The sequence below is a fragment of the Sulfitobacter donghicola DSW-25 = KCTC 12864 = JCM 14565 genome (assembly GCF_000622405.1).
Taxonomy (GTDB): Bacteria; Pseudomonadota; Alphaproteobacteria; order Rhodobacterales; family Rhodobacteraceae; genus Sulfitobacter; species Sulfitobacter donghicola.
In genome coordinates this window covers 2,449,706-2,507,376 of the sequence record NZ_JASF01000005.1, presented here as the reverse complement: position 1 = coordinate 2,507,376, position 57,671 = coordinate 2,449,706, and the positions used below count along the sequence as shown (strand labels likewise).

The 57,671-nt window shown below is 56.8% G+C and carries 52 protein-coding genes and 1 tRNA gene (2 of these 53 running past the window's edge); 18 read left to right on the top strand and 35 right to left on the bottom strand.

What is annotated here, in order from left to right:
- The 7 genes from Z948_RS0113510 to Z948_RS0113480 form a co-directional block, all read right to left on the bottom strand.
- Positions 1 to 700, bottom strand: the 5' portion of a protein-coding gene (locus tag Z948_RS0113510) for a dihydrodipicolinate synthase family protein (protein ID WP_025060092.1). 221 nt of this gene lie to the left of the window's left edge; the window shows 700 of its 921 coding nt (coding positions 1-700); it begins with the start codon at positions 698 to 700; its stop codon lies beyond the left edge, outside the window.
- Between the two features lie 7 nt (positions 701 to 707).
- Positions 708 to 1,400: a GntR family transcriptional regulator gene (locus Z948_RS0113505; RefSeq protein WP_025060091.1), complete on the bottom strand. Its 693-nt coding sequence runs from the start codon at positions 1,398 to 1,400 to the stop codon at positions 708 to 710.
- A gap of 75 nt (positions 1,401 to 1,475) precedes the next feature.
- Positions 1,476 to 2,492 (bottom strand): diguanylate cyclase domain-containing protein, encoded by a 1,017-nt coding sequence (locus tag Z948_RS0113500; protein WP_025060090.1) that lies wholly within the window; start codon positions 2,490 to 2,492, stop codon positions 1,476 to 1,478.
- Positions 2,489 to 3,076: a heme NO-binding domain-containing protein gene (locus tag Z948_RS0113495; RefSeq protein ID WP_025060089.1), complete on the bottom strand. Its 588-nt coding sequence runs from the start codon at positions 3,074 to 3,076 to the stop codon at positions 2,489 to 2,491. Before Z948_RS0113495 ends, Z948_RS0113500 begins: the two co-directional genes overlap by 4 nt.
- An 85-nt stretch (positions 3,077 to 3,161) precedes the next feature.
- Positions 3,162 to 4,721 (bottom strand): trimethylamine methyltransferase family protein, encoded by a 1,560-nt coding sequence (locus Z948_RS0113490; RefSeq protein WP_025060088.1) that lies wholly within the window; start codon positions 4,719 to 4,721, stop codon positions 3,162 to 3,164.
- A gap of 100 nt (positions 4,722 to 4,821) precedes the next feature.
- The gene (locus Z948_RS0113485) at positions 4,822 to 5,535 is read right to left on the bottom strand and encodes an HAD family hydrolase (RefSeq protein ID WP_025060087.1); all 714 of its coding nucleotides are present in this window, start codon (positions 5,533 to 5,535) and stop codon (positions 4,822 to 4,824) included.
- Positions 5,526 to 5,810, bottom strand: coding sequence for a DUF3572 domain-containing protein (locus Z948_RS0113480; RefSeq protein WP_025060086.1), 285 nt, complete (start codon positions 5,808 to 5,810; stop codon positions 5,526 to 5,528). Before Z948_RS0113480 ends, Z948_RS0113485 begins: the two co-directional genes overlap by 10 nt.
- Positions 5,811 to 5,907: 97 nt before the next feature.
- On the opposite strand from Z948_RS0113480, the gene Z948_RS0113475 reads away from it, so the two are divergent.
- Positions 5,908 to 7,323 (top strand): diguanylate cyclase, encoded by a 1,416-nt coding sequence (locus Z948_RS0113475; RefSeq protein WP_025060085.1) that lies wholly within the window; start codon positions 5,908 to 5,910, stop codon positions 7,321 to 7,323.
- Between the two features lie 57 nt (positions 7,324 to 7,380).
- On the opposite strand, the gene Z948_RS0113470 is transcribed toward Z948_RS0113475, so the two are convergent.
- From Z948_RS0113470 to Z948_RS0113455, 4 genes are all read right to left on the bottom strand, one after another.
- Positions 7,381 to 7,845: a periplasmic heavy metal sensor gene (locus Z948_RS0113470; RefSeq protein ID WP_025060084.1), complete on the bottom strand. Its 465-nt coding sequence runs from the start codon at positions 7,843 to 7,845 to the stop codon at positions 7,381 to 7,383.
- Between the two features lie 4 nt (positions 7,846 to 7,849).
- Positions 7,850 to 8,182, bottom strand: coding sequence for a hypothetical protein (locus Z948_RS0113465; protein WP_037951894.1), 333 nt, complete (start codon positions 8,180 to 8,182; stop codon positions 7,850 to 7,852).
- Entirely contained in the window at positions 8,169 to 8,753 is a 585-nt protein-coding gene (locus Z948_RS0113460) for an RNA polymerase sigma factor (protein WP_025060082.1), read from the bottom strand. Before Z948_RS0113460 ends, Z948_RS0113465 begins: the two co-directional genes overlap by 14 nt.
- A gap of 73 nt (positions 8,754 to 8,826) precedes the next feature.
- Positions 8,827 to 9,372 carry a penta-EF hand family protein gene (locus Z948_RS0113455; protein WP_025060081.1) on the bottom strand — a complete coding sequence of 182 codons (546 nt, stop codon included), beginning with the start codon at positions 9,370 to 9,372 and terminating at the stop codon, positions 8,827 to 8,829.
- Positions 9,373 to 9,600: 228 nt separating this feature from the next.
- On the opposite strand from Z948_RS0113455, the gene Z948_RS0113450 reads away from it, so the two are divergent.
- On the top strand, positions 9,601 to 9,984 hold the full coding sequence (locus tag Z948_RS0113450) for a DUF983 domain-containing protein (protein ID WP_025060080.1): 384 nt from the start codon (positions 9,601 to 9,603) through the stop codon (positions 9,982 to 9,984).
- Positions 9,985 to 10,016: 32 nt separating this feature from the next.
- A complete protein-coding gene (locus Z948_RS0113445; protein WP_025060079.1) occupies positions 10,017 to 10,724 on the top strand; it encodes an NUDIX hydrolase in 708 nt (235 codons plus the stop codon).
- On the opposite strand, the gene Z948_RS0113440 is transcribed toward Z948_RS0113445, so the two are convergent.
- From Z948_RS0113440 to Z948_RS0113420, 5 genes are all read right to left on the bottom strand, one after another.
- A complete protein-coding gene (locus Z948_RS0113440; protein ID WP_025060078.1) occupies positions 10,721 to 11,632 on the bottom strand; it encodes an EamA family transporter in 912 nt (303 codons plus the stop codon). The genes Z948_RS0113445 and Z948_RS0113440 overlap by 4 nt on opposite strands.
- A gap of 127 nt (positions 11,633 to 11,759) precedes the next feature.
- On the bottom strand, positions 11,760 to 13,229 hold the full coding sequence (locus tag Z948_RS0113435) for a carnitine 3-dehydrogenase (RefSeq protein WP_025060077.1): 1,470 nt from the start codon (positions 13,227 to 13,229) through the stop codon (positions 11,760 to 11,762).
- Positions 13,226 to 13,759 carry a lipocalin family protein gene (locus Z948_RS0113430; protein ID WP_156023504.1) on the bottom strand — a complete coding sequence of 178 codons (534 nt, stop codon included), beginning with the start codon at positions 13,757 to 13,759 and terminating at the stop codon, positions 13,226 to 13,228. The genes Z948_RS0113435 and Z948_RS0113430 overlap by 4 nt, the downstream gene beginning before the upstream one ends.
- Positions 13,756 to 14,667: a 3-dehydrocarnitine:acetyl-CoA trimethylamine transferase BcoG gene (gene bcoG, locus Z948_RS0113425; RefSeq protein WP_025060075.1), complete on the bottom strand. Its 912-nt coding sequence runs from the start codon at positions 14,665 to 14,667 to the stop codon at positions 13,756 to 13,758. The genes Z948_RS0113430 and bcoG overlap by 4 nt, the downstream gene beginning before the upstream one ends.
- Positions 14,668 to 14,777: 110 nt before the next feature.
- Positions 14,778 to 15,821 carry an aldo/keto reductase gene (locus tag Z948_RS0113420; protein WP_025060074.1) on the bottom strand — a complete coding sequence of 348 codons (1,044 nt, stop codon included), beginning with the start codon at positions 15,819 to 15,821 and terminating at the stop codon, positions 14,778 to 14,780.
- Between the two features lie 152 nt (positions 15,822 to 15,973).
- Between Z948_RS0113420 and Z948_RS0113415 the strand changes: the two genes are divergently transcribed.
- Positions 15,974 to 17,206, top strand: a complete 1,233-nt coding sequence (locus tag Z948_RS0113415) for an MFS transporter (protein ID WP_025060073.1) — start codon at positions 15,974 to 15,976, stop codon at positions 17,204 to 17,206.
- Positions 17,207 to 17,289: 83 nt separating this feature from the next.
- A complete protein-coding gene (gene metG, locus Z948_RS0113410) occupies positions 17,290 to 19,002 on the top strand; it encodes a methionine--tRNA ligase (RefSeq protein WP_025060072.1) in 1,713 nt (570 codons plus the stop codon).
- 89 nt (positions 19,003 to 19,091) lie between these two features.
- Here the strand turns inward: metG and argE are convergent, their stop codons facing one another.
- The 9 genes from argE to Z948_RS0113365 form a co-directional block, all read right to left on the bottom strand.
- Positions 19,092 to 20,231, bottom strand: a complete 1,140-nt coding sequence (argE, locus tag Z948_RS0113405) for an acetylornithine deacetylase (protein ID WP_025060071.1) — start codon at positions 20,229 to 20,231, stop codon at positions 19,092 to 19,094.
- A 9-nt stretch (positions 20,232 to 20,240) separates the two neighbouring features.
- Entirely contained in the window at positions 20,241 to 21,539 is a 1,299-nt protein-coding gene (locus Z948_RS0113400) for a pyridoxal phosphate-dependent decarboxylase family protein (protein ID WP_025060070.1), read from the bottom strand.
- 29 nt (positions 21,540 to 21,568) lie between these two features.
- Entirely contained in the window at positions 21,569 to 23,638 is a 2,070-nt protein-coding gene (locus Z948_RS0113395; protein ID WP_025060069.1) for an oxidoreductase, read from the bottom strand.
- Positions 23,639 to 23,736: 98 nt separating this feature from the next.
- Entirely contained in the window at positions 23,737 to 24,675 is a 939-nt protein-coding gene (locus Z948_RS0113390; protein ID WP_025060068.1) for a LysR family transcriptional regulator, read from the bottom strand.
- Between the two features lie 31 nt (positions 24,676 to 24,706).
- Positions 24,707 to 25,813: an aromatic ring-hydroxylating oxygenase subunit alpha gene (locus Z948_RS0113385; protein WP_025060067.1), complete on the bottom strand. Its 1,107-nt coding sequence runs from the start codon at positions 25,811 to 25,813 to the stop codon at positions 24,707 to 24,709.
- A 35-nt stretch (positions 25,814 to 25,848) separates the two neighbouring features.
- A complete protein-coding gene (locus tag Z948_RS0113380; protein WP_025060066.1) occupies positions 25,849 to 26,523 on the bottom strand; it encodes a DUF1028 domain-containing protein in 675 nt (224 codons plus the stop codon).
- Positions 26,520 to 26,936, bottom strand: coding sequence for a RidA family protein (locus Z948_RS0113375; RefSeq protein WP_025060065.1), 417 nt, complete (start codon positions 26,934 to 26,936; stop codon positions 26,520 to 26,522). Before Z948_RS0113375 ends, Z948_RS0113380 begins: the two co-directional genes overlap by 4 nt.
- Before the next feature lie 26 nt (positions 26,937 to 26,962).
- Positions 26,963 to 28,099: an aromatic ring-hydroxylating oxygenase subunit alpha gene (locus Z948_RS0113370; RefSeq protein WP_037951886.1), complete on the bottom strand. Its 1,137-nt coding sequence runs from the start codon at positions 28,097 to 28,099 to the stop codon at positions 26,963 to 26,965.
- Between the two features lie 25 nt (positions 28,100 to 28,124).
- On the bottom strand, positions 28,125 to 29,402 hold the full coding sequence (locus tag Z948_RS0113365) for a flavin-containing monooxygenase (protein ID WP_025060063.1): 1,278 nt from the start codon (positions 29,400 to 29,402) through the stop codon (positions 28,125 to 28,127).
- 611 nt (positions 29,403 to 30,013) lie between these two features.
- On the opposite strand from Z948_RS0113365, the gene Z948_RS0113360 reads away from it, so the two are divergent.
- Positions 30,014 to 32,419, top strand: coding sequence for an ATP-binding protein (locus tag Z948_RS0113360; protein ID WP_025060062.1), 2,406 nt, complete (start codon positions 30,014 to 30,016; stop codon positions 32,417 to 32,419).
- Between the two features lie 147 nt (positions 32,420 to 32,566).
- Entirely contained in the window at positions 32,567 to 34,129 is a 1,563-nt protein-coding gene (locus Z948_RS0113355; protein WP_025060061.1) for a bifunctional metallophosphatase/5'-nucleotidase, read from the top strand.
- Between the two features lie 145 nt (positions 34,130 to 34,274).
- Here Z948_RS0113355 and Z948_RS0113350 read toward each other — a convergent pair.
- A tRNA-Leu gene (locus Z948_RS0113350) sits at positions 34,275 to 34,360 on the bottom strand.
- A gap of 211 nt (positions 34,361 to 34,571) precedes the next feature.
- On the bottom strand, positions 34,572 to 35,045 hold the full coding sequence (locus tag Z948_RS0113345) for an Lrp/AsnC family transcriptional regulator (protein WP_025060060.1): 474 nt from the start codon (positions 35,043 to 35,045) through the stop codon (positions 34,572 to 34,574).
- A gap of 109 nt (positions 35,046 to 35,154) precedes the next feature.
- Between Z948_RS0113345 and putA the strand changes: the two genes are divergently transcribed.
- The 3 genes from putA (at position 35,155) to Z948_RS0113330 (ending at position 39,799) form a co-directional block, all read left to right on the top strand.
- On the top strand, positions 35,155 to 38,571 hold the full coding sequence (putA, locus tag Z948_RS0113340) for a bifunctional proline dehydrogenase/L-glutamate gamma-semialdehyde dehydrogenase PutA (protein WP_025060059.1): 3,417 nt from the start codon (positions 35,155 to 35,157) through the stop codon (positions 38,569 to 38,571).
- 119 nt (positions 38,572 to 38,690) lie between these two features.
- Complete coding sequence (locus Z948_RS0113335; RefSeq protein ID WP_025060058.1) at positions 38,691 to 39,431, top strand: rhomboid family intramembrane serine protease; 741 nt, start codon at positions 38,691 to 38,693, stop codon at positions 39,429 to 39,431.
- Entirely contained in the window at positions 39,428 to 39,799 is a 372-nt protein-coding gene (locus Z948_RS0113330) for a GFA family protein (RefSeq protein WP_025060057.1), read from the top strand. Before Z948_RS0113335 ends, Z948_RS0113330 begins: the two co-directional genes overlap by 4 nt.
- Positions 39,800 to 39,801: 2 nt before the next feature.
- On the opposite strand, the gene Z948_RS0113325 is transcribed toward Z948_RS0113330, so the two are convergent.
- Complete coding sequence (locus tag Z948_RS0113325) at positions 39,802 to 40,587, bottom strand: inositol monophosphatase family protein (protein ID WP_025060056.1); 786 nt, start codon at positions 40,585 to 40,587, stop codon at positions 39,802 to 39,804.
- Between the two features lie 138 nt (positions 40,588 to 40,725).
- Between Z948_RS0113325 and Z948_RS0113320 the strand changes: the two genes are divergently transcribed.
- On the top strand, positions 40,726 to 41,754 hold the full coding sequence (locus Z948_RS0113320) for an NADP-dependent oxidoreductase (protein WP_025060055.1): 1,029 nt from the start codon (positions 40,726 to 40,728) through the stop codon (positions 41,752 to 41,754).
- Between the two features lie 213 nt (positions 41,755 to 41,967).
- On the opposite strand, the gene Z948_RS0113315 is transcribed toward Z948_RS0113320, so the two are convergent.
- Both Z948_RS0113315 and Z948_RS0113310 read right to left on the bottom strand, forming a co-directional pair.
- Positions 41,968 to 42,600, bottom strand: a complete 633-nt coding sequence (locus Z948_RS0113315) for a hypothetical protein (RefSeq protein ID WP_037968788.1) — start codon at positions 42,598 to 42,600, stop codon at positions 41,968 to 41,970.
- 167 nt (positions 42,601 to 42,767) lie between these two features.
- Entirely contained in the window at positions 42,768 to 43,673 is a 906-nt protein-coding gene (locus tag Z948_RS0113310; protein WP_025060053.1) for a LysR family transcriptional regulator, read from the bottom strand.
- 92 nt (positions 43,674 to 43,765) lie between these two features.
- On the opposite strand from Z948_RS0113310, the gene metF reads away from it, so the two are divergent.
- Together metF and Z948_RS0113300 are read left to right on the top strand one after the other, a co-directional pair.
- Entirely contained in the window at positions 43,766 to 44,632 is an 867-nt protein-coding gene (gene metF, locus Z948_RS0113305) for a methylenetetrahydrofolate reductase [NAD(P)H] (protein WP_025060052.1), read from the top strand.
- Between the two features lie 63 nt (positions 44,633 to 44,695).
- Complete coding sequence (locus Z948_RS0113300; RefSeq protein WP_025060051.1) at positions 44,696 to 45,178, top strand: PaaI family thioesterase; 483 nt, start codon at positions 44,696 to 44,698, stop codon at positions 45,176 to 45,178.
- 2 nt (positions 45,179 to 45,180) lie between these two features.
- Here Z948_RS0113300 and Z948_RS0113295 read toward each other — a convergent pair whose 3' ends face one another.
- Together Z948_RS0113295 and Z948_RS0113290 are read right to left on the bottom strand one after the other, a co-directional pair.
- Positions 45,181 to 46,284: a DUF2235 domain-containing protein gene (locus tag Z948_RS0113295; RefSeq protein WP_425427141.1), complete on the bottom strand. Its 1,104-nt coding sequence runs from the start codon at positions 46,282 to 46,284 to the stop codon at positions 45,181 to 45,183.
- Complete coding sequence (locus Z948_RS0113290; RefSeq protein WP_025060049.1) at positions 46,265 to 48,559, bottom strand: xanthine dehydrogenase family protein molybdopterin-binding subunit; 2,295 nt, start codon at positions 48,557 to 48,559, stop codon at positions 46,265 to 46,267. Before Z948_RS0113290 ends, Z948_RS0113295 begins: the two co-directional genes overlap by 20 nt.
- A gap of 223 nt (positions 48,560 to 48,782) precedes the next feature.
- On the opposite strand from Z948_RS0113290, the gene Z948_RS0113285 reads away from it, so the two are divergent.
- Entirely contained in the window at positions 48,783 to 51,884 is a 3,102-nt protein-coding gene (locus tag Z948_RS0113285; protein WP_025060048.1) for a valine--tRNA ligase, read from the top strand.
- Positions 51,884 to 52,213 carry a DnaJ family domain-containing protein gene (locus Z948_RS0113280; RefSeq protein ID WP_025060047.1) on the top strand — a complete coding sequence of 110 codons (330 nt, stop codon included), beginning with the start codon at positions 51,884 to 51,886 and terminating at the stop codon, positions 52,211 to 52,213. The genes Z948_RS0113285 and Z948_RS0113280 overlap by 1 nt, the downstream gene beginning before the upstream one ends.
- A gap of 19 nt (positions 52,214 to 52,232) precedes the next feature.
- Here Z948_RS0113280 and Z948_RS0113275 read toward each other — a convergent pair whose 3' ends face one another.
- Together Z948_RS0113275 and Z948_RS0113270 are read right to left on the bottom strand one after the other, a co-directional pair.
- Positions 52,233 to 53,021: a crotonase/enoyl-CoA hydratase family protein gene (locus Z948_RS0113275; RefSeq protein ID WP_025060046.1), complete on the bottom strand. Its 789-nt coding sequence runs from the start codon at positions 53,019 to 53,021 to the stop codon at positions 52,233 to 52,235.
- A 74-nt stretch (positions 53,022 to 53,095) separates the two neighbouring features.
- Positions 53,096 to 53,263 carry a twin-arginine translocation signal domain-containing protein gene (locus Z948_RS0113270; protein WP_025060045.1) on the bottom strand — a complete coding sequence of 56 codons (168 nt, stop codon included), beginning with the start codon at positions 53,261 to 53,263 and terminating at the stop codon, positions 53,096 to 53,098.
- 98 nt (positions 53,264 to 53,361) lie between these two features.
- Between Z948_RS0113270 and Z948_RS0113265 the strand changes: the two genes are divergently transcribed.
- Together Z948_RS0113265 and Z948_RS0113260 are read left to right on the top strand one after the other, a co-directional pair.
- Positions 53,362 to 54,462, top strand: a complete 1,101-nt coding sequence (locus tag Z948_RS0113265; RefSeq protein ID WP_025060044.1) for a pyridoxal phosphate-dependent aminotransferase — start codon at positions 53,362 to 53,364, stop codon at positions 54,460 to 54,462.
- A gap of 53 nt (positions 54,463 to 54,515) precedes the next feature.
- Positions 54,516 to 54,695, top strand: a complete 180-nt coding sequence (locus Z948_RS0113260) for a hypothetical protein (RefSeq protein WP_025060043.1) — start codon at positions 54,516 to 54,518, stop codon at positions 54,693 to 54,695.
- A 2-nt stretch (positions 54,696 to 54,697) separates the two neighbouring features.
- Here the strand turns inward: Z948_RS0113260 and Z948_RS0113255 are convergent, their stop codons facing one another.
- Positions 54,698 to 55,906 (bottom strand): pyridoxal-phosphate-dependent aminotransferase family protein, encoded by a 1,209-nt coding sequence (locus tag Z948_RS0113255; protein ID WP_025060042.1) that lies wholly within the window; start codon positions 55,904 to 55,906, stop codon positions 54,698 to 54,700.
- Positions 55,907 to 56,050: 144 nt separating this feature from the next.
- On the opposite strand from Z948_RS0113255, the gene Z948_RS0113250 reads away from it, so the two are divergent.
- Positions 56,051 to 57,671, top strand: partial view of an ABC transporter ATP-binding protein gene (locus Z948_RS0113250; RefSeq protein WP_081784063.1) — the 5' portion only. The gene runs 257 nt beyond the window's last position; 1,621 of the gene's 1,878 nt are visible here — the first part of the coding sequence; the start codon lies at positions 56,051 to 56,053; its stop codon lies beyond the right edge, outside the window.

Sequence of the window (57,671 nt, the reverse complement as noted above, 5' to 3'; positions counted from 1 at the left end):
CTTTGTCAAAATCCCCCTCAACCGCGCAGGCCTGATACAGGGCGACGTGTTCTTTGGGCAGGAAATTACTGCCCGCGCAGACCCAGCTGCGCGCGCCCCATGCAAAGAATTCCAGCGCCTGATCGTCCATGCCGCAAGACATCTGGATATGCGGGTAATCCCGCGCCAACAGGTGTACCCGATTGATATCCCCTGAACTTTCCTTGATCGCGCAAATATTGCGCGAGCGCCCAACCCGATCCAGAAACTCTTCGCCCATGTTCACGCCCATCCGCCCTGGATAGTTGTACAACATCACAGGCAAGTTCGCCGCGCGGTCAATCGCCAGCGCGTTGAGCGCATTCTCACGTTCGGTTGGGACGGCATAGGGCGGTGTCCCCAACAATATGGCATCCGCCCCCATTTCGCGCGCGCCTGTCGCCAATGCGATGCTATCCGCTGTGCGCATGGTGCCCGTTCCCACGGTCAGCGGCAGCCGCCCCTTCAAACGCTCTTTGGTGAACCGCGCCAGCTCAATCCGTTCAGACACGGATTGAGCGTAATTCTCACCCGTGGAACCGCCAGAAATCACACCATGCACGCCCGCCTCTATCAGATGCTCAATCTGATCCGCTAACGCGTCAAAATTAAAACTGCCATCTGGCAGCAACGGGGTCACGAGGGGGGTGTAAATACCCTCAAATTTAAAAATCGGTGTCATAGGCTCCTCACAAGTCGGAAGGGTCACCAAGGCGGTTATTCAAGGCCTCTGGCATTACAAATTGAGTGATACGGTGGCGCGACAGCGCCCAATGGTCTTCGGCAAGCTTGGCCGCCGCCTCTGGATTACGATCAACGATCGCTTGGATCATTTCATCATGCTGATCTGCGGCCTGACTGGTTTCTTCGCTTTCATCAGCGCTGTAAAACGTCATCGAAATCCGCGCGTGGTCAATCAACAGCCTCTTAAAGCTGGGGTTGAGATAGATATTCGCAGCCATATCGCCCGTGATGATATGAAAGCGGTTGTTTGCCAGCGCCTTGGCGGCTGTGTCGCCGCTGTTCAGGGCGCTGCGAAATTGGATTTGAGCCTGTTTCAATGCCTCGATCTGGAGGGGCATGGCATGGGTTGCGGCCAGCCGCAGGATTGCGCCGTAGATCATAGGCGCCGCAAGGAAGAAATCGCGCAACGTATGATGGCTCATCTCGGCGGCGCGGGCGCCACGGTTGCGCGTCAGGTCCACATATCCCTCACCCGCCAATTCACGTAGCGCTTCGCGCAACGGCGTGCGCGACAGGCCAAATTCTTCTGAAAGGCTTGCCTCGTCCAGATCGGCCCCTGGCACGATAGCTTGGGTCAACACGCGGGTGCGCAATGCCTCCAGCAAAGCTGCTTTTCGAACGCCAGCGGAATCGCCCATGAGTGCTCCAAAACGGTTAAGGTCAGGAGTTGGTTACCACATTATACAAATTGTACACAATAAAAATTATGGACGCTACGCGCGCCCAACAGGCGGGATCGTCGCATTCACTGCATTGCGCATGTCAGGCGTGTAGAAGGTTTGACACGCACGCCCTTTATTCTTTGAGGCATAAAGCGCGATATCTGCATCCTCCAGCACCGCGTCACGGGTGGCGTTGTGGCTGTTTTGGATCCAAACCGTGCCGATGCTGGCCGAAATCTGGCAAATCTCACCGTTGAAAGGTATCGGCTCCTCCATCCGCTGGATGATCCTTTGGCCGATCCGCTCGAGAATCGTGATATCGCGGACCTCGGGCAAGATGACGGTAAATTCATCGCCGCCAACCCGCGCAACAATGTCCCCTTTTCGGGTCTCTTCCAGCATCGCTTTTGATACGACCTGAAGCACATGATCCCCAGCAGCATGCCCCAAGGTATCATTCACGGCTTTGAAGTAATCCAAATCAATGTGCATAACGGCAAAAGCCTTGTTCGCCGCCAACAACGTCTCAAGAGATTGATCCAGCGCGCGGCGGTTTTTCAGCCCTGTCAACGTATCCGTAAACGCCTTTTCCTCGGCGGCTTCACGCGCGTCTTGCAAACGCATGTTCAGCTTGCGCGAAGCCTCCATCGCGGCTGATTTCGCCTCGACCAGATATAACATTTCAATGGCCAGATCCGTTGCGGCGAAATCTGCGTTGGTCAGCGCGTAATCGCGCACACCATCCAAGATCGAAATCCCGAAAGACAAATTCATAATCGCGGAACCATCAGCAAGCCTGACCAAAATCCCTTTGAGCTTGGCACGCGGCGCACCTTTCATTTCAAGGTGCAGCTTGACCCCCTGCACATCCCAAAGCTGCTGTTGCGTGGTAATGCCACGGGGGCGCATCACCTGAAACACATCCCAAAACCCCGCCCCCAGCAGGGGTTCATCAGGGCGTAGCTTTTGCGTGGTTGGGCCAACGTGGCGGATCACCCCTGTTGGGTCCAACACCAAATGCATGGGGCATAAAACGTCCAATACATCATTTCCTGCATGCATTGTCATCTGGCCCCCGCACCCAACTCAAAGGATCGCCCATCTGCAAAATCCGTTGCAACCAGTTGGATGCGAACCGTTTCACGCCCTTGTGTGCGCTCTTCGAGGTCTAACAACGCCAAGGCCCCATAATCATCAGCCATAACCCGCAAAACACCCATCATGAAATGCCCGAAACCTTCCATGGGGCTATCGCAAATCAGGCTATAGTTCCCTTTACTATGGGCGTGCAGCTCAATCGCGGGCAGGCACAGCTCAGCAACGGCCATCCTTGCCCGATCAGGCAAATCATCAAGAGAGTGCAGAAATTCCTCAAAGGTAGTGCCCCCAAAGCGCAGCAATCGGCGGATCGCTTCAGTATTGGGATGAGAAACCAGATAGGCCCCAATATCCTCCATTACATCACCACTGGGGCGCCGCAGGACGCTGCTCATGGCTTTCAGCAGATCGGATGTAATGACATCATCATAAGACAGCATCGCTTCGAACTCGGGCGGGGAAACGCCAGCAAGCGCCGCAACCCGAAGCCATGCTTCGGAGCCATAGACGTCACTAATAAAATTCTGAAAACTACGGTTTATCAGCCCGTGCATTTTTGCCTCTTTCTCTGCCCTCACAGTTCTTGATGGTGGGAAGGCATTAACAAGAAGCTAAACCGCGCATTTTCCGAAAATAGGATTAAAAGTCGGTAGGCGCGCCGCCTTCCGCTTTACGTCGCTTAACGAATTCGGCCAGCTCATCGCGGATTGCGATATCCAGTGGCGGGGCTTCAAAACTGCCAACAATCTCTTTGAACATGTGGTGCGCACGTTCTTGCGTCCAAATCCCACCAGCAACTTCCCATCCTTCATAATTGGTCCAATCGCTTAGGAAAGGTTGGTAAAAGGCTGTGGTATAGCGATCCTGCGTGTGCTCGATCCCAAAGAAGTGCCCCTGATTACCGACAGATTTAATCGCATCCAGCGCAATTTCATCGGGGCCAGTGGCGCAAATCTCGGGCTCCATATACCGCTGGATTTGCTGCAATATCTCACAATCCATGATGAATTTCTCAGGGCTGGCGATCAGCCCGCCCTCTAACCATCCAGCAGCGTGATAAACCATATTCGTGCCCGATTGGACCGCCGCCCACAGGCTGTTTGACGTCTCCCACATCGCCTGCCCGTCAGGGACATTCGCAGCACAAACACCAGATGAACGCATAGGCAGACCGTAAAAGCGGCACAACTGCCCCGTCATTTGCGTGGCGCGCATATATTCAGGTGTACCAAACGCAGGGGCGCCCGTTTTCATATCCACATTCGACGTAAACGTCCCGATGGCCACACTGGCCCCTGGCCGCACAACTTGGGCCAATACAACGGCAATCAAAGCCTCAGCCAGCGATTGCGCAACAGCCCCCGACATCGTCACCGGCGCCATCGCCCCCGCCAATGTAAATGGGGTCACAACCAGCCCTTGATTGCGCCGCGCGATCCGCATCCACCCATCCAGCATGGGAAAATCGTGCTTTAACGGCGAAGTTGAATTAATATTTGTGTACATCTTTGGGCTGTCTTCGAATTCGTCATCCGTCCAGCCGCCTGAAATACGAACCATCTCCATCACATCTTCGACCCGCTCTTTGCCCAGCGAATAGGCGTGCATCGCCTTATCCGTTAGCGTCAGCTTGTCATACAGAACATCAAGGTGGCGAACCGAGGCATGGATATCGACAGGTTCCACCGGATAGCCGCCCGCAAAGTGGATACAGTTGAAATACTGGGTGAGTTTTAGCAGATCGCGGCACATCGCCCGCGTTCCCGGCACTTTGCGGCCCAGCGCCATATCCCAGTAATTCGGAGGCGAGGAAACATTGCCAAACAGCAGGTTCTTACCGCCCACCGTGATTTTTCGATCCGGATTGCGCGGCGTGATCGTAAATTCGGACGGGGCCATGGCGACATACTCCATGACCATATCCCGCCCCATGCGCACGTTTTCACCGTCTATCGTGCAACCAATCTTGCGGAAAATCTCTAACGCCTCGGGGTTCAGGATCTCGATCCCGATTTCTTCCAGAATACGCATCGCGCCGTCATGCACCGCCTCTACCCCTTCGGGGCCAAGCGGCTCTGTCGGGCGATCGATATTAACCGGAGGGTTCCACGGCATCTGCTCGATGACCGAGCTGCCTCGGCGGGACTTAGCACCAGCGCGGCCACCGCCACGGGTTCTACGTTTGGGCGTATCTGTCATGGGGGCTCTCCTTGCGGTTACCCCCCCAAGAGGCCGCAGCCCGCGCCCACTGGCCCATCCATTTGCGACAGAAATTGTCGTTTTCAGCACCCAAAGGGACTTACAAGGTCGCCAACCACTCTGGAATGCCGCCGATATCGTCCAAAACAACATCCGCAAATGGAGCCAGTTCCTGTGCGCCAGCAGTGCCCGTCAGGACCGCAACCGTGCGCATCCCTGCCGCGCGCCCTGCGTGTAAATCATGGGTGCTATCACCAACCATAGCAATCTGGGACGGCTTTAGCTTTACGTGATCCGCAAATGCCAAAAGCTGGCCAGCTGCCGGTTTTCCGCCATATCCACTGTCGTATCCAGCGATAAAATCAAACAAATCAGTAACACCAGCCGCCGCCAAATGCGCACGCGCTGGGGCCTCGGCATCATTTGTCGCCACCCCCAAGAATAGCCCGTTGTTTCGGAATGCGTTTAGCAATGGCACCAACGGGACGGCTTCCTTTTGGGGGGCACGGCCAGCTTCTTCGTTCAGCATTTTCACCACTTCCGAAATCGGCTGATCAGGAAATTGCGGCGCAAGGGCGGTGGCAACTTCGTTTGGTGTCCCCGCGATGACGATGCTGTCTTTGGCAAACTTTCCCTTGGCCGTATCATAGCCAATCGCCGCGCCTAACCTTTGTGCACGTTCGCGATCCCCTTTGCTAACACGATCCAAAAATGCAGCGGCCCAAGCCTCCCAAGTCGCGGCGAAATCGAACAAAGTGCCGTCTTTATCAAAGCACAGCCCTTTGACAGGAAGATCTTCGTTAATCAGGTCCAATGTACATTTCCTCCACCTGGCAGGCTTTGACGCGCTTCATATAGCTTTTCATAGGGAAGCTTATTTGCATCACAGCATTCGATCACCCAATTATCATCCATTAAGATGAAATCTAACATTGATCCCAAAAACTCAGGGTCATGGGCCGCAGTTAACATATCCTCTTGTGACGCACCGGTTGTCCCCATGAAAACGCCCAGCAGTTCTTCGTTGCCCACAAGCCATGCAAGAGACTGCAACGCGATCGTTTCGGCGGCATTCCGCGTATTAGTCATTGTTTCAGTCTCTCTCGTTCAAAATCTAAATGCTTTGTTAACCAATTGAACAGAAAACTAAAGCCATTCAAGCAACCTGTATGAGGAAGAAGCAATTATGCATGGTAAAATCCTCATCCTTGACGGAACATCAACAAACCGAATTGTGTTAAAGGTTAAACTCGCGGCTTCCTTTTATCGTGTCCTGCAGGCAAGCACGATTGCAGAGGCTTTTGCCGTTATCCGTGATGACGTGCCCGACCTGATCGTTACCGCAACATCTCTGCCGGATGGATCCATCGCAGACCTTTGCCAACAATTGCGCAACGATCAACGTACAGCTGCCCTGCCCGTTCTTGCGATTGGCACCAATACCGATTCTCTTTCCCGCCTTGAGATTCTGCGCGCGGGCGCGACGGATGTCATGTACAGGCCCTTAAATGAAATGCTGCTGCTTGGCCGCGTTCGAAATATGATTCGACTGCATAATGAATTGGCCGAATGGCAAATCCGTGATGAAACCAGTTGCGCCCTCGGATTGGCGGAGGCCCCTGCCCAATTTGTCCGCCCTGCAAAGATTTCCTTTGTTGGCGTAGACCCTGCCCCGCTGAAAGGGTGGGTGCGTCAAACGATTCCAAAACTGCGGGGGAATTTCACGGTATCCCAGCTAAAGGATGCGCTCGCAGGGCTTCACACAGGGGCTTTGCCTGACGCAATTGTCCTTTCGCTTCCTAAAAAGCAAAGCCAGCAGGAAGAATACCTTCGCTTGATCCCCGTGATCCGGACCAGCCCCAGAACACGCGAAATCGCGATTCTTGTGGTTCAAGATACCCCCGATCCGTTTGTCGCAACGTCGGCATTGGATATGGGGGCGGACGATATAATGACCACAGGCTTTGCGGCAGATGAACTTGCTCATCGCGTTCAGGTCCTGCTCAAGAGAAAACAGCAAGTCGCCAAAGTACTACAAAGTGTGAGAACAGGCCTGCGTGAGGTGGTGAATGATCCCCTGACCGGCCTTTATAACCGCCGTTATGCCATGCCCTATTTGGAGACCCAAATCGAAGCCAGTTGGTCAACGGGTCTGCCTCTTGTGGCGATTATTGCTGATTTGGACCACTTCAAACATATCAATGATGCCTATGGGCATGCCTCGGGCGATGCTGTGCTGGTCGAAACGGCCCACAGATTGCGCCGTGCTGCACGCAAACTAGATGTCATCGCCCGTCTGGGGGGCGAAGAATTCTTGATCGTGATGCCTGCAACCGATATTGCCACTGCCGAACATATTGCCGGAAAAATCTGCCGCGAGATCGCAGAACAACCGTTCCAAGTTCCGGCGAATGGCGACCCTATTCATATTACAATCAGTCTGGGTGTCGCAGTTTTAGAACCTTCAAAACAGCCGCTTGGAACCTCGGCTGATACGTCCCAGTGGCTCCTTGATTTAGCAGATAAAGAACTCTACCGCGCCAAAACGCGTGGCCGAAATTGTATTTCATTGCACCGCTCAGAAAAACGCCCTGCCGCTTAATCAAGCCGACAGGGCGTTTCGCCATCTTCAGATCAAATTGCCCCGCGCGGGGCAGCTTCAGCTTTTGGGCTTCTTTTTGTGCTTTTCGCGCCGCTCGATAAGGTCTTGCAGCTGATCCGCATAGGCGCTGCGTTCTTGCACGGTCATGTCTTCAACGGCTTTCAACCATGCTTGGCTGCCTGTCTGAAGGCGTTTCAAACTTGCGCTATGTTCTTGCTCAAAAACCGCAGCGGCGGCCGTTGCATCAAAGGGTTCGCTGCGCAACAGCTCAACCATTTGTGCCGGATCAGAACCGACACCACGTCGGCCTGCACGCAATTCCGCTCTTAGGTCGCGGCGTATTTCATGGGGCAGCGCCTGCATATAGATCGCGCCCCCCTTCAAAACCCTCGGACCATCCGCGCGCCCGCCTTTATGGCGAAACATCGCACCAGAAACCGAGGCAACAACAGCTAGGTTCACAGCCAGAGACAGCCCAAGAATGACAGGCATCCAGCGACGTTTTTTAATTCCTTCAGCCATGTGCTTATCCTTCCTCACTAAACCAGCCAACGCCCATCAGCTCTGTCAGGTCTTCATCTACAACAGTATCCACAGCCCCAAACAGGACCAGAGGGTCAACTTGATCCCCCGGAGGGGCAACGCCAAACCAAAAACCAGCGACCGTCGCAGTCACCAATCCGCCCACACCCGCAGGCCCGCCAACCGCAGCGATCAAACGTTGCCATAGGGGCGCAGAGGGCTGGAGCCTTTCGGCGTCCGCCACGATCCGTGCGCTTAGCGCATCAGACATCTGAGGCGGGTTGGCACGTGCATTTTCAAATGCCGCTTCTAGATCAAAGCTGTCAGGTTGTGTCATCGTTATACCCCAATGCTTCGCGTTGCGCAGCCATATCCGCTGTTAACGCCCGTTTACCGCGGGCGGTCAAGCTTTCTACGGCTTCAACACCTACGTCCAAAATCTCGGCGATTTCAGGGTTCGCCAACCCTTCGATGTGGCGCAAGACCACAGCTTGTCTTTGCCGCTCTGGCAACCGCAGCAATGCCGCTTGAAGGGCATCATGGCGGGCCATGTTTTGCAGCTGCGTCTCGGCGCTGGGCCCCGGATCAGCTGGCGCATCCAATTCGTCCAACGTTTCGGTTCTGCGCCCCCGCAACCGATCCGTACAAAGGTTTGCAACCACGCGGTATAGCCACGTTGCCGCCTGTGCCCGTCCGCTATCCCACTTCGGGGCCTGCTTCCAAAGGCGCAACAGCGCCTCTTGGGTCACATCCTCGGCCTCGGCTGCATCACCCAAAACACGGTAAGCATGCGCATAGGCCCGCGGAGAAAGCCGTGAAGACAGCAATCGCGCAGCCGCGTCATCACCAGCAGCATAGCGCGCTAGCAATTCGGCATCCGCATCGCGTGCGGCAGTATGCTCGGTCATGTCTTTCACAGGGTCTTTCCAATTTATGTTCGCCCCGCTGTGGGGCGAACACCTTTCATTACAACAAACAATCTTAGTTGTGGTTCTTTTTATGTTTGCCGTGGCCGCGTGCTTTCGCGAATTCTTCCTCGCTCAAGCCGCCGCTTTTATCTGCATCCAGTTTTTCAAACATTTTAGCAGGATCGCGGTGGCTTTGCATCTCTTCCAAGGTCAGATCACCGCTGTTGTCAGCATCCATGCGTTCAAAGTGTTTTGCCGCACGGCCGCCTTTTTTGTCGCCTTTTTTGCCGCCTTTGCCTTTTGACATTTCATCCAGCTCTTCACCGCTCAATGCGCCGTCACCGTTCTTGTCAAAACGCTTTAGCAGGCGCTCTTTATGCTTGCCTTCGCGGGCGGCCATCATCTCATCCGCGGTGAGGGCGCCGTCTTTGTTTGCATCAGCCGCTGCAAAACGTGCGGCCACTTGTGCTTGTAGCTCTTCGGCCGAGATCTCACCGTCGCCATTGGCATCAATCTGTGCAAAACGCGCCTGCATGCCTTCGCCGCCATCGCGTGCTTGTGCGGTTGTGGCTACAAGGCCGGCAACAATTGCGAGTGCTGTCATTGTTTCTTTAAACATGGTGTTCTCCGTTTTTATTGCTCGCTGCATCGGTCTCTTTTGCCGTGCAGTTGGATGTATTACGGCTGGTCCCAGATGTTCCGTCGCATATATTCGAAAAAACTTTTGAAATTCTGCTTGAGACAAATCGCCACCTTTCTTTTCAATCCGTTATAACGCACTCAGAGAAAACTCTCGGCCTTAGGATTCGGCATGACACAATCAGCAACACAGACGAATATCGACGCAATGGCAGAAACTTCATCTGAAGAACGTTCCCTTGGTCAGGCCCTGCTACGCGGCTGGCGGCGCAAATGCCCCAACTGCGGTTCCGGCCCTGTGCTACATGGCTACCTGAAAGTGAACGATCACTGCACCGTTTGTGAAGAAGAGCTCCACCATCATCGCGCCGATGACGGCCCTGCCTATCTGACAATCCTCGTCGTAGGCCACCTGATGGCGCCGCTTTTGCATATTGTTTTTGTTCATTACCGTCCTGAACCGATTACGCTGTTCACGATCTTTGCGGTTGGCACGGTCGCTTTGTCCCTCTACCTTCTTCCTAGACTGAAGGGGGCCTTGATCGGCTTTCAATGGGCCAAAGAAATGGGCGGCTTTGCACGCAAGCCCTGATCAAACTGGCCCCTGAATTAACGCGGGGCCGTATGAGCATTGATAAGACAGCGATCAGAAACGCAGCCACGGTCATTGTGATCCGTGACCGCATGACATCGCCTTCCATCCTGATGGGCCAGCGCGGCGCAAATGCTGCGTTCATGCCCAACAAATTCGTTTTTCCAGGTGGTGCGGTTGATCAGGCTGATGCGCAGATCCCTCTTGCCGCTGGTCTGCCCGAACGATGTGCCGCGCGTTTGCTGGAAGATGCCGATCCCGATCTGGCCCACGCCATTCCTGTGGCCGCCATCCGCGAGCTATGGGAAGAGACCGGTCTGGTCCTAGGATCAAAAGGCACATGGGAAGGCGAAATCCCCGACGATTGGAAAACCTTCGCCGAAACCGGCCACCTGCCCCATGCCAGCGCATTGCAGTTTGTATTCCGCGCCCTCACCCCTCCGGGGCGCCCACGCCGCTTTGACGCGCGGTTCTTCTTGCTGGACGCGGATGCGATTGCCAGTGACCTTGATGATTTCGGTGCCGCCTGTGACGAGCTATCCCACCTCCAGTGGGTTCCCCTTAGCGATGCACGCCGTTTTGACATGCCCTTTATCACCGAGGTTGTGCTGGCCGAGGTCGAAGCACGTGCGCGCGACCTAAACCCGCCTGAATCTGTGCCCTATTTTAAAAACAACGACGAAGAGAGCCTCTTTGTCAGGTTACATGGCACCAATGCACCCTACCGCGCGGAGAATTAGATCGCGAGGATCAGCAGCAGGATGGATGCAATCAGCACCGCCATCCCCAACGCCTCGCGTTTGCTGATCTTTTCCCGAAAGAACAGCGTTGAAGCCAGAACACTCAGGATCAATTCGACCTGACCCAATGCTTTTACATAAGCCGCGTTTTGGAGGGAAAAGGCGATAAACCAACAAAGCGATCCGCCCATAGAGGTGAGCCCAATCCAAATCGCAACACGGCGGGCCTGCCAGACGCGCGCGATCTCTCCTGCCTCGCGCAAGCACAGCCAGACAGTCATCAGGATCGTTTGCATGGCAACCACAGCCATCAACGTCACCCCTGCCCTCAGCAGAGGATCGGCAGAGTCCAAAGTCAGCGAAGCCCCTCGATAGCTCACAGCGGAAAAGGCAAACAGCACCCCCGAGGCAATCCCCAATCCAGCCGCCCGATTTCGCAAATGAGATAGGTGAAAGCCAGTTGCCCCCTTACCCCCCGACAACAGCAACAGCCCAACCAAGCCCAAAGAAATCGCCAAAAAGCCTCCCCAGCTCACCAACTCCCCTAGCAATAAGGCCCCGACAAGAACGGTTTGAATGACTTCTGTCTTTTTAAACGTGATCCCAACGGCAAAATTGCGTTCCTTGAACAAAGCAACCACGCAAACCGTTGCGAGGATTTGGGAGGTTCCTCCCAATAGGCCGAACCCCCAAAACGCGCCCCCAAGGGCGGGGATTTCGGCATCAACCGCCAGAACATAGACAACCAACAGCACTGCGATGAAGGGGATAGAATAGAAAAACCGCGAAAACGTCGCCCCCGCAACGCTAAGCGTGGAGGTGGCCAATACCTTTTGCAGCATAAACCGAACGGTCTGAAATGCTGCGGCAAGGAGGGTAACAAGGATCCAAAGGTCAGGTGTATGCATCCCGCACTAATGCCTTACTCCCCCCCGTTATGCCAGAGAAGAGCCGCAGCTGATTTTTCCGCCGTTGGTAAATACGGGCCGGAAACACCCCAAAACCTATGGGCACCCTTCACGATCGGACGTTTCCTTATCTTGGCGCACCAATCGCGCGGCCAACGCCCTCCGCCTGCGGCAACGCGGCGTGCCCTTTGGCAAAACGCACCAGCGCTTCTTCGATATGGGCTGCTGGCGGCGTCGGTTTGCGGGTTTCAAGGCTCACGTGCAGCAAGAAATGCTCGCCCGTGGCCAATAGGCGTTCACCCTCATACATTTCATGGAACAGGTGCATTTTTTTGCCCTCGCCCATGATGACGCGGGTACGGATGGTGATCAGCGCGCCCGCGTGGACCTCATCGATGTGGCGGATATGCGTTTCAGCGGTGAAGTAACTCCCACCGGATGAGATATATTCAGCGTCACAGCCAATGATCGCCATAAAACGGTCGGTCGCATCGGCAAAAGCCTGCAAATAGCGCGACTCGGTCATGTGGCCGTTATAGTCCGTCCAATCCAGCGGCACCGTACGATACGCCGTCTCGACCAAAGCATCCGCAGGCAGATCAGCCGCAACCGCGCCATGCACCGTGCCAACCCGCATCTCGCGTTCTTGCGCGTTCAGCAAGGCACCCGCGCCCCAGTTTTCGGCCTTGAGGCCGCGCATCATGGTGACAAGGTTGTTGTCGCGCGCGCGCTCTAACTCGCGGATAGAATAAGCGCCGGACTGCTCATCCGATTGCCCCGCAATCAGGTCAACCAGCTCATCCGTAAAGTCAGGCACATCCATCAGCTTGGTCCATGGCCATTTCAACGCGGGGCCGAATTGCGCCATAAAATGCTTCATGCCCGCTTCGCCGCCCGCCACGCGGTAGGTTTCAAAAAGCCCCATCTGCGCCCAGCGGATACCAAAGCCATAGCGGATCGCATTGTCGATTTCTTCGGTGGTGGCGATGCCGTCTTTGACCAGCCACAACGCCTCACGCCACACCGCCTCAAGAAAGCGATCCGCCACGTGGGCGTCGATCTCTTTCTTGAGGTGCAGCGGGTACATCCCGAGCGAGGTCAGCATTTCCTTGGCCTTTTCGACCAGCCCCTCATCCGCCGAGGTGGTGACCAATTCGATCAGCGGCAGCAGGTAAACGGGGTTAAACGGGTGCGCGACCATGATCTGTTCGGGGCGCGCGGCCCCTTGCTGCAACTCGGATGGTTTGAACCCCGAGGTGGACGAGCCGATCACCGCATCAGGCGCACAGGCTGCCTGCACCTCGGCAAAGGTGGCGTGTTTGATTTCCAACCGCTCTGGCACGCTTTCCTGTATCCAATCCGCCCCAGCAACAGCCTCGGCAATGCTGGCGTGATAGGTCAGTTTGCCCTCGGGCGGTAACGCGACATCCGTCAATCCAGGCAGCGAGCGGCGCGCATTTGCCAGCACTTCGCCAATCTTGCGCTCGGCCTGTGGATCAGGGTCAAACACCTGAACATCCCAACCGTTCAACAAGAACCGAGCGGCCCAACCGCCACCGATAACACCGCCACCAATAATTGCTGCTGTCTTGCTCATCTTACTACCTTCAGTTGGCTCACGTCGTAGCCGTTGAAATCCAAAATCTCTTTTGCCGCCTTGATCCGGTCGCTGCCCCCTTTGGTACTGCGATCCACGATCCAGCCGAAATCGCCTGACTTGTTCCCCAGAACGGCGGTCCGAAATCCTTCGTCGACCCAAAGCACCCAGAAATCGCGCGTATTGCCGTCGGGCATTTGCACGGCGTAACGGCCCTTGCCCTTTTTCGCGGCTGGCAGGTCCTGCGAATAGTCGCCGCAAACACCCGCACCATCACAAACAAACGCCCCCAACCGCATCGCATGGCCATTGGGGGTATCGATCATGCGAAAGGCCATCTTGCCCAGCGCAGGATCAAACCCTGCGCGGATATACCAAACCCCTGCAAATTTATCGGCGTCAAACCGCGAGGTAACGCCGATAAGGGCCGTTTGGTCACGGTAACTGGGCCCTACAGGCACGGGCGCTGGCGGCTCAACCGCACATGCGCCCAAGGCCATAAGCCCCGCCAATAAAGCCCCGCGGATCAAACCGGCATCCGCTTTTGCAGACCCAGTTTTTCGCGCACCGCTTCTGGCCCGATGAGGGTCGCGCCCATGCTTTCAATGATGCCGCGCGCACGCGTGACCAGCTGGTGGTTTTCCGCCAACACGCCTTTGTCGAGCCACAGGTTATCTTCCAGACCAACGCGCACATTGCCCCCCGCCAAAACCGAGGCCGCCACATAAGCCATCTGATTGCGCCCCAGACCAAAGCCCGAGAACGTCCAGTCATCCGGCACATTGTTGACCATCGCCATGAAGGTATTCAGATCATCAGGCGCGCCCCAAGGCACCCCCATGCACAGCTGAACCAAGGCGGGGCTGTCCAGAACGCCCTGTTTTACCAGCTCTTTGGCATACCAAAGGTGACCGGTGTCAAAGGCCTCGATCTCGGGCTTTACGCCCAGATCGGTCATCATCTGGCCCATGGCTGTCAACATGCCGGGCGTGTTGGTCATCACGTAGTCGGCTTCGGCAAAGTTCATCGTGCCGCAATCCAACGTGCAGATTTCGGGCAGGCATTCTGTGATATGGGCCATGCGTTCCGTCGCGCCGACCATATCCGTGCCGTCTTTGTTCAGGTCCATCGGGTTTTCAACACCGCCGAACACCATATCGCCGCCCATGCCCGCAGTCAGGTTCAGCACCACATCCACGTCGGCATCACGCACACGGTCTGTCAGCTCACGGTAAAGCTTTAGATCGCGGCTGGGTACGCCTGTCTCTGGGTCGCGCACATGGCAGTGCACCACGGCAGCGCCTGCCTTGGCCGCGGCAATCGCGCTGTCGGCGATCTCTTTCGGGCTACGCGGCACATGCGGGCTGCGGTCTTGGGTGGATCCGGATCCGGTCACGGCGCAGGTGATAAACACCTCACGGTTCATAGCGAGTGGCATGGTGGCCTCCTAATTTTTCTTTCGACAGTATTGCGTCCAAGTGTGTTGGCCATTCCGATCCAAATACGCCGCAATGACCTGCAAAAACGGCACCTATAATGAGGTGCCCCTTAATATGGCATCGGGTGTGCGCGGTGGGTTGCTTCGATGTCGGCAACCACGTCATCACTCAGCACCAGATCAGCCCCTGCAAGGGCGACGTCCAGCTGATCCATCGTTGTGGCACCAAAGATGACGCTGGCCATAAACGGCCTGTCGCGCACCCACGCAAGGGCCATGTGAACAGGGTCTAACCCATGCCGTTGGGCCACCGCCAAATAGGCATCAACCGCTTCAAAAGCGCGGGCCGTTTTGCGCCCGCCCAAATCGCCACCCAAAGACAGGCGCGAGCGATCTGGCACCGCGCCGTTTTGGTATTTCCCCGTCAACAGGCCCGTAGCCAAAGGCGAGAAAGACAGCATGCCGATGTCTTCGTTATGGCAGGCCTCGGCAACATCAGTGTCGGCCAACCGACAGAGCAGCGAATATTCGTTCTGGACCGTGGCCACACGCGGGCCACCGACCCGTTCAGCTGCGTTCGCCCATTGGGTTAGACCCCACGCGCTGTCGTTGCTCATACCAAAGGCGCGGATGCGGCCGCGCTCGACCTCAATCTGCAACGCGCCCAGACAGTCTTCGATGTTCTGGATCGTCTCGGCACGGTTCTGGCTGGTCGGGTTATACAGCCAGTTCTTGCGAAACATATAGCTGCCGCGGTTGGGCCAGTGAAACTGGTACAGATCGACATAATCGGTTTTGAGCCGCTTTAGCGACCCCTCCAACGTATCATGAATAGTAGCAGGCGTGATCGGCGCGCCGCCCCGCACATGGGCCAGCCCCTCGCCCGAATGTTTGGTGGCCAGCACCACGCGGTCGCGGTTTGCACCTTGGGCAAACCACTCGCCAATAATTTCTTCGGTGCGGCCAGTGGTTTCCGGCCCCATCGGGTTCACCGGATACATCTCGGCGGTATCGATGAAATTGATACCCCCGTCTAACGCACGTTCAATCTGGGCATGGCCTTCAGCGGCTGTGTTCTGTGTGCCCCACGTCATTGACCCCAAACAGAATTTGGAAACCTCAATGCCCGTTCGGCCCAATGTTGTCATATGCATATCGTGAACCCCGTTGCTATCTTGCGCAGACCCTAGCCCCACGGCCAGCCATCGCAAGCCAAATCCCGCTTTAGAAAAATATTTCGCCACAAACGGACCAGCATTGTCGGTTTTCTCTATATTTCTCTCTGAAATAGGATCATCCAAAGAGGATGCGGATGTTAATCTCCTTTGCGGCGCTGTTTTTTTCAGTCGTCTTGTTGCAGCTTTCCTCGGGAGGGGTTGGTCCGCTGGATGTGCTGTCGGGGACCGAACTGGGGTTCACACGCCAACAGATCGGTTTGCTGGGTTCGTCCCACTTTATCGGGTTTTTCATCGGCTGCTGGTTTGCCCCACGTCTGCTGGGCAACGTCGGGCACAGCCGCGCCTTCGCCGCCTTTACAGCCGCAGGCAGCATCGGGTTGATCGCGCATATGATGGTCATCAACCCCTACGCTTGGGCGATTATGCGCATTGCTTCGGGGTTATGTGTGGCCGGCTGCTATACCGTGGTCGAGGCATGGTTACAGGCCAAAGTGACCAACGAAACCCGAGGCCGCGCCATGGGAACCTATCGCATGGTCGATATGTCAGGCAGTTTGGCAGCGCAGGGCATCATCGGCATCTTGGCCCCCGCCGATTATATCTCTTACAACATCCTGGCCATTTTATGCTGTGCGGCCCTTTTGCCCATCACACTTACCAAATCAACCCAACCCGAAACGCCCAGCTCACCGCGGCTGCGCCCCAAACTGGCCTATGGGCGTTCTCCGCTTGCGGTGGCTGGCGTGGTTGTTGCCGCGCTTTCCAGTGCCTCGTTTCGCATGGTCGGCCCGATCTATGGTCAGGAAATGGGCCTGACTGCGGGGCAGATCGCGTGGTTTTTGGCGGCTTTCGTTGTGGGCGGTGCATTGGCGCAATTCCCTGTTGGCTGGATTGCCGACAAATATGACCGCCGCAAAGTCCTGATCTGGCTTTCCATTGCTGCAATCGCCAGCTGCGGTGTCACCGTGACAACAGCTAGCTGGGGGCTGACAGGCATATTGCTGTCTGCCGCCCTGTTTGGCCTCACAACATTCCCTATCTTTTCAGTCGCAGCCGCCCACGCCCATGATTTCGCCTCCTCGGATGAGCGGGTCGAGCTCTCGGCAGCCTTGATGTTCTGGTTCGCTCTGGGCGCAATCGCAGCCCCCTATGGCGCCGCGCTCCTTATCGAAAAATTCGGCCCCGAAGCCCTGTTTGCCATGCTGGCTGCCGGTCATGGGCTGTTGATTTTATTCAGTGTCAGCAGAATGCGCACAGGCCGCGTCAAACCGCGCAGCACCCGCTATATCAACGCGCTGCGCACCAGTTTCGTGATCGGCCGCCTGACAGGGCGCAGCCGAGACAAGCCAACACGCGACTAAACCAATCCCCTTACGGAGTTAGACCTCTGGCATGACTGCCTTTGCCCTGCTAAAGCATGTCCCAGCACAGCAAAGGCCGCACCATGACACGTCACCTCATCACCTCCGCCATCCCCTATATCAATGGCATCAAACACCTCGGCAATCTGGTAGGTAGCCAATTGCCCGCAGACCTATATGCCCGCTACCTGCGCCAGCGCGGCAACGAGGTGCTGTTCCTCTGCGCCACAGACGAACACGGCACGCCTGCCGAATTGGCCGCTGCAAAAGCGGGTAAGCCCGTCGAAGAATACTGCGCCGAGATGTATGCGGTTCAGGCGAAAATCGCCGAGGGCTTTGGCCTATCCTTTGACCACTTCGGCCGCTCTTCCTCGGTGCAGAACGAAAAGCTGACGCAGCATTTTGCCGGAGCTTTGGCCGATGAGGGGCTGATCGAAGAAGTTGAGCAAAGCCAGATTTACTCGGAAACCGATGGCCGCTTCTTGCCCGACCGCTATGTCGAGGGCACCTGCCCCAACTGCGGATTTGAAGACGCGCGCGGCGACCAATGTGACAATTGCACCAAGCAGCTAGACCCAGAAGACCTGATCAACCCGCGCTCAACGATCTCGGGCGCGACAGATCTGGAAATGCGCGCCACCAAACACCTGTTCCTCAAGCAATCCCAGATGAAAGACCGGCTGAACGATTGGATCAGCTCCAAAACCGATTGGCCTGTGCTGACCACCTCGATCGCCAAGAAATGGCTGAACGATGGCGACGGGCTACAAGACCGCGGCATCACCCGCGACCTGAAATGGGGCGTGCCGGTGAAACGTGGCGATGCCGAATGGCCCGGCATGGAGGGCAAGGTTTTCTATGTCTGGTTCGACGCGCCCATCGAATATATCGCCTGCGCCCAAGAATGGGTTGATGCCGGCAAAGGCGACGATTGGGAGCGCTGGTGGCGCACCGATAAAGGTGCCGATGACGTGCAATACACCCAATTCATGGGCAAAGATAACGTCCCCTTCCACACCCTCTCCTTCCCCTCGACCATCATGGGTTCGAACGAACCTTGGAAGCTGGTGGATTACATCAAATCGTTCAACTACCTGAACTATGACGGCGGCCAGTTCTCGACCTCGCGCGGGCGCGGTGTGTTCATGGACCAAGCGCTGGAAATCCTGCCTGCCGATTACTGGCGCTGGTGGTTGCTGTCCCATGCACCCGAAACATCTGATTCCGAATTCACTTGGGAGAACTTCCAAGCGGCCACAAACAAAGACCTCGCAGATGTCTTGGGCAACTTTGTCAGCCGCATCACCAAATTCTGCCGCGCCAAATTCGGTGAAGAAGTGCCAGCGGCGGGCGAATATGGCGAGGCCGAGAACGCCCTGATCGCTGATTTGACCGAACGCGTAGCCCGCTATGCCGAACAAATGGACAAGATGGAGGTCCGCAAATCCGCCGCCGAGCTGCGCGCAATCTGGGCTGCGGGTAACGAATACCTTCAGGCACAGGCCCCATGGACCACCTTCAAAACCGACCCTGACAAGGCCGCGGCACAGGTGCGCCTCGCGCTGAACCTGATCCCGCTTTATGCCTCACTTGCAGCGCCCTTCATTCCCGATGCTGCTGCAAAAATGTTGGCAGGTATGAAAATCGAAGACGCAGGTTGGCCCGATGACGTGCCAGCGGCTGTTGCCCAGCTATCGGCGGGTCATGTGTTTGAGGTTCCCGAAGTTCTCTTTGCCAAGATCACAGATGATCAACGCGAAGAATGGGCCGAAAAATTTGCAGGCAAACGCGACTGATCAGATCAAACAGGTCGGGGGGCGGCATTTGGGCTCCCCGCCCCCCCTTTTCCGATCAGGGCCGCTTTTGGGTGCCGCTCACCCAAGGGCTATTTGCTTAGGCCTGTGCCGATTTCATCCATCATCCTGTCACAGGCTGCCAATTGCGACAGGCACAGCCCCTCGTCTGGTTTGTGACCATCGCGCGCCATATCCCCAGGCCCGATAACCAATGCCGTCAGGCCAAGCTGGTCAAAAAAGCCAGCCTCGGTGCCAAAGGCGACTTTGCCGGTTTTGGGGGCTCCGACCAGATTGGTGGCCCATTCCACCACCTTGTGATCAGGATCAACATCCAGCCCCGGATAGGCATTCACCACCTCAACACCGATCGGCAAGCTAGCGCTAAAGCCTCGGCTGACCTGCTCGGCGATGGCTTCAACCTCGCGCTGTATCTCTTGCTTGGGCGTTTGGGCAAGGTGCCTGAATTCCATCAGCAGCTCTGCCGTGTCCGGAACGATATTCAGCGCCTTTCCCGCAGATAACTGGCCTATGTGAACCGTCGAATAGGGAATGTCATAGGCCGCATCCTGTGCCCCCTTGGCCAAGCGACCTTGAAAATCACGCATCTGCCCTACAAACTCTGCTGCGACATGAATGGCGTTGACGAATTTCGGGGCCAGCGCGCTATGGCCCGCCTCTCCGCGACAGGTCACGCAGAGCGCGGCCTTGCCTTTGTGGCCCGTCACAACCTGCATTGAGGTGGGTTCCCCCACAATGACAAGGTCGGGCTTGCCGATCAAAGGTTTCAACTCTGGCAGCATCTGCTGAATGCCGACACAGCCGATTTCCTCATCATATGAGATCACAAAGCTCAGCGGTTTAGAAAGCGCCATCTTCCCCGCCCGCTCGGCAAGGGCCAGCGCCGAGGCGAGAAACCCCTTCATATCCGTTGTTCCACGCCCAAAGACGCGGTTGTTGTCTTGGGTCAGCTCAAAGGGTGGATAGCGCCAAGACTGCCCCTCAACAGGCACAACATCAGTATGGGCAGACAAACACACACCACCCTCACCCGCTGGACCAATCCGCGCAAATAACCCTGCTTTTTGGCGGCAAGGAGACCAAATCCGCGTGACCTCAAACCCAGCGCCCACCAACAATTCCTGAACCCAATCGATCAAATCTAAATTGCTGTCTCGGCTCACGGTCGGGAAAGCCACCAGACGGGATAAAATCTCTAGGGTGCGGGTCATGTCAGGCCTTCAGGTTAACGTCTTTAGCGTCTCAAGAACATCTTTGGCATCTGTGTCGGGATTCACAATGCACAGGCGGAATACTTTTTGCCCGTGCCACGTGGTTGGCAGACACAATAACGCGCCTGATCGGCGGTTCTCTTCGGCCCATTCTTCCATCATCTGCTCCGACATATCTTTTGGACGGAACAGGACCACCGAAAGCTGCGGCCCCAAGAGCAGCTCCAGCCCCTCCATTTGGTCAATCCCATCGGCAATTTTCTGTGCGGTTGCGATGGTTGTCGCTATGGCCTCGCCATAGGCTGTGGTCCCATGGGTTGCTAACGAGTACCAAAACGGCAGCCCCCGCGCGCGGCGGGTCAGATGCAGCGCGTAATCGGACGGGTTCCAATGCGTTTTGTCCACCGCGTCCAGATAGACCGCGCTTTGCCCATGGGCGTTGGCCGCATCCGCCGCATTGCGGTAAACCAATGCGCAACTATCATAGGGGGCAAACAGCCATTTATGCGGATCCACGATCAGGCTGTGGGCCCGATCAATCCCTGCAAAAACGGGGCGCGTCTGAGGATCGGCAATAGCTGCCAACCCATAGGCGCCATCAATATGCAGCCACAGGTCATGCTCTTCGGCGAGGTCTGCCAAACCAGAGATATCATCAACCGCGCCGCAATTCGTCGCCCCTGCATTGGCAACAATAGCAAAGACATTGGGCTGCCAAACATCCCGCGCGGCCTGCCCAGATATGCGCCCTGTCTCATCTGGTGTGACCTCAATCACATCCACATCCATGACGCTAGCCGCCGCGCGGATCGAGCTATGGGCCTCTCCCGAACATAAAACCGCCCATCGCTGCGGGCGCGGACCTTGGCGTGATTTCCAATCGCGGGCCGCATGAAGCGCGCAAAGATTGCCCAATGTGCCGCCAGCAACAAAAACTCCGCCAGCCGTATCGCCCCAGCCTGCCAGATCCGCCAGCCAGCTTAGGGCCTGATTTTCTGCATGGATCGCGCCAGCGCCCCCATCCCAATTCCCCGCAAAAATACCCGCCGCCCCAAGAGCCGCATCAAAGCTCAGCGCGGCTTGGCTGGGGGCCGAGGCCACATAGCTAAGGGATGTGGGATGCCCGAAAGGACGGGTTGAGGGAACAATCACATCTTTGAACAGATCAAAGGCCGCCGCACCGCCGATACCCTCGGCTGTGATAGAGCCCCCCAAAACGGGCTCAAGCGCGGCAAAGCTTTGTGCGCCATGGGTCGGGTCCTGTCCGCCCAGAATGCGGTTGCGCGTCCATGCCAGAATATCCGTCATCAAAGACGACGAGAAAGGGAAAACGTTTTTCAATCTACTGCTAGCTCCGTAATTTCGCGGCGGAAGGGCAACGCATCACCGATGTCTTCACCATCCAACTCTCGGGCATACCGATGCCCTGCATAAGTCGCCCAAGCGATGGGGCCCGGTGCATTTGCATCGCCAATCAGTTGGACCGATTTGATCCCCGCATCTGCCCATTCTGCTTCGCGGGCTTTCAGGTCCAGATAGACCTTGTTGTTTTCAACTTTTGAGGAAACCAGCAAAACCGCATCACAGGCGATCGGGCGGGTCTGGTCGGTGAACATGCAATTGCTCACAACGTGATCACTGGCGATCTCGGTAACCCCTCGGTTCAGCTCGATCTGGACACCCATTCTTGCGAGGCGGCGGTGAATCTCATGCTGTTCCAGCGTGTTCAGCGTCCATTCGCTGACATAAGCGGCTGGCGTCACCAGCGTGACCGAACACCCTTTCTGGATCAAAAGCTCGGCCATGACCCCGCCCATGTAATAGTGATCATCGTCATAAATCACCACATGCCCTGAAGGGCTGGCCGACGCCATAAGGTCATCAGGCGTAAAGATTTGCATCGCCTCATCCGTTGGAAACGGAACGACATGCTGGCGCGACACACCATCGCGGCGCCATTTGGCCCCACTGGCAATGCAAACATTTTCAAAGCCGAACTCCAGAATGCTGTCTGCATCCAACGCGCTGTCAAAATAGCTTTCGACATTTGGTTTCTGGCTGATCTGGTATTCGCGGTAATCGGCAACCCGCCCCCAGGCGCTCAACCCTGGAAGGTGGCGCTCCTGCGCAACCCGCCCCCCCAAAATGGTGCCCGCTTCGGCCAATGCGACGTCATAGCCACGTTCCGCCGTCGCGCGCGCGGCCTCTAACCCCGCAGGCCCAGCGCCGACAATCAACACATTCGAACTCTCGCCCTTGGTGTTCATCCGCTCAGGGTGCCAACCTTTGCGCCATTCCTCCATAAATGTGGGGTTCTGGGTGCAGCGGCTGATCGACATGGTCATATCGCCCGTCACACAGATATTGCAGCCGATACATTCGCGGATGTCCTCGATACGGCCCTCTTCGATCTTTTTGGGCAGGAAAGGGTCAGCGATGGATGGCCGCGCACAGCCGATGAAATCCAGCGTGCCGGTTTTGATCATTTTCGCCATCACATCAGGGCTGGTAAAGCGGCCAACACCGACGATCGGCTTGTCCGTCAGCTCGTGAATGCCCTTCACCAGCTCATGCTGGGCGGCCTCCTCTTTGAAACGGGACGGGCCAGAGCATTCCTCCCAAGTGCCTTGCGCCAAATCCCAAAGGTCAGGCAGGTTGCGGTTCATATCGACAAATTCGCGCACCTCGGCGTTGGAAAACCCTAGATCGCCAATGGTTTCATCAAGCGACACGCGCAGCGTGATGCCCATGCTATCCCCGACAGCATCGCGAATATCCGCGATCACTTCATTCACAAAGCGGGCACGGTTTTCCAAACTGCCGCCGTATTCGTCGGTTCGATGGTTGGTTGCGCGGCTCAGGAAGTGCTGAAAAATCCCGAACCCATGCGCGCCATAAAGACAGATCAGATCAAAACCCGCAGTCTGGGACCGCTTTGCCGCATTCACAAACCAGCGGCGCAGATCGCGAATATCAGCCTTGTCCAAGGCCCGCGCCTGCACCGGATCATTGGTAAACGTGCGGATGGGTTGCGCCGACACCGCAAGCGGCACTTCCTTGCTGTATAGGTTCGGGCCATTCACCCCCGAATACGCCAGCTGTATCCCCGCTAGCGCGCCGTGTTCCTTCATCCTGTCCGACATTTTGTTCAACATCGGGATGTCCTTGTCCTCCCATAGGCGCAGCTCGATGAATGGGGTGATTTCTGAGGTGTGGTGCATCTCACATTGTTCAGTAAAGATAACGCCCCAGCCGCCTTCCGCCTTGGAGCCGCGCATCGCTGCGGCGGCTGACGGATCGCGGTATCCCCCACCATTGCAATGAGGCACCTGATAAAAGCGGTTCTTTGCCGTGACAGGCCCGATTTGCATCGGCTCAAATAAGATATCGTAACGGGAATCGCGCAAGGCAATTTCCTCCTGTTTGGAAGGGACAGAGCACAAGTCGTGACAGATTACTGACTTAGGCTAAAGTCGCTGATGCTAAATCGAGGCTTAGGGCGGGCCTAAGTCTCTTCCTTGATGGGAAGGCCTGGATACCCCCAAGCTGAAATCGACTGAGAGGCATGTTCGATGAATGCATTAATCGACAAAACACTGCGCGCCCCTTCAGGCACGATAAAGCCAAGCCGCATGGGGCGATGCGCCCCTTCCAGCGGAATAAAGCGCAACTCCCGACCGTCTGGTGACAGATCGCTATGAGGACGAATATTGGCAACCGAAAACCCAAACCCGTTTGCAACCAACGAGCGCATAACAGCCATATCCCGCGTGCGTTCAACGATGTTGGGCCTGAGGGATGCTTTTTCAAAAATGCTCAGGAAATAGGTGCTACTGATCGGCAGATCCAGCAGTACCATAGGGTGATCTGCCAATGTCTCAACCGATACAGATTTGCGATCTGCCAAAGGGTGATAGGCCGAAACAACCGCATATAGGGGCAATGAGCGCACCGGAATAAATTCCAAATCCGCGGGAACTTCCAGATCATAGGTCAGTGCCACATCGATTTCCGCACGCTGAAGCTTTTTGATCAAGGTCACCTGATCGCATTCGATCTGCGACACCTGCACCTCAGGGTTTGCTTCCTGAAACTTGCGCCGGATCGCAGGTAACAGAACCTGCACAAAGGTCAGCAGGCACCCCACCGTCAACGGCCCCTGCACATTCCCCGAAATCGTACCCGCAAGACGGTTCAACCCTTCGGCTTCGGCCAACACTTTGCGCGCCTGTGCCAAAAACTGCGCGCCAGCTTGGGTCAGGCTTAGCCCATGGGCGTGTTTGCGCACGAATAGCGGCAGGCCAAACTCGGCCTCCAGCTGGGTGATTGCCGCCGAAATCGACGGCGAGGAAACATTCACCATCGCGCTGGCTTGCGCGATTGACCCCTGCTCGCCAACGGCGACAAAATACTCAAGTTGGCGAATGGTGAATCTCAGCTGCATTGGCCGACTATTCACGCTCCTTCACAGGTGTTCAAGCCTGCACCGCCGCGTCTTGTGCCGCGAGCCAAACCAAAAAGTCACGCACTGTGCCTTCATAGTCCTCACCCGCTAACGGCCCCTCAACGGCATGGGCCGAGCCCAAGGCGATCTGCATCCGCTCCAGCTTTTCGCGGTCTTCGCGGTTTACCTCTTCCCATAGGGCAATACGCTGCGCGATTGTTTCATCGTCCAACTCATCCCCATATACCGACATGGTCCATTTCACCGTGATCCTGCCTGCCTCTCGCGGGAAAATACTCAGCGATACCAACAGGGTGGCGGCTTGGCTGGCGACTTGGGTCGGGAAAACCGAGAACAAGGTCGAGCGGTGGCGCTCTTCCTCACTCAGCCCCGCAGCCCCTGCCCCGCGCGAGGTGATATTGCGCGGATAGTTCGCAGCGTAGCTGGTAAAACCCCCGCCGCCGCCCAATTTGCGGGCCATTCCCGTTGGCGTGTAGCCATGCAACGTCTCGGGGTGCACCACCGATAGGTGGTATCCTTCCATAAAATTCTCAACCAGACATTTCCAATTGGTCATCCAGTCTTCTTCGGCGACATGGACCAGCCGAAAATTTTCGGGCTCATAGGGCGCGACCAATGCGTCCAGATCAGGATGATCAAAGGGCGCGGCCTGCGCATCAAGGTTCACATAGATAAACCCGTTCCAGATATGCGTGTTGTGCTGGTGCATCCGACAAGAGGCCGCATCAAACCCTGCGTTCTCCATCCGTGTGGCCCGCAGCAACGCGCCGTCGCGGCCATACATCCATGCATGATAGCTGCATAAGAACCGCTTCACATTCCCGCGCCCCTCGGCCAGCGGCATGCCCCGATGACGGCATAAGTTCGCCAATGCGCGCAGCTCTCCGTCATCTCCGCGCACGACAACAATCGGCTCGTTCAAAACCTGTACGGTAAAGAAATCCCCCGCTTGGGGCACCTCGTCCACACGGCCAAGGCAGTGCCACCCCCACCGCAGCGCGGTCTGGCATTCATAATGAAAGCGATCAGGGTCGGTATAAAACGCGCCCGGCATCCCTTGTGGGCGATCAGCCGGCAGAGCGGCCAAACGTTGAAGTGTTGAATGTAACTCGCTCATAATAGCCCCCTTTCGGCTGTTTCAAATCCTGATCGCTACGCGTCGCCGGGCACGCCATAGGATGGCGCCTCTCGTGGATCGAGTGCCCGTTGCACATAGGCTTGCAGCTGCGGTTTATAGACGTCCCACGCCGTGGCGATGTTTTCGATGGGGCAGCCTTCAGTCCAATCACAGCGCAGCTCGGCGACAGGCCATGCGACCTTGTCCACAATCAACATGCCAGCCGAATGCAGCGGCCCCGCCTCACCCCCTTGGGCCAGCCCCGCGCGCATGGCCGCGATCAACCGATCTCCAATATGGCCCGAGGTGCCCAGAAACCCGTCTACAACGGCTTGGGGGACGCCATCATTGGCCAACAAATTCCCCCCCGAGGCCACATCCACCCCTTGGGCCTGTGTCCAAATGCCAAGGGAATTCGGGCCAGAATGAATCTCAGTGCCTCCGTCCTTATCCACGGCCAGAACCTGACGGTATTCGATGAACTTGCCAGTGTCGCGCACCTGCTCGATTGCCTCTGCCGCGCTCATACCGCTGGCCATATGATCCAGCGCGAGCGGCCCCAGCGTGGGATCAGTGACATTTTGCGAAGCAACCGCCCCCACGCCCGCGCGCGCATAGGCGCAGCGCGCCGCAACCGCAGGTGAGGAAGATGAAATCGCCAATCCGAACATGCCCGTTTCGGCACAGCGCGCCACCAGTGAAAACGTCATGTCGGGATCACCGCCGTGCCGTCGATCTCGACCAGCCACTCAGGACGGGCCAAAGCCTGCACCACCAGCCCCGTGGACACCGGATGCACGCCTTTGATGTATTCGCCCATCGTGCGGTAAACCGCCTCGCGGTGGCGCACATCGGTGATATAGACCACCACTTTGACCAAATGCGCCATCTCGCCGCCAGCCTCTTCGATCAGCTGTTTGATGTTTTGCATAACCTTATGGGTCTGCTCGACAGGATCGCTGCTGGTGATGTTTACCGCATCATCAAGGTTTTGCGGGCATTGCCCGCGCAGCCAAACCGTCTTGCCCCCTTCAGTGACAACAGCCTGACAGAGGTCGTTATCAAGGTTCTGTTCGGGGTATGTGTCAGACGTATTGAATTTGCGGATACGCGTGTGGGCCATTGAGGTTCCTGTCGGTTTTTTCGTGTTCAACTGTTTTTGGCGGCGTCGATGCGCGCCATGAGATATTGCGCAAAGTCATAGTTTGGGCGCTCAAGGTGGCTTAGGTGCCCCGGCGCTGCGCGATCCGAACTCAGCCCGCGGAATACTTTTTCGGTACAGCCGCGATCCTCGACGTTCACGTCATCCAGCAACGCCTTGAGGTCTTTGAAGTTCTGCTGCGCGTCAGGGTCATCTTTGTAATCATCCGACATCCCGCCCCCAAAGCGGATGTGCACCTGTCCCGGGCCTTTTGGGTGCAGCGACAGATACCAGAAATAACCCGGAGTCAGCGTGATCATCAAACTGGGGTAAATCGCCAACAAGAATGTCGTCCGCCGCTCATCCCCCTTTAGACGGTCGTTAGAGGGGTGCGCCATCGCGATGCGCAACTGATCATCCTTAAGGATCGTGTGATAGTTGAACGCCTCATGTCCCGGCGGGCAGACCATATCTTCCAGCTTGGACAAGCCCCCGATCGTGCCAGCATGACACACTGGCAGGTGATAGCTTTCCATGAAATTCTCGGCCAAGACTTTCCAATTGGTGTCCCAGACATGCTCTTCTTGGAACGCTTCGGTGTAATTCGTCATGTCATAGCCAGCGATCATGCTTTCAACGGCTTGCAACTGGACCTTTACATCCGGAGCCTCGGCATTCAGCGATACAAACACCCAGCCCAGCCATTCTTGGCATTTGACCTGCGGTAGCTTGTATTGATCCTTGCAGAACCCTTCGTTCAACGACATCGCAGGCGCGCCGCGCAAGGAGCCGTTCAGGTTGTAGGTCCACGCGTGGTAGGGGCAGACAATTGATCGGGTTTGGCCGCTGCCCTGTAACAACGTCGACATCCGGTGCAGGCAGACATTCGACATCGCCCGTAGATCGCCATCGTTATCGCGGATCACCAGTATCGGCTGGCCAGCCAATTCGCAGGTTGTGTAATCCCCTGCATTGGCCAATGCATCTGCGCGCCCCACGCAGAACCAATCCTTGGCAAAGATATGCTCTAGCTCTTCGTTCAAAAACGCGTCGGAAGTGTAAACAGAGGGCGGCATGGCCTGCGCCTGCTCAAACGGGATCGCAACATTCTGGCGCAATTCCTGGACTGGGTTTGACATGGACATATGGTTCAAATCCTAAGGTTCGTAGTTATTCGGCGGCTGGCAGCACAATGGCTGCTTCGCCTTGATAGTCGGCATAGGCGCGTTGAATGGCAATCTGGTCGGCGATGAATTTTGCATCATGCCAAACGCCCCACAAAAATGTTGATCCGCGGCGCGATTGCCAAGGTAACCCAAGGAAATAAACCCCCGGTTCCTTAGAGACCCCTCTTTGATGGATCGGCGCCCCCTGATCATCAAACGCATCCACCTTCAGCCAGCTGAAATCCTGCTTGAACCCCGTTGCCCATATGATGGTCGTGATCCCTTCCTTGGCCAGATCAAGGGATGAAATCGGGTTTGTCAGGCACTCGGGGTCGGCAAACATCTCGCGTGCTTCCGGCTCCAGTGGCAAATCAAGGCCCATCGCCTCGGCATAGGCGTCAGCCGCATCCAACATTTCAAAATAATTCGCATCACCCGCCGCGATGTTTTTGCCCAAATCATCTGCGAAGGACACTGTGCCCTCATCGTACCCATCGGTCAGCCCCAACAGGGTCACACCTTCGCCCGCCAGACGACGAAAATCCATGGTGCGCCCGCCATAGGCACCACTCACCGAGATCGTGACATGCTCTGCCCCCGGTTTTTGCGCGGCCATGTCCCATAGGCCCAAAACGCCTAGCCACCAAACAAAATCCCGCCCGCGATAGCGGCGCGGTGGGCGGTCATGCGGCCCAACAGAAAGGTACACCTTGCGCCCCGCGCGGTTTAGCTCATCCGCGATTTGCGCCCCTGATGAGCCAGCCCCGACAACCATCACAGCCCCCTCAGCCAGCTGCTCAGGGTTGCGGTAACTGGCCGAGTGCATCTGACTAACCTGTGCACCCTCTGGCACAATCGGAGGCATAACCGGATGTTGAAACGCCCCTGTGGCGGAAACAATACGCGCCGCCTCGATCACACCCTGTGTCGTTTCCACCCGAAACCCTGCGCGATCTGGCAATCGCTCGGCTTTGATCACTTCGACACCTGTCCGCACAGGGGCATCTACCATCCCTGCATATTCTTCGATGTAATCCGCGACCCTGTCTTTGCCTACAAATTCATCAGGTGCGTTCCCTTTAAACTCCAGATTAGGGAAACGGTCATGCCAGACAGGACCGTTGGTAACCAAGGCATCCCAGCGCGACGTGCGCCAACTTTCGGCGATGCGGCTCTTTTCCAAAACAAGGAAGGGCGCCCCCTGCTTGCCAAGGTGCTCGCACAAAGCAATTCCAGCCTGACCTGCCCCTACAACAAGTGTATCAACGGTTTCGACGGGCATTTGGGATGTTCTCCTGATCGCTGTTTCGGCACATGAAACTGCCGCTCCTAAGACAGCTTTGCCGTTCAGCAAAAAGAGTAAAAGAAGAGTCTGTATTACCCAAGATTAGGCAAAACCTAAACTGAACACCTCAAAGAAAGGCCACCCCTAATCACCCCCTTTGCAAAATGCGAACCCCTTCTGATTGCCTGTTTTTTTGGCGCCCCGCGACAACACGGAAAACATCCCCCACTCCTATTCGGCAAGATCAAGCTGCCCAAGTTTCAATCGGCGCCTTTACCCCCTGCTGTCAGGCAAGCAAAAATTCACGGAAATAAGCCCAACACCAAAGCGCGCCTAAAAATCTTTGCACTTTTTCAACATCTTCGTTGCCCTCTGCCCCTGATTGGCTTACTTTTATAAAGACGTGAATATGTTTTCTAAGAGCTAACCAAAATCAATTTCACCTCAATATATCTGGTACAAGTAGGTCCAAATTTGGACCCGGGTTAAACCAATGTTAGCAGCCTAGTGGCATCAAATCAGGAGCAATCCTGCTCTGTAGTACAAGATGCCTTTCAAGACGCCTGTTTGGTCAATTTAGCAATATACCTTGCTAGGAGCGCATACCGATGAACGATATCTTGATGGACGTCTCGCGCCTCATCATGACCTCAGCCATATTGATTTTTACTCATAGATTCGGGCAACGGAATTCGACCTACGATCAAAAAGGATGGAGCTTTTTCGTTGTCGGCCTTGCCATGATCGTTTCTGGTGGGGTTTGGGATCTTCTGCAGAATTTCGACAACCTGAAACCGCTGTTCATCGTGCATGGTATCAATTTCCGTTTTATACTGGAGAACTTCCTAGGCTACCTATCAGGCATGCTTTTGATAACCCTCGGATTAATCCGATGGCTTCCCGAAGTGGAACTCGTGCAAACAAAAAACCGACAGGCCCGTCAAACCGAAACATCGCTCAGAATTGCTCAGGACATTTATAGCCGCAAACTAGAGGTCCAATCAGATGAGCTGCAACACGTCTATCAAACCCTAGATGAGGCCCAAGCCCGGCTAGAAGCCGTTATGGAACATTCCCCCGCGGAAATTGGCGTAAAAAGCGTCGAAGGCCTGTATATCGCCATTAACCCGAGCGCCGAAAGAAACTTTGGTCGCAAAGCCTGCGAGATCATCGGCCGGGACAGCTATGAAATTCTGGCGCCAGATGTTGCAGAACAGGTCATCGCCCATGATAAACGTGTCCTCGCGTCAGGCAAATCCGAGACGATGGAAATCACAGGGATCTATGATGGCCGCCCCCGAACTTATTTCACCGAAAAATTCCCAATTCGCGACGCCACCGGAACAATTATTGGGCTCGGCGCGATTGCCACGGATATTACCGCAAAAAAGGCGATCGAAACCCAGCTAAAGGCGAGCGAGCAGCGCTACCGCGAATTATTCGAACAATCCCCTGTTCCCTTTATGGAAGAAGATTGGTCGTCGCTCCTCAAGGTCATGCAAGAATTGTCACGCAATGGCATGACCGAATTCGAAACCTATTTCGACGAAAATCCCGACATTGTAAAAGAGCTGTATGACGGGTGCATCAGCCTTGCCGTTTCTTCGGCTATGGTGAAACTTTATGGCGCGGCCTCTGCTGAAGAACTCCAACAGGACCTGCGATACGACACCTCCCACCCTGATGAAGTCAGCGGATTTATCGATGCTGTCATCGCCTTCTTTCATGGTGCGCGCGTATTTGAATACCAGTCAAAAGATTTCAAAGTTGACGGCACCCTCATAACCACCAGAGTGAAATTCGTCATTCCCGAAAGTTACACCGCGACATGGGAACGGGTATTGGTCTCGATAGAAGATATCACAGATCGGATCGCCGTAGAAAAACACCTACAGGTATTACAACGTTTTGAGGCGATTGGTCAGCTGACGGGCGGGGTTGCACATGATTTCAACAACCTACTGGCCGTCATTCAAGGGAACGCAGAACTCCTCCAGCTCTCCAAAAAAGACCATCCTGAAATGATCGCCCAAATTCTGCACGCCACCCGACGTGGTGCGGATTTAACGCGTAGCTTGCTGGCCTATTCCAGCAAACAAATCCTATCTCCAAAAACGATTGACCTAAATTCCTTATTGGCCCGAATGAACAAGCTTTTGGCGCGAACACTGGATCAAAGCATCGAGATCGAGTTTACGACCAGCAAAGATTTGTGGCCCGCGCGGGCTGATCCTGGCCAAGTCGAAGACGCCCTGCTCAACCTTTCTCTGAATGCGCGGGACGCGATGCCCACCGGAGGGAGTTTATCGATTGATTGTTTCAACACCACCATCAGCGCCCCTGATGATACCTCGGAAACCTCTTTGGACGCAGGCGATTACGTCGTGCTTTCGGTAACCGACACGGGCACAGGAATGGATGAAACAACCCGCGCGCGCGCCTTTGAACCCTTTTTCACTACAAAAGGCGTAGGCGATGGATCGGGCCTTGGCCTTTCAATGGTTTACGGCTTTGCCCGACAGTCCGGCGGTCAGGTCACAATCGACAGCAAAGAGGGTGAGGGAACGACAATCAAAATCTACCTCCCTCGGGAAACCAACTGTGAGTTCCTCCTCGAACACGAACCAAAATCCCCGCCTCCCATGGGGAATGGTGAAACCGTTTTCGTCATCGAAGACGATACGAACATGCGTGAGCTGACCATTCGTTTGCTGACGAGCTTGGGCTATGCCACCATTCAGGCCGAACAGGCCTATACAGCACGCAAGATTTTGGAAACGGGCCAGCATTTTGATTTGGTCTTATCTGACATCGTCCTGCCCGGTGGGACCAGCGGCATCGAATTGGCCGAAGAGGTTCGGGAAAAACGACCTGACGTCAAAATCGTGTTCATGTCAGGCTACCCAACTGAGGCGGCAAAAAAGACCAACGACTTCAATATCAGCGAGCTTTTCCTCAGCAAACCTTTCCGCAGAGATGCTCTAGCGGACATTATAAAAGAAGCCCTCAGCTAACCCCGTTGCGCTGCCCTGATTTCCCGCCAACCCTGCTGGAATAATAGCCGTTTTATAGGTTCCTTTGGCAGTTGACCTTGCGGCGCATTTGACTCTGTAAAAATCAGGCCCCAATCTGTGCGGGAATTTCAAACAAGGAGATTGAACATGAGCCTTCGTTTTATGGCAACAACTTGTGCACTAGCGCTGACTGCTGGCGTTGCACAGGCGGATTTTACACTGCACGTCCTACACATCAACGATTTGCACAGCCGCATTGAACCCATCAACAAATACGATTCCACCTGCAACGCCGAAGACAACGCCGAGGGCAAATGCTTTGGCGGTTACGCGCGGGTTATCACCAAAATCAACGAGCTGCGCGCAGAGCTGGCAGATGAAAACGTCATCGTTCTGGATGCCGGTGACCAATACCAAGGCAGCCTGATGTACACGACCTACAAAGGCGAGGTTGAGGCCGAATTTGCCGAGCAGGTCGGCTTTGATGCGATGGCAGTGGGCAACCATGAATTTGACGACGGAGATCAGGGCCTGCGCGACCTTGCAGATCGCACGTCTTTCCCCATCATCTCGGGCAACATTGATGTTTCCAAATCCAACATCCTTGCTGGCCAGATCGCAGATCACACCATCCTAGAGGTTGGCGGCCAAAAGATCGGTATCGTTTCCGCGCTTGCCGCTGATACCGTCGAAACATCCAGCCCCTCCGAAGCAGTCGCCTTTGCAGATGAGCTGGCCAGCCTTCAGGAAGATGTCTCAGCCCTAGAGGCCGCAGGCGTGGATAAAATCATCGCGCTGAACCACGTGGGCGTCACAAAAGACATGGCAATCGCTGCCGAGCTTAAGGGCGTGGATGCCGTTGTGGGCGGCCACTCCCATACGTTATTCTCAAACACCAAAGAAGGCGCGATGGCCTATCCAACGATGGTGGGCGATGTTCCTGTGGTGCAGGCCTATGCCTATTCAAAATATGTCGGCCACCTGACACTTACGTTCGATGACAACGGCAAGGTCGTTTCCGCAACTGGCGATACAATCCTGCTGGACGCCAGCGTCGCCGAAGATCAGGCCGTCGTGGCGCGGATCGCCGAATTGGCTGGCCCGATTGAGGAAATGAAAACCCGTGTGATCGGCACCGCAAGCGACGTCATCGAAGGCTCTCGTGATGTTTGTCGTGCGATGGAATGCCCGATGGGGAACCTCGTGGCTGACGCCATGCTGGACCGTGTCGCAGATCAAGGGGTGCAGGTTGCAATCCAAAACGGCGGTGGCTTGCGCGCATCTATTGATGCTGGCGAAATCACAATGGGCGAAGCCCTCACCGTTCTGCCCTTCCAAAACACGCTCTCCACTTTCGCCGCCACGGGTGAAACCATCGCCGCAGCGCTGGAAAACGGCGTCAGCCAGATCGAAGAAGGTGCAGGCCGCTTCCCACAGGTTGCAGGCATGTCCTATACGTTTGATGCAACTGCCGAAGCGGGCTCGCGCGTTTCCAACATTATGATTGGCGATGCGCCCCTTGATCCCGCTGCAACCTACATGGCTGTCACAAACAACTATGTGCGCAACGGCGGCGACGGCTATGCGATGTTTAAAGATGCCGAAAACGCCTATGACTACGGCCCAGACATTGCCGATGTTCTGGCCGAGTATCTGGCAAAAACGGGCGATTACGCCCCCTATACTGACGGCCGCATTACCGCCAAGTAACGAAAAACAGGACGGGACCAAGCCCTTTTTGGCGCTTGGTCCCCTCCCCCAAAAACAAAAGCTGATTCCAGCTCAGCTTCCCAGCTCGCCACGGCCAATCACCGTGATGAACCGAGCGCCAAGGCAAAATATCTATCTAGAAAAATGGTGCGGGCGGGGGGACTCGAACCCCCACGGGCATACGCCCAACAGATTTTAAGTCTGGTGTGTCTACCATTCCACCACGCCCGCATCCGGCGCTGTCTTCAAAGGTCAGGTTTGCGGTCGCCTTAGACCTCAAAACCGCTTCGCTTCGTCAACGCTTTGGTTGGTATGCATATATAGCCACATACACAAGTATCTTAGTCACCAAAAGTTGCCTCAACAAAGGTTCCTCACCGCGCGCGCTGTGAAACACCCCGAATACGGGAACAATACAAATTGGGCGGTTGTTGTAAAATGCTTATTGCGTATCCGACAACATCACTTCCTTAACCGCCTCCATGGCAACATAGGTCGATGTTGACGCGACATGGGGTAGCGTAGAAATTGTATCCCCTAAAAACGCACGATAACTCGCCATATCTGGCGTGCGCACCTTTAGGAGGTAGTCAAAATTCCCAGCAATCATATGGGCTTGCTCGATCTGCGGCACCCGCAGGACCGCCTGATTAAACGCATCCAACGCCGCCTCTCGGGTATCGTCAAGACGCACCTCAACAAAGGCAACATGATCCAGCCCCAAACGGATCGGATCCAGCATCGCGCGATACCCCAAGATCACATTCTTTTCTTCCAACCGCTTCAGCCGCGCCTGCGTCGGAGATTTCGATAACCCGATGCGCTTGGCCAAATCAGTGATGCTAATCCGGCCATCCTCTCCGAGAACCGTCAAAATGGCCTGATCGAACCGATCCAGATCAAAAGTCTTTTCCACTCCATTCTCCCAAAAATTAAATCATTTTAACTTCCGTTAAGTCGAATGAAGGCGAAACATCCTCCATTTACAGGGTATGTTAGGTCAATATGAAATCAGGAGCAAGCCAATGACACGTGATACTTCCGCCTCTCTTCGCGCAGGCATTGATCAAAACACTTACGCCGATGCAGATGCCGTTTTAGGCACCCTGATCGAAACCGCTCATCTATCCCCCTCTGATAGATCCACCATCAGCAGTGCTGCCGCGCAGCTGGTGCGTGATATCCGTGCCACCACATCACCAGGCATGATGGAAGTATTTCTGGCCGAATACGGCCTATCCACCGACGAAGGTGTCGCCCTCATGTGTCTGGCCGAGGCGCTGCTGCGTGTTCCCGATGCCGAAACCATGGATGCACTGATCGAAGACAAAATCGCCCCCTCCGATTGGGGCCGCCATATGGGGCACTCCACCTCGACAATGGTGAATGCCTCGACTTGGGCGCTGATGCTGACAGGCCGTGTTCTGGATGACGAACAGCCCGGCCCAATCCGCCACTTGCGCGCTGCCATCAAACGTCTGGGCGAACCGGTGATCCGCACCGCCGTTGCCCGCGCGATGAAGGAAATGGGCCGCCAGTTTGTGCTGGGCGAAGATATCACAGGCGCGATGAAACGCGCCGCAGGGATGGAGGCAAAGGGCTATACCTATTCCTATGACATGCTCGGCGAAGCCGCCCGCACCGAGGCAGACGCCCGCCGCTACCACCTCAGCTATTCCGACGCGATCAGCTCGATCGCAAAAGGATGCACCCACGATGATATCCGCCGCAATCCCGGGATTTCGGTCAAGCTCTCGGCGCTGCACCCGCGCTATGAGGTGGCACAAGAGGCCTCTGTGATGCGTGATCTGGTGCCCCGCCTGCGCGCCCTGTGTCTGCTTGCCAAATCTGCGGGCATGGGCCTGAACGTCGATGCCGAAGAGGCAGACCGCCTTGGCCTGTCGCTGGATGTGATCAACGCCGTGATGAGCGAACCCGCCCTTGCGGGATGGGATGGCATGGGCGTTGTGGTGCAGGCCTATGGCCCGCGTGCAGGCAGCGTGATTGACGCGCTATACAACATGGCCCAAACCCATGACCGCAAAATCATGGTGCGGCTGGTCAAAGGCGCCTATTGGGATACCGAGATCAAGCGCGCTCAGGTCGAAGGGATCGACGGCTTTCCCGTCTTTACCCGCAAGGCCGCAACCGATGTCAGCTATATCGCCAATGCGCGCAAACTGCTGAACATGACGGATCGCATCTATCCCCAGTTTGCCACCCATAACGCCCACACAGTGGCCGCCGTTCTGCATATGGCCGAGGATAAAGAAACCTTTGAATTCCAACGCTTGCACGGCATGGGCGAAACGCTGCACGATATTGTGCTGGAAAACGGCAAAACCCGCTGCCGCATCTATGCCCCCGTCGGCGCGCATAAGGATCTGCTGGCCTATCTGGTGCGCCGCCTGTTGGAAAACGGCGCGAACTCCAGCTTTGTCAACCAGATCGTAGACGAAGACGTCGCCCCCGAGGAAGTCGCCCAAGATCCCTTTGCCAAACTTCAGGCCAGCGTCCCGACCATCCCCAAAGGCCCCGAGATTTTCCGCCCCCTGCGCGCAAATGCCCGTGGCTTTGACCTGACCCATACGCCAACCCTAACCGCGCTTGAAACCGCGCGCGCGCCCTTTGCCACCCATGTTTGGGAGGCCGCGCCCCTGATCGCAGGCACCAGCGCCCCTGCCCCCGCCCAAGACGTCACATCGCCCACAGGGCTTGGCGCGGCGCCGGGTATTGTGCGCAATGCAACCCCTGCCGATGTTGCCGCCGCGCTCGATGCAGCCACCCCATGGGACGCACCACTGGATGAGCGGCGCAAAGCGCTTTTGCGCGCGGCAGACATCTACGAAGACCGCTTTGGCGAAATCTTTGCCCTGCTCACTCGCGAAGCAGGCAAAGGCCAACCCGACTGTGTGGCCGAACTGCGCGAAGGTGTTGATTTCCTGCGCTATTACGCCGCCCAAGCCACAAACACCCCCGCCGCAGGCATCTTTACCTGCATCTCGCCTTGGAACTTCCCTTTTGCGATTTTCCTCGGCCAGATCAGCGCCGCCCTTGCCGCAGGCAACGCCGTCCTTGCCAAACCAGCCGAGCAAACACCCCTGATCGCGCATCTTGCGATCTCGATCCTGCACGAAGCAGGTGTGCCGACCGAGGCTGTGCAATTGCTACCAGGTGGCGGGGATGTTGGCGCCGCTCTCACCTCTGATCCGCGCATCAACGGCGTCGCCTTTACTGGCTCAACCGCAACAGCCCTACGCATCCGTATGGCCATGGCCGAAAGCTGCGCCCCCGGCACACCGCTGATCGCCGAGACAGGCGGCCTGAACGCCATGATCGTCGATAGCACCGCCTTGCCCGAACAAGCCGTCCAAGCCATCGTCGAAAGCGCCTTTCAATCGGCTGGGCAGCGCTGCTCGGCGCTGCGCTGCCTCTATGTTCAGGAAGACATCGCACAGCCGTTTGAGGAAATGCTCATCGGCGCGATGGAGGCGTTGAACATCGGCGATCCGTGGCACCTCAGCACCGATGTTGGCCCCGTCATCGACGAGGACGCGCGCGCAGGCATCGCCGCCCATATCGCAACCGCACGCAGCGAAAACCGTCTGGTCGCAGAATTGGCCACGCCAGATCACGGCACCTATATCGCGCCGACCATCCTGCGCGTCAAAGGCATCGAAGACCTCAAGCGCGAGATTTTCGGCCCCGTCCTGCATATCGCCACCTTCAAATCCCACGAATTGGACGATGTGATTGATGCAATCAACGCAACGGGTTACGGCCTTACCTTTGGCCTTCACACCCGCATTGATGACCGCGTTCAACATGTGTCCGAGCGGATCGAAGCAGGCAACATCTATATCAACCGCAACCAGATCGGCGCGATTGTCGGCAGCCAGCCCTTTGGCGGCGAAGGTCTTTCTGGCACCGGCCCCAAGGCGGGCGGCCCGAACTACCTGCCGCGCTTCTCCGCTCCTGACACGATGTCAGCCCCTGCCCCTTGGGAGGCATCCGCCCCTCTCCCCGCATTGCCAGACCATAGCGCAGCAGCAATCGACACACTCACCCTTCCTGGCCCTACAGGCGAAAGCAACCGCCTCTCTACCCTGCCCCGCGCGGCGCTCTTATGTGCAGGGCCAAGCCCAGAAACCGCCGAGGCCCAAAAACGCGCCGTTGAGGCGCTGGGTGGGGTCGCTGTGGTGGCGCTTGGCGCTGTCGCAGCCCCCGATCTAACGACAGGGCCCGAATATGGCGGCGTTCTTTGGTGGGGCGATGCGAAAACCGCCGCCAGCTTTGAGCAAGCCCTCGCAAAGCGCACGGGCCCCATCATCCCGTTGCTGCGCGGCCTGCCCGACACCGCCCGCGTCAGACAAGAGCGCCACGTCTGCGTCGACACCACCGCCTCTGGCGGTAACGCGGCCCTGCTGGGGGCGTCAGCCTGACCAAAATGGCAGCATCCATCCAGCTTGACCGCTGGTTGGGTGCCGCCCCTTAATCCTTTCCAAGGCGGGCCGCGCAATCGCCCTTGACCCTTCGCGCCCAATCGCAGAGCCTTTGCCCCATGTTTCCTCTTCGTGATCATAACCCCTCGGGCCGCGTCCCCTATGTGACTTACGCCCTGATGGCTGCAAACATCGGCATCTTCCTCAGTATGCTACCTATTTCAGGGGATGAACGGGCGCTGGCCCAGTTCTATTACGATTGGGCACTGCTGCCCCGCCGCATCACTGAGGGCGACGGCTATGGCGGCTTGCTCACCTCGCAGTTCCTGCATGGCGGCTGGATGCATCTGGCGGGGAACATGCTGTTCCTGTGGATCTTTGGCGACAATATGGAAGACGAGATGGGCCATATGCCCTATCTGAGCTTTTACCTGATCACGGGCGTCCTGTCTGGTCTGGCGCATGTGGTATCCGATCCGACATCCTTTGTACCGACCGTAGGCGCATCGGGCGCCATTGCTGGCGTGATGGGGGGGTATCTGCTGCTCTTCCCAAAAGCGAAAATCGACATCCTGCTGATCCTCGTCATCATCTTCCGCATCTTCCCGATCCCTGCATGGATCATGCTGATCCTTTGGTTCGGCATGCAATTCATTGGCGGCCTTGGCGCCGCCCAAGGCGGTGGCGGTGTTGCCTATTGGGCCCATGCAGGGGGCTTTGTGGCTGGGCTGCTGCTCACGATACCGCTTTGGCTGCGCCTTGGCGGTATGGCCTTTTGGCAAAAGACCCACGGCCATCCGCCCCACCCCGAAGCGAAATACGTCCTGCCCAGCTCGCTCCCTAAGGTAAAGCGCAAATGAGCGTCGAGGTCACAGCCAGCTGCCATTGCGGCGCAACCGCTGTGCGCGCGACACTGCCCAACGGGTTAGCAGACGCCAGCCGCTGCACCTGCTCGTTCTGCAAACGCAGACAAGCCGCCGCTGTCACAGCAACCACCGCCAGCGTGGTCGTCACAAAAGGCGCCGATAACCTACAGCTGTACAGCTGGGGAACGGGCACCGCGAAACACTATTTCTGTAAAACCTGTGGCATCTACCTATACCACCAACGCCGCTCTGATCCCGCCCAATGCGGGATCAACCTTGGCTGTATCAAAGGGGTTGATACCTGGGAACATGACCCGATCCCGTGGACTGACGGGGTGAACCACCCCTCAGACCGGAAATAGGATCAGCCGCGGACCACTTTGGAAAAGCTGGTAAAGATCGCCTCGTTGGACGCGATAATCTCACCATCTTGCAAAACATCGCCCTGCGGATTGATCGGCTCAACCAGACCACCCGCCTCTTTCACGATGAGCAAACCAGCAGCCAGATCCCACTCGTTCAAACGACGCTCCCAAAAGCCATCGTAGCGGCCCGCCGCCACATAGGCGAGGTCCAATGAGGCAGCGCCCCAACGGCGAATACCCGCACAAGCAGGCGCCAAACGCGCCACATCCTGCAAAGTCGCTGGCAAATCAGAACGACCCCCAAACGGAATACCCGTTGCAAAAATGCTCTCGATCATCCGGTGGCGGCCAGACACACGCAAACGGCTTTCGTTCAACCACGCGCCTGTGCCCTTTTCAGCAAAGAACATCTCGTCCTTGGCCGCGTCAAACACAACGCCCGCAACGATCTGGCCTTTATGCTCTAGCGCGATGGAAACCGCCCAATGCGGCAAAGCGTGCAAAAAGTTCGTGGTGCCATCCAGCGGATCAACAATCCAGCGGCGCGTCGGGTCTTCACCCTCTTCTGCGCCACCTTCCTCGGCGATCCAGCCATAGGTCGGACGCGCGCCGCGCAGCTCGTCCTTCAAAATCTTCTCGGCGTTCAGATCAGCGCGGCTGACAAAATCGCCTGCACCCTTCATGGATACCTGAAGGTTTTCGACTTCACGAAAGTCTTTCACAAGCGCGCGGCCAGCTGAACGCGCCGCTTTGATCATGATATTAAGATTTGCACTACCAACCATGTCGATGCGGCCTTTTCTGAATGGATAAGTCCCCCCTTTAGGACGTGCCACGACAAAAGCCAATAGCCAGTGACGTTGCGTGATTCTTGTAACGCCCCAAGACTAAGATACGGTTGCCCCAATCCAGAGGAGGACCCCATGACTGAAACAATGAAACAAATCGCGCTCGCCAGCCGCCCCAAAGGCGCGCCAACCCCCGAAAACTTCCGCCTAGAAGAGCTGCCAATCCCCACGCCAGCCGAAGGCGAAGTCCTCGTGCGCGTGCATTACATGTCCCTCGACCCCTATATGCGCGGCCGCATGGACGATTCTAAATCCTATGCCGCCAACATCCCCGTTGATGGCAAAATGGAAGGCGGATCGGTCGGCGAAATCATCGCCTCAAACGCCGAAGGCTATGCCGTGGGCGAATTCGTCATGGGCGGCTTTGGCTGGGCAACACATGCCGCAGTGCCCGCCGTGGGCCTCGCCAAAGTCGATCCAAAGGTTACCCCTATCACCTATTCGCTCGGCGTTCTCGGCATGCCAGGGTTTACGGGCTGGTTGGGCTTGATGGAATTCGGCAAACCAAAGGCAGGCGAAACCCTTGTCGTGGCCGCTGCTACTGGCCCTGTGGGGTCCATGGTCGGCCAAGTCGCCAAATCCTTGGGGCTGCGCACCGTCGGCATCGCAGGCGGGCCAGAGAAATGCAAAATGGCTGTTGAACAATTCGGCTTTGACGAATGCCTCGACCACCACGCCTATGACAGCGCCGATGCGCTGCGCGACGACCTCGGCAAAGCCTGCCCAGACGGCATCGACATCTATTTTGAAAACGTCGGCGGCAAAGTGCTAGAGGCCGTCCTGCCCCTGATGAACCTCTTTGGCCGCATCCCGCTGTGCGGCATGATCGCATGGTATAATGAAACAAAAGAAGTCGACGCAGGCCTCACAGGCCAGCAAATCTGGCGCCACGCTCTTGTCCAATCGCTCAGCATCAATGGCTTTATCATCTCCAACTACTGGGACCGCATGGGCGACTTCCACAAAGCAGTCGGCCCGATGATCGCCAGCGGTGCAGTCGCTGTCCAAGAAGACATCACCGAAGGCCTAGAAAACGCACCCGACGCCTTTATCAAGCTGCTCACCGGCGGCAACACCGGCAAAGCCATGGTAAAAGTCATCTAACCCCTCCCGCGCGCCGCCCCCCCGCGGCGCGCGACCTCACCCGCCCCAGCAACGCCGCAGCGAAGGTCAGGTTTGAGCCCATTGTGTCGAATGCTGCAATTGCCCCGATGACAGCTTTGCGCAGATAGTGAACTTTGCAGATTCGAGAATGCAATTGGTGGAGCGGTGAGACCCGCTCTCAACAACGCCTATGTTGATTCGGTACTCGATACGTTACTCTGTCACTAGTTTCGATAGCTCAGCATCGATATCATAGACGATTTTTTGCAGCATCTGTAGCCATTGCCTGAAGTGCATTTCTCCAACGACCAACACATAAATCGATGTTTCAGAACCTTCGAACATCGGCTCCACCCATGCTGCAAATCCGTCGTCGCGATCCAGCACACCTGAGAGTGCATCCACTTCACCGACCCCGCCATCGTGTATTAGCGTGTTTCGCAATTGCCTTAGTCGATGCAAGCTGGACCAGCTCATATCCCACGGATCGCTCACGCATATTCCAGTTACATGTTGTAGCAAGTATTGTGCTCGGTACAATTTTGGGATTTTCCCGTCTTTTCTGAGTCCATATGCTTGCTGAATATCTTTTTTGCACGGGCTCCCACTGGGGGCGAGGCCGATGATAGCAGCCTCAGCCAACGAGTACGCAGAACAAATCAGCGCCGAACGCAATTGTCGAGACAGGTATTTGTTTTCCCGCTCTAAGCGACGCCTGTCTTGAACACCTTGAGTGTCTCGCTCTGAAGCCGATGCCGCCTCAAACGCAACGTGATTGACCCGTTCGATCCGACCTAATGATACCATCAACGCCGCAAACTCATCTCCGCTGCGAAAATCATTCATTTTTCGGCACTCCCAGAAGCTATCAAGCACTCAAATACATCCGATAGCCACAAGTTCCCCAAAAAGAAACTTAAGATTGCGGCCAAATCTGCTTTGGGCTGACTGCGGCCAATTATCGTTGAGTGACAGTCGGCAACAAAACCCCACAAAGCGGACACCTCCCCCTCCTAAACAGCCTGCAACTTGCGCGCCTCGGTTCCCGCCAGACCCAGCAATTCCTGCATAAACGGCTTTTCACGGTCCTCACTACGGATCGCTGCATATAGGCGCCGCGTGATGCCGTGCTCGGTCAAGGGGCGCGTCACGTAATCCGAGGAATATTTCACCTCGCGCACCACCCAATCGGGCAATACCGATACCCCTCGGTTAGAGGCCACCAGTAGCAAGATCACCGCCGACAGCTCGACCTGACGCACATGCGCAGGCTCTACCTTGGCAGGCATCAAAAGCTGGCTGAACACATCCAATCGCGAGCGTTCAACTGGATAGGTGATCAGCGTTTGATCGCGAAAATCCTCGGCCGTCACAAACGGCTTTTTCGCCAATGGGTGGCTGCTGGCCGCGACAAATACCGCTTGATAATCAAACAGTTCAATAAATTCGACGCCCTCAATCTCTTCGGGGTCCGAAGACACCACCAGATCGACCTCTTGGCGCAGTAACGCGGGCATCGCGTCAAACGCCAACCCGGGGCGGATGTCCACATCCACCTCCCCGAACGAGCGGCGAAACTGCTCAAGCACCGGAAACAGCCACTCAAAACAGGCGTGGCATTCAATCGCGATATGCATCCGCCCCGCGCTGCCATCGCGCAGCCCGCTAAATTCATCCTGCAGCGCAGCCACCTGCGGCAACACCTGCTCGGCCAGCTTTAGCAATCTCTGCCCCGCTGGCGACAGTTTCAGCGGCTTTGAGCGGCGCACAAACAGCTCAACCCCCGCCTGATCCTCCAACCCCTTCACCTGATGGCTCAGCGCGCTTTGCGTGATGTTCATCATCTCGGCTGCCCGCGCCAATCCTCCCGCACGGTGGATCGCCTGAATGGTGCGCAAATGGCGGAACTCGATATGCATATGAGCCAAGCCTCATGTTAAAGATGAAAGTTATGAATTTGTTTCACAAATCAATCTATGCGACAAGTACCGAAATGAAAAAGGAACCCGCCATGCCCCTCGCTGATATCTCTTTCGAAGTCTTCCCACCAAAGACTGTGGATGCGTCATTCAAGCTATGGGAAACCGCGCAGGCCTTGGCGCCGCTGGAACCTCGCTTCTTTTCCATCACCTATGGCGCGGGTGGCTCAACACGCGACCTGACCCATGATGCTGCGCTGGTGCTGCATAAAACGTCCAAGCTGCCCGTTTCGGCGCACCTTACCTGCGTGGGGGCCAGCGTGCAGGAAACCATGGAGGTTGCCGAAAAATTCCACGCGGCGGGCGTGACAGATATTGTCGCCCTGCGCGGCGATCCACAGGCTGGCCAAGACCGCTTTATCCCCCACCCAGAAGGGTTTGCCAACTCGGTCGAGCTGATCGAAGCCCTTGCCCTGCAAGATAAATTCAACATCCGCGTTGGCGCCTACCCCGATTGCCATCCAGATGCGGCCAGCCAACACGCCAATATCCAGTTCCTGAAACGCAAATTCGACGCAGGCGCGGATGAGGCCATCACGCAATTCTTCTTTGAGCCCGAAAGCTTCCTGCGGTTCCGCGATCAATGCGCGGCCGCTGGCATCACCAAACCCATCACCCCTGGCATCCTGCCGATCACCAACTGGACCTCGGCCCGCAAATTCGCCACCCGCTGCGGCACCAAAATCCCCAGCTGGCTAGACGAAGCCTACCGCGTGGCCGAACGCGACAACCGGACCGAGCTGCTCTCGACCACCCTATGCACCGAAATGTGCAGCACGCTGATCTCCGAAGGGGTCGAAGCCTTGCACTTTTACACGCTCAACCGCCCCGAGCTGACGCGCGATGTCTGCCGCGCGCTGGGGGTTACACCGCAATCAACCCTATCAAACGTGGCGTAACATTTGCGGTTCTGCCCAACGCGGCTCTAGGCTAGTCTAACCAAAACGAGCCGGAGCCGCCCCATGCCACGAAACGACAGCACCCCATCCGAGATCCTGAGCAAATCTGATACGCTGTCCATTTCGGGGCTAGAGTCCATGCAACGCATCCTCGACAAGACCCAGCCAGGCCCCCCTATTGGGGCTGCACTGGGCTATCACCTGCATAGCGTGGAAAAGGGGCGGGTTGTCTTTCGCGGCACCCCCGAACACCATGTCACCAACCCGATGGGCACCGTGCATGGCGGCTGGTACGGTACGCTGCTGGACAGTTCGATGGCCTGCGCCGTGCTTACCCATGTGCCCAGTGGCTCAATCTACACCACGCTAGAATACAAGATTAACATCCTGCGCTCGATCCCTCTGGGCATGGAAATTGACAGTATTGGCATGGTCGATCACGCAGGGCGCTCGACGGGGGTGGCCCATGGTGAAATCCGCGGCGTCAAAGATGGCAAACTTTATGCCACAGGCTCAACCACCTGTATCATCATGAAAGTCACCTGAGCTCACAGCCTGTCTTCTTGCAGCGGCATCTGCGGTGCCACCTTTGCGCCGACCAACGCCCTTGGCGTTGGCACCCCCTCTGCGATGCTGGGGTGCAGCGCCTCTGACGGGTCTTGCCCGATGACACGTTTTCGGCGCGTCACAAACAGCTTGCCCCAGCCCACCCATGTCCCGATAGAGGGCGCATTGACGTCTTGAACAAACCTGTTCCGCCACGCGTCAGGCAACGGCAGCCCCGTTTCTTCGGCCTTTTCCAACATCCAAACCAGCGGGATATTGGACAAAGGCCGCACAGCAGAACGCCCTCCCAGTTGCCCGCCGATATCGCCATGGCTACCTCGGAACCACATCTGTTCAATCTGATCGGGCCGCTCGGGGTTGGTCTCCCACAAAACTGGCCGATAGACGACACGCGTCTCGTCACGCGCCAGCGCCTGAAACCCTTTCTTTACGCAGGCGCATAAACCATGGTTGTGAAACGCATGTTTGCTCACGCTAAGGCGCCATAAAATCGGCGCGTTAATCCCCAGTGATTTAACCGTATCCCATACCCCGATCATTTCAATCGGGACCTGTTCCCGACAATGGGCCGCAGCAAACGCACCCATTACCCCTTCGCTTTCAGAGCATTCATACAATCGATAAGCCTGCCTGATGTTGCGCTCTGTCGCGTGTTCGCGGCTCAACAGGCCAACCCGATCAATGATCCCCGCAAGCGAACGCACCGCATATGCGCCCCGCGAATAGCCCATCAGAAAAATCCGATCCCCCTTACGATAGCGCGATGCCAGATAGCCATAAGCGCGCCTGATCTGACGGTTGATGCCGCGCCCCTCAACCACATCCCGAAACGAGCTCCAGTCATTCCACTGCAACCCCGGTTCGTAATAAATGGAAACCTGACTGCCCATTTCCTGCAGCATGCGATAGGCCAAACCCGCGTTCGTCTCACACCCCGGTTTCAGCGTGGACATCGTACCGTCAAGGATAATCACATGGGTTTGCTGCCCCCGAACAGGGCCAAAATCATGGTCTGGCCGCCGCCACAGGCGGCCAAACAACCGTTTCAGAAATGGGGTCTCTCTATTATCCGGCGACAGCTTCACCTTGTAACAACTCCCAGACTTTATGGGGCGTGAACGGCATGTCAGCCTGCCGGACACCACGATCCCACAACGCATCTTGCACCGCATTCGAAACAGCTGCTAGCGCGCCAACCGTTCCCGCTTCGCCGCAACCCTTCATGCCCATGACATTTGCCGTAGAGGGTACAGGCTCACTGGTGAACGAAATGTTAGGAACATCCAATGCCCGTGGCATCGCATAGTCCATAAACGATGCCGTGAGCAATTGACCGTCCTCGTCATAGACAACCCGCTCTTGCAGCGCTTGGCCAAGGCCCTGAACAACCCCGCCGTGCACCTGCCCTTCGGCAAGCAACGGGTTGATAAGGTTACCAAAATCATCAACAACCGTGTAACGATCCACCGTCACAATGCCGGTTTCAGGATCGATCACAACTTCACACAGATGCGCGCCATTGGGGAAACTGCGCCCGTCCAGCGTTGCCCGTTCGTGGTGGCTCAGCAGGTCATCGCGCCCCTTTTCACGCGCCATCTCTGCCACGTCCAGCATCGTCGGCGTCAGGTTAGACCCCTCAGCGCGGAACCGTTCATCATCAAATGTGATCTCAGCCGCAGGCACGCCCAACTCTTCGGCCAGAAAGGCCGTGAAGGCCTCTTTGATCTTGCTCACCGTGGCCAGCGTCGCGTTGTTCTGCGTCGTCACCGAGCGCGATCCCCCCGTGCCACCACCCTGCGCAATCCGGTCGCTGTCCCCTTGCACAACGCTAATCGCCTCCAACGGAATCCCCGTCTGATCGCTCAGGAACTTGGCATAGACCGTCTCATGCCCCTGCCCGCCCGATTGCGTCCCCACAAGGATCTCGGCCGTACCATCCGCAAGGAAATTCACCTGCGCGCCCTCGCTCGGGTCGCCCAAGATGCTCTCGATGTAATAGCACAGCCCCTGCCCGCGCAGCAGCCCCTTGGCCGCATCCGCATCACGGCGCGCGGTGAATCCATCGGCATCGGCTTCCTCGCCGACACGGCTTAGAACCTTGTTGAAATCGCCCACGTCATAGGTCTCGCCCACGATTGTATTGTAGGGAAACTGATCCGGCTTCACAAAGTTGATGCGGCGCAGCTCCCACGGATCAACGCCCAGCTCGCGCGCGGCGCGGTCCATGACGCGCTCCAACGCATAAATCGCCTCGGGTCGACCCGCCCCGCGATAGGCATCCACCTGAACTGTGTTGGTGTAATACCCCTCAACCTGCAACCAAGCCGTCGGGATATCGTAAACCCCCGTCAGCACACGCGAAAACAGAACCGTCTGAATATATTGCCCAAACTGGCTGTTATAGGCACCCAAGTTACATTTGGTCCGGATGCGGTAGGCGGTAATCTTGTTATTCGCGTCAAACGCCAGATCGCACACCGAAACCAGATCACGCCCGCCATTATCACTCAGCATTGCCTCGGTCCGCTCAGACATCCACCGCACAGGCTGGCCCAAAACACGCGCCGCATGGCTGATCAGGAAATATTCTTGATAAGACATGGACTTCATGCCAAAGGCACCGCCCGTATCAGGGTTGGTCACCCGCACATTGGCCTCATCCAGCCCAAAAGCCTTGACCAAATTCGCCTTATGCGTCCACACGCCCTGCCCGTTGTTGGCCACATGCAGCTTGCTGCCGTCCCATTCAGCAAAACAGCCGCGCGGCTCGATCGAATTCACGATGATCCGGTTGTCATCCACCTCTAGCGAAACCGTCTTGGCCGCCGCGGCAAAGGCCGCCTCCGTCGCCGCCTCATCGCCCATACCCCAGTCAAAGGCACAGTTATCCGCCGCCTCGGCATGCACAGGCTCGCCGCCCCGATCAACCGAGATTTTGGCAGGCAGCTCATCCACATCAAACATGATCAACTCGGCCGCATCCCGCGCTTGATCATAAGAGTCAGCCACAACCATCGCCACAGGCTCTCCGACAAAACGCACACGATCCTTGGCCAGCATCGGCCGCATCGGCGCAGCCCCGTCCGATCCATCACGGTTTTTCACCGTCGCCCCGTCCATCGCAACGTTAACACCTGCCGCTTCCATATCCGCGCAGGTAAACACCAGCCGAACACCATCCGCCTCAGCCGCGTCACTCACGTCCAGCTCGCTAATCACCCCATGCGCAACGGGTGAGCGGAAAACATAGGCATGCAATGCCCCCTCAGGCGCAATGTCGTCTACATACCGACCATGCCCCGTGAGAAACCGCACATCTTCCAACCGCTTAATCGGCTGGCTCTTGCCAAATTTTTCCAACAACGCTCTCCCTGAACATCTCTGAATACCTAAACGAGAAACTTACCCGCCCCGTGCAACTTGTCCAGCCACCACATAACGTCACACCTGCTAATTCACCGCCACGGGAGGGCGGGCGGGGCGATCTGGGGCCAGCAGGCCACAGGAGCGCCGCGACAGCCCTTCCCCTCCCCCCCATCCTCCGCTACATCAGCATCAAACCAAATTGACGAAAGCTGTGATCATGGCACTGGAAAAAAACTTCGACGCAAAAGAAGCAGAGGCACGCCTCTACGCCGCTTGGGAAAGCTCAGGCGCATTCAAAGCAGGCGCAAACGCTTCGCGCGCGGAAACCTACTCCGTCATGATCCCGCCCCCCAACGTCAACGGGTCACTTCACGTGGGCCATGCGTTCAACAACACGCTGCAAGATATCTTAACCCGCTGGCACCGCATGCGCGGGTTCGACACCCTCTGGCAACCTGGCCAAGACCACGCAGGCATCGCCCTGCAACTGGCCGTGGAAAACAAACTGGCCGAAAGCCAGATCAAACGCACCGACCTCACCCGTGACGAATTCCTAAAACACGCATGGGAATACAAAGAGGCCACCGCCGACACCATCGTTAGCCAGCTCAAACGCCTCGGCTCAAGCTGTGATTGGTCGCGCAACGCCTTCACCATGTCAGGCGCCCCCGGTGACACGCGCGTCGGCCACGAAAACTCGCCCAACTTCCATGACGCCGTGATCAAAGTCTTCGTGAAAATGTACAACGAGGGCAAAATCTATCGCGGCAAACGTCTGGTCAACTGGGACCCGCGTTTTGAAACCGCGATCTCCGACCTTGAGGTCGAAAACATCGAAGTCCCCGGCCACATGTGGCACTTCAAATACCCGCTGGCAGATGGCGCGACCTATGAATACGTCGAGAAAGACGAAGACGGCAACGTCACCCTGCGCGAGACCCGCGACTACATCTCCATCGCGACCACACGGCCCGAAACCATGCTGGGCGACGGCGCGGTTGCGGTTCACCCATCAGATGAGCGTTACGCACCCATCGTTGGTAAACTCTGCGAAATCCCCGTCGGCCCCAAAGCGCTGCGCCGCCTGATCCCGATCATCACCGATGAATACCCCGACAAAGACTTCGGCTCGGGCGCGGTGAAAATCACAGGCGCGCATGACTTCAACGACTACCAAGTCGCCAAGCGCGGCGGCATCCCCATGTACAACCTCATGGACACAAAGGCCGCCATGCGCGCCGATGGCAAACCCTACGCCGAAGAGGCCGCCGTGGCCCAAGCCATTTCAAACGGCGAGCGTGAATTCGATGAGGCGATGATCGCCGCGATGAACCTTGTGCCCGATGAATACCGCGGCCTTGATCGCTTTGAGGCACGTGAAAAAGTCATCGCCGACATCACGGCCGAGGGCCTCGCCGTGATGCATGACGTCACCCGCACGGTCAAAGACGAAGACGGCAATAAATCCGAGGTGACGGAAACCATCCCTTACGTCGAATCCAAACCCATCATGCAACCCTTTGGCGACCGCTCGAAAGTGGTGATTGAGCCGATGCTGACGGACCAATGGTTCGTCGACACCAACCAGATCGTAGGCCCCGCCCTTGATGCGGTGCGCAACGGCGATGTGAAAATCATGCCCGAGAGCGGCGAGAAAGTGTATTACAACTGGCTCGACAATATCGAGCCATGGTGCATCTCGCGCCAGCTGTGGTGGGGTCACCAGATCCCTGTTTGGTTTGACGCTGAAGAAAACGAATTCTGTGCTCCAACAGAAGCAGAAGCGATCAAGATGGCTCGCCAACACTATGAAAAACGTTTTCCCAATATACCTGTCGAAGTTAAGGCCACGCCAAAAGCCGAAGCAACTTTTGAAGACTCTGATGGTCGAACGTACGCTTGGGCATTCCTCATGGAAGTCATGGAGAACGACGAAGGTAAAGAGGATAAAGTCAAAAGTGTGTCCGTAGAGATCGCCCGCGATCCTGATGTGCTCGACACGTGGTTCTCCTCCGGCCTCTGGCCCATCGGCACGCTCGGCTGGCCCGAAGAAACCGATGCCTATTCCAAATACTTCCCCACCTCCGATCTGATCACAGGTCAGGACATCCTGTTCTTCTGGGTCGCCCGCATGATGATGATGCAGCTCGACACGGTCGAAAAAATCCCGTTCAACACCGTCTACCTCCACGGCCTCGTGCGCGATGCCAAGGGTAAGAAGATGAGCAAATCCGTGGGCAACGTCATCGACCCGCTGGAAATCATCGACGGCTTCGGCGCCGACGCCCTGCGCTTTACCAACGCCGCCATGGCGTCGCTTGGCGGCGCGCTGAAGATGGAAGAGCAACGCATCGCAGGCTACCGCAACTTTGGCACCAAAGTCTGGAACGCCCATAAATTCGCCGAAATGAACGGCGTGTTTGAGGCCCGCCCAGTGTACACGCGGTGTACAGACGGTGTACCGCCTGTGACACCCGCCGCGACGCTGAATAAATGGATCATCGGCGAAACCGCCCGTGTGCTTGAGGAAGTCGACGCAGCGCTGGAAACCTACCGCTTCAACGACGCCGCAAATGCGCTTTATGCCTTTGTCTGGGGCAAGGTCTGCGACTGGTACGTCGAGCTGTCAAAACCTCTGCTCCAAGACGAAGACGGCAAAGGTGCGCTTGCGAAAGAAACCCGCGAAACAATGGCTTGGGTGTTGGATCAATGCCTGATCCTGCTGCACCCGATCATGCCTTTCATCACAGAAGAGCTCTGGGGCGAAACGGCAAAACGCGACAAGATGATCGTGCACGCCGATTGGCCTACCTACACCACCGATGCGCTGCTGGATGCAGATGCGGACCGCGAAATGAACTGGGTGATTTCGCTGATCGAAAACATCCGCTCCGCCCGCGCCCAAATGCACGTTCCAGCGGGCCTAAAAGTGCCCATGATCGTCACCGTTATGGACGATGCAGCACAAGCCGCATGGGACAATAACGAGACGATGATCAAACGCCTAGCCCGTGTAGAAACCCTTGATAAAGCGGACACTTTCCCGAAAGGCACCGTAGCCATCAGCGCACCGGGTGCCACGTTCGGCCTACCGCTAGAGGGTCTCATCGACATCGACGAAGAAAAGGCGCGTTTGCAAAAGTCGCTGGATAAACTAGCCAAGGAAATTGGCGGTCTGAACGGGCGTCTCAAGAACCCGAAATTCGCAGCCTCCGCCCCCGCCGAGGTCGTCGCCGAAGCCAAGGCAAACCTCGCCGCACGTCAGGAAGAAGCAGACCAGCTTCAGGCCGCAATGGACCGGCTGTCAGAGATCGGCTGATGCGCAGTTTCATGCGCCTCATAGAATCCCAGATCGCCAAGGCACGCGCCGCTGGCGGTCTGACAGGGCTAAAGGGTGAAGGAAAGCCGCTGCCTGAACGCCCCGTTGAAACAGGCGAACAGGCCGTGGCCTCGGCCGGTATGCGGATCATGGCCGAAGCGGGTGTTGTCCCCGAAGAGTTCCAGATCAAGAAAGAGCTTGATGCCGCTCGCAAAATCTATGCCAGCCTCTCAACCGAGGAAGAGCGCGCCAAGCAGATGTCAAAGATCAGCAGCCTTGAGCTGCGCTATAACATCGCTGTTGAGGCCCGCCGCAAGTTTATGCGCTAACCTGCGGCGCTGGCTGCGTTTATTTGAAAACCGCAGGGCGTTTGGCAAATGTCGCCGCGATGACTTCCATCTGGTGCGGCTTGCCAATCAGTTCCGATTGCAGGCGGGATTCTGCCTCTAGAACGGTGACCTCATCCTCGATTTCAGCGATTGCTATCAACCGCTTGGCTGCGCGAATAGCTGATGGGCTTTTGCCCGCAATTGTTTCGGCCAGCTCTTGCGCGGCGGCCAATGGATCATCGGCAATCTCGGTCACTAGGCCCCAACGCTCGGCCTGCGCGGCCTCGATAGGCTGTGCGGTATAGGTGAGACGGCGCAGAACGTCACTGCGCACCAGTTTGGGCAGCAACACCATGCCGCCCATATCAGGGACAATGCCCCACTTCATTTCCATCACAGCGAACTGCGCATCTGGCGCAGAAATGCGAATGTCAGCACCCAATGCAATTTGCATGCCCGCGCCGAAACAAACCCCATGAACCGCTGCAATCACAGGGATTTCCAGCCGTGCCCAGATCATGGCAACCTCTTGCCACTGGTTGGTTGTCCCCTCCCCATGGGTGCGCGGCATGAGCAGCTCGGCTGGGTCTTTGCCGATCATCCCCGACAGGCCAGAGATGTCGATCCCCGCGCAAAACGCTTTGCCTTCACCCGAAACAATCACCACACGCGCATCAGACGCGGCGACTTCTTCACCTGCCGCTATGAGGGCCGTGATCATATCCTGATCCACAGCGTTCATTTTGTCTGCACGGATCATGCGGACATGGGCAATGTGGTTTTCATAGGTGACTGAGACGCGCGACATGGGTGTTCCTCCGAAATGCTTTGACCACAATCAATCAGAGCCCCACCGCCCGCGCCAGAAAAACGTGACGGCAGTTACATCGGGACCAGCTTTTCAACCGCGCGCATCATCCCAAGGCCTTTGTCATAGACCACCGTCAGAACGCGCCGCATTTGGGGTTTCGCAATCGTCACACCTGCCCCGCGCAATGCGCCAGCAGCGGCAGCCGTTCCGATAAATCCGCGTCTTGTAAGCTTGGCCATGCCAACCCTCCTGTTTTTGCGATCCATTCTCAAATATGATCGAGCGCGCCGATTTTCAAGGGCTTGCCCCCTGCCCGCCCAACGCATTAACTGCTGCCATGACAAATTTACGCCTTACCCCGCTTGCCCAATCCCTTCCTGCAACTGTCCCGTTTGTGGGCCCTGAAACGCAGGAACGCGCGCGCGGCGCTGTTTTTGATGCCCGTTTAGGTGCCAATGAGAACGTCTTTGGCCCCTCCCCTCGCGCGATCGAGGCAATGGCGCGTGAGGGTCAATGGATGTACGGCGACCCAGAAAGCCATGATTTGCGCGCGGCGCTGGCCCAGCATCATGGATGCAGCCCCGACAACATCATCGTCGGCGAAGGCATTGACGGGTTGCTGGGCTATCTCGTGAGGCTCTTCATCGGTGATGGCGATCCCGTGGTTACCTCTGCTGGCGCCTATCCGACCTTCAACTATCACGTTGCAGGGTTTGGCGGCAGCTTGCACACCGTGCCCTATGTCGAGGACCACGAAGACCCCGCCAGCCTGTTTGCCAAAGCTGCTGAAGTCGACGCCAAACTGGTATATCTGGCAAACCCCGATAACCCGATGGGCAGCCATCACAACGGCGCGGATATCGTTGAGGCTATGAAGGCACTTCCTGAGCGCTCTTTGCTGGTTCTGGATGAGGCCTATGTGGAATGCGCCCCCGAAGGGACGGCCCTGCCGCTGCCCGCCGATGACCCACGGGTCATCCGTATGCGCACCTTTTCAAAGGCTTATGGCCTTGCTGGCGCGCGGGTTGGTTATGCGATCGGGCATCCCGGTCTGATCAAGGCATTTCACAAGGTGCGCAACCATTTTGGCATGAACCGCGCAGCACAGGCTGGCGCGTTGGCAGCCCTCCAAGATCAAAACTATTTCGAAGAAAACCTGACCAAGATCGCAACAGCAAGAGAGCGTATCGCAGAGATCGCAGAGCAAAACGGGCTAACGCCCCTGCCCTCGGCCACGAATTTCGTCACAATTGATTGCGGGCGGGATGTTGAATTTGCAAAGGCCATTCTGGACGGGCTGATCAACCGCGGCGTGTTTGTGCGCATGCCTTTTGTCGCCCCGCAAAACCGCTGTATCCGCGTCAGCTGTGGCACGCCACAGATGCTGGACCTACTGGCAGAAACGCTTCCCGCAGCAATAGCTGACGCAAATGTTTAGTGACTCAGCGCGATTTTAGGTTAGCTTAAGCCAAGCAAACCAAGGATCAAAGGATGAGCCGCCCGCAGGGAAGCGCCCCGAATTTCACCAAGGCCTGCATTGTGATGTTCGGCGTGAACATCACATGGATATTTATGGCCATCTGGTCCATTTGGGGCCTGATCGCGGTGGCCTGCACCGGATGGTGCATCAACCGCGTGATCAGTTTTATCGCCGCCCGCCGCCAGATGTGAGCCTAATGCCCTGCGATCACCTCGGCAGCGGCATCTAGCGCGCCGCGCCCATGGGCAATGCCCAGACCAGACATGCCCGCCTGCATCCCGCCCAACAGCCCCATAATCATTTGGCCGTTCACATGGCCCATATGCCCAAGGCGAAAGAAAGCATCGCGCGCGGGATCATCTGGTTCGGCCATGCCCAGACCAATGCCCAAGGTCAGGCCCAATTCTCTTTCGACCCAGTTGCGCAAGCGGGTGCCGTCGTTATCGCCCAAACGCAGAGAGGTCACGGCGCAGCTGCGCACGGATGGATCGGCGATGTTCAAACGCAGATCACCCTCGGCGCTCCATGCATCACAAGCCGCCCAAATCGCGCGGGCCAGCACTTTGTGACGCGCCCAAACCTGTTCGATCCCCTCGTCGTGGATCATATCCAGCGCAACGCGCAAACCATAAAGGTGGTGCGTCGGGGCGGTGCCGTTGAAATACTGCCAGAACTCGGTCGCCGTGCTGCGTGGGGTCCAATCCCAATAGCGGCTGACACGCGGCATCGCCTCACGCACGGCTTGCGCGCGATCGTTAAAGAACACAAACGAACACCCCGGAGGCACCATCAGCCCCTTTTGGCAGCCTGTCACCATGACATCGACGCCCCAATCGTCCATCTCAAATTGGTCACATCCCAAGGAAGCGATGCAATCCACCATCAGCAACGCAGGATGCCCCGCCGCATCCAGCACATCGCGCAGGCCTTTGATATCGTTACGGACCGAGCTGGAGGTATCCACATGAACGGCCAAGACGGCCTTGATCTGGTGGTCTTTATCGTCGGCCAAGGCCTGTGCGATGCGGCCCAAATCCATGGGCGATGATTTGCCAAAGTCGATCAACTGCACATCGGCCCCGATCCCCTCGGCCATTTCGCCAAAACCATAGCCAAAGCGGCCCGTCGCCGGCACCAGCACCCGATCACCCGGAGCGATCACATTGCTCAGGGCCGCCTCCCACGCGGCGTGGCCGTTGCCGATATAGATCGTCGCGTGATGCTTTGTGCGCGCGACGCGTTTTAGATCCGCCATGATCCCTGGCATCATGTCGACCAACTCGCCCGCATAAATATTAGGCGCACTGCGGTGCATCGCCTGCAAAACCGCTTCAGGCATGACCGACGGGCCGGGAATCGCGAGGTATCCACGTCCATGGGACAGGTTCGGCCTATTGCTCATACGTCTTTTTCCTATATCTCAAACAGTTGCGGGAGGTTTCCTTAATCGCAACATAAACCTCAAAGGCCGCTCGTCAATCACGTGTCTGACTTGCCCCTCTTGCCCCCCCGCATTATGATTGCCCGATACCAAAAGGCGCGATGAATGAAAGCCGATACCCCCATGAGCAGCGGACAGACTTATACATCAGGCGCGTTGATGCGCTGGCTTTGGCGCGACTATCTGCGCAAACACTTTTGGAAACTTTGCCTAGCGGTTATGTTCATGGTCTTCGAAGGGGCCAGCCTTGGCGCGATGGCCAAGCTGATGGAGCCGATGTTTGACCGTGTTTTTGTCGCGGGAGAGCAATCGTGGCTGCTGATCGTCGGCTTTGTACTGATCGGCATTTTTGTGGTGCGCGCCATTTCTGGGGTCGCCCAAAAGGTGCTGCTCACCCGCATTGCCCAACGTTCTGCTGGGGATATGCGCATTGATCTGCTGGATCGCATGATGCAGCAGGACGGCGCGTTTCACCAATCCCACCCCCCTGGTTTCCTGATCCAGCGCGTCCAATCGGATGTAAACGCAGTCGGAGACGTGTGGCGGGCGATCATTACAGGCGCGGGCCGTGATTTCATCGGCTTACTGGTGCTGCTGGGCGTGGCCATTTCGATTGATCCGGTTTGGGCGCTGCTGGCCTGTATTGGTATTCCCGTGATGGTCCTGCCTGCGGCTTTTGCACAGCGTTTTGTGCGCCGCCGCGCCCGAGAAGCCCGCGATTTGGGGGCCAGCCTGTCCACCCGTCTGGACGAGGTGTTTCACGGAATTGTTCAGGTCAAACTGAACGCGCTGGAAGAATATCAATCCCGCCAATACCGCGCCATTACCAAAAAATTCGTCTCAACCGAAGTGCGCACCGCTTTTGGTAGCTCGGCCATTCCGGCGATGATCGACATCATTTCTGGCGTCGGGTTTATGGCCGTTATCCTCTATGGCGGGTCTGAAATCATCTCGGGCGACAAAACCATTGGCCAGTTCATGACCTTTTTCACCGCGATGGGTTTCACCTTTAACCCGCTGCGCCGCTTGGGCGGGATCAGCGGACAGTGGCAGGTTGCTGCGGCGGCGTTGGAACGCATCAAGGAATTGATGGACGCGCCATTGCATCTCACCTCGCCCATTGATCCCGTGGCTGCCCCCTTGACCGAGGCCGATATTACGCTGGAAAACGTCAATCTGTCCTATGGCGATACAGAAGTTCTGCGCGAGCTGTCTCTTGTCGCCCCTGCTGGCAAAACCACCGCGCTGGTGGGAGCCTCCGGTGCAGGCAAATCCACAATCTTCAATCTGTTAACCCGCCTGCTCGACCCCTCATCAGGTGCTGTGCGCGTTGGCGGCGTGGCAACCACAGAAATGGCAATCCCCGACTTGCGCACGCTATTCTCTGTCGTCAGCCAAGAGGCGCTGCTGTTTGATGAAACCCTGCGCGAAAACATCGTTTTAGGCCGCACAGATGTCAGCGAAGAAGACCTACAGGCCGCTTTGGATGCCGCTTTTGTCTCTGACTTCCTGCCTCAGTTGGAAAACGGGCTGGAAACCCGCGTTGGGCCGCGGGGCTCGGCGCTGTCGGGTGGTCAACGCCAGCGGATTGTCATCGCCCGTGCCCTGCTGCGCAATACACCTGTTCTGCTGCTGGATGAAGCGACCAGTGCGCTGGACGCGCAATCCGAACAGGTTGTTCAGGACGCCTTGGATCGCCTGTCCAAAGGCCGCACGACCTTGGTCA

Excerpts from the sequence above, each read along its gene's own strand:
- Z948_RS0113505 (WP_025060091.1), bottom strand. The coding sequence starts at position 1,400 with ATGGGCGATTCCGCTGGCGTTCGAAAAGCAGCTTTGCTGGAGGCATTG.
- Z948_RS0113500 (WP_025060090.1), bottom strand. The coding sequence starts at position 2,492 with ATGACAATGCATGCAGGAAATGATGTATTGGACGTTTTATGCCCCATG.
- Z948_RS0113495 (WP_025060089.1), bottom strand. The coding sequence starts at position 3,076 with ATGCACGGGCTGATAAACCGTAGTTTTCAGAATTTTATTAGTGACGTC.
- Z948_RS0113490 (WP_025060088.1), bottom strand. The coding sequence starts at position 4,721 with ATGACAGATACGCCCAAACGTAGAACCCGTGGCGGTGGCCGCGCTGGT.
- Z948_RS0113480 (WP_025060086.1), bottom strand. The coding sequence starts at position 5,810 with ATGACTAATACGCGGAATGCCGCCGAAACGATCGCGTTGCAGTCTCTT.
- Z948_RS0113475 (WP_025060085.1), top strand. The coding sequence starts at position 5,908 with ATGCATGGTAAAATCCTCATCCTTGACGGAACATCAACAAACCGAATT.
- Z948_RS0113470 (WP_025060084.1), bottom strand. The coding sequence starts at position 7,845 with ATGGCTGAAGGAATTAAAAAACGTCGCTGGATGCCTGTCATTCTTGGG.
- Z948_RS0113465 (WP_037951894.1), bottom strand. The coding sequence starts at position 8,182 with ATGACACAACCTGACAGCTTTGATCTAGAAGCGGCATTTGAAAATGCA.
- Z948_RS0113460 (WP_025060082.1), bottom strand. The coding sequence starts at position 8,753 with ATGACCGAGCATACTGCCGCACGCGATGCGGATGCCGAATTGCTAGCG.
- Z948_RS0113455 (WP_025060081.1), bottom strand. The coding sequence starts at position 9,372 with ATGTTTAAAGAAACAATGACAGCACTCGCAATTGTTGCCGGCCTTGTA.
- Z948_RS0113450 (WP_025060080.1), top strand. The coding sequence starts at position 9,601 with ATGGCAGAAACTTCATCTGAAGAACGTTCCCTTGGTCAGGCCCTGCTA.
- Z948_RS0113445 (WP_025060079.1), top strand. The coding sequence starts at position 10,017 with ATGAGCATTGATAAGACAGCGATCAGAAACGCAGCCACGGTCATTGTG.
- Z948_RS0113440 (WP_025060078.1), bottom strand. The coding sequence starts at position 11,632 with ATGCATACACCTGACCTTTGGATCCTTGTTACCCTCCTTGCCGCAGCA.
- Z948_RS0113435 (WP_025060077.1), bottom strand. The coding sequence starts at position 13,229 with ATGAGCAAGACAGCAGCAATTATTGGTGGCGGTGTTATCGGTGGCGGT.
- bcoG (WP_025060075.1), bottom strand. The coding sequence starts at position 14,667 with ATGCCACTCGCTATGAACCGTGAGGTGTTTATCACCTGCGCCGTGACC.
- Z948_RS0113420 (WP_025060074.1), bottom strand. The coding sequence starts at position 15,821 with ATGCATATGACAACATTGGGCCGAACGGGCATTGAGGTTTCCAAATTC.
- Z948_RS0113415 (WP_025060073.1), top strand. The coding sequence starts at position 15,974 with ATGCGGATGTTAATCTCCTTTGCGGCGCTGTTTTTTTCAGTCGTCTTG.
- metG (WP_025060072.1), top strand. The coding sequence starts at position 17,290 with ATGACACGTCACCTCATCACCTCCGCCATCCCCTATATCAATGGCATC.
- argE (WP_025060071.1), bottom strand. The coding sequence starts at position 20,231 with ATGACCCGCACCCTAGAGATTTTATCCCGTCTGGTGGCTTTCCCGACC.
- Z948_RS0113400 (WP_025060070.1), bottom strand. The coding sequence starts at position 21,539 with ATGACGGATATTCTGGCATGGACGCGCAACCGCATTCTGGGCGGACAG.
- Z948_RS0113390 (WP_025060068.1), bottom strand. The coding sequence starts at position 24,675 with ATGCAGCTGAGATTCACCATTCGCCAACTTGAGTATTTTGTCGCCGTT.
- Z948_RS0113385 (WP_025060067.1), bottom strand. The coding sequence starts at position 25,813 with ATGAGCGAGTTACATTCAACACTTCAACGTTTGGCCGCTCTGCCGGCT.
- Z948_RS0113380 (WP_025060066.1), bottom strand. The coding sequence starts at position 26,523 with ATGACGTTTTCACTGGTGGCGCGCTGTGCCGAAACGGGCATGTTCGGA.
- Z948_RS0113375 (WP_025060065.1), bottom strand. The coding sequence starts at position 26,936 with ATGGCCCACACGCGTATCCGCAAATTCAATACGTCTGACACATACCCC.
- Z948_RS0113370 (WP_037951886.1), bottom strand. The coding sequence starts at position 28,099 with ATGTCCATGTCAAACCCAGTCCAGGAATTGCGCCAGAATGTTGCGATC.
- Z948_RS0113365 (WP_025060063.1), bottom strand. The coding sequence starts at position 29,402 with ATGCCCGTCGAAACCGTTGATACACTTGTTGTAGGGGCAGGTCAGGCT.
- Z948_RS0113360 (WP_025060062.1), top strand. The coding sequence starts at position 30,014 with ATGAACGATATCTTGATGGACGTCTCGCGCCTCATCATGACCTCAGCC.
- Z948_RS0113355 (WP_025060061.1), top strand. The coding sequence starts at position 32,567 with ATGAGCCTTCGTTTTATGGCAACAACTTGTGCACTAGCGCTGACTGCT.
- putA (WP_025060059.1), top strand. The coding sequence starts at position 35,155 with ATGACACGTGATACTTCCGCCTCTCTTCGCGCAGGCATTGATCAAAAC.
- Z948_RS0113335 (WP_025060058.1), top strand. The coding sequence starts at position 38,691 with ATGTTTCCTCTTCGTGATCATAACCCCTCGGGCCGCGTCCCCTATGTG.
- Z948_RS0113330 (WP_025060057.1), top strand. The coding sequence starts at position 39,428 with ATGAGCGTCGAGGTCACAGCCAGCTGCCATTGCGGCGCAACCGCTGTG.
- Z948_RS0113325 (WP_025060056.1), bottom strand. The coding sequence starts at position 40,587 with ATGGTTGGTAGTGCAAATCTTAATATCATGATCAAAGCGGCGCGTTCA.
- Z948_RS0113320 (WP_025060055.1), top strand. The coding sequence starts at position 40,726 with ATGACTGAAACAATGAAACAAATCGCGCTCGCCAGCCGCCCCAAAGGC.
- Z948_RS0113315 (WP_037968788.1), bottom strand. The coding sequence starts at position 42,600 with ATGAATGATTTTCGCAGCGGAGATGAGTTTGCGGCGTTGATGGTATCA.
- Z948_RS0113310 (WP_025060053.1), bottom strand. The coding sequence starts at position 43,673 with ATGCATATCGAGTTCCGCCATTTGCGCACCATTCAGGCGATCCACCGT.
- metF (WP_025060052.1), top strand. The coding sequence starts at position 43,766 with ATGCCCCTCGCTGATATCTCTTTCGAAGTCTTCCCACCAAAGACTGTG.
- Z948_RS0113300 (WP_025060051.1), top strand. The coding sequence starts at position 44,696 with ATGCCACGAAACGACAGCACCCCATCCGAGATCCTGAGCAAATCTGAT.
- Z948_RS0113285 (WP_025060048.1), top strand. The coding sequence starts at position 48,783 with ATGGCACTGGAAAAAAACTTCGACGCAAAAGAAGCAGAGGCACGCCTC.
- Z948_RS0113280 (WP_025060047.1), top strand. The coding sequence starts at position 51,884 with ATGCGCAGTTTCATGCGCCTCATAGAATCCCAGATCGCCAAGGCACGC.
- Z948_RS0113275 (WP_025060046.1), bottom strand. The coding sequence starts at position 53,021 with ATGTCGCGCGTCTCAGTCACCTATGAAAACCACATTGCCCATGTCCGC.
- Z948_RS0113270 (WP_025060045.1), bottom strand. The coding sequence starts at position 53,263 with ATGGCCAAGCTTACAAGACGCGGATTTATCGGAACGGCTGCCGCTGCT.
- Z948_RS0113265 (WP_025060044.1), top strand. The coding sequence starts at position 53,362 with ATGACAAATTTACGCCTTACCCCGCTTGCCCAATCCCTTCCTGCAACT.
- Z948_RS0113260 (WP_025060043.1), top strand. The coding sequence starts at position 54,516 with ATGAGCCGCCCGCAGGGAAGCGCCCCGAATTTCACCAAGGCCTGCATT.
- Z948_RS0113255 (WP_025060042.1), bottom strand. The coding sequence starts at position 55,906 with ATGAGCAATAGGCCGAACCTGTCCCATGGACGTGGATACCTCGCGATT.